The sequence below is a fragment of the Streptomyces sp. NPDC059957 genome (assembly GCF_042730015.1).
Lineage (GTDB): Bacteria > Actinomycetota > Actinomycetes > Streptomycetales > Streptomycetaceae > Streptomyces.
The window spans coordinates 1-42,175 of the sequence record NZ_JBHWMB010000070.1 but is presented as its reverse complement, the minus strand read 5'-3'; the positions used below and the strand labels follow the sequence as shown (position 1 = coordinate 42,175).

The 42,175-nt window shown below is 71.2% G+C and carries 40 protein-coding genes; 11 read left to right on the top strand and 29 right to left on the bottom strand.

The window, feature by feature from the left end; translation table 11 throughout:
• Positions 1-132: 132 nt before the first annotated feature.
• The 5 genes from ACFWBW_RS33370 to fahA form a co-directional block, all read right to left on the bottom strand.
• Positions 133-975: an ABC transporter permease gene (locus ACFWBW_RS33370; RefSeq protein WP_385380682.1), complete on the bottom strand. Its 843-nt coding sequence runs from the start codon at positions 973-975 to the stop codon at positions 133-135.
• Positions 972-2,348: an ABC transporter substrate-binding protein gene (locus tag ACFWBW_RS33365; protein ID WP_385380679.1), complete on the bottom strand. Its 1,377-nt coding sequence runs from the start codon at positions 2,346-2,348 to the stop codon at positions 972-974. Before ACFWBW_RS33365 ends, ACFWBW_RS33370 begins: the two co-directional genes overlap by 4 nt.
• Positions 2,349-2,362: 14 nt before the next feature.
• On the bottom strand, positions 2,363-2,590 hold the full coding sequence (locus ACFWBW_RS33360) for a ferredoxin family protein (RefSeq protein ID WP_030710222.1): 228 nt from the start codon (positions 2,588-2,590) through the stop codon (positions 2,363-2,365).
• A gap of 73 nt (positions 2,591-2,663) precedes the next feature.
• On the bottom strand, positions 2,664-3,434 hold the full coding sequence (locus ACFWBW_RS33355; RefSeq protein ID WP_385380676.1) for a GntR family transcriptional regulator: 771 nt from the start codon (positions 3,432-3,434) through the stop codon (positions 2,664-2,666).
• 150 nt (positions 3,435-3,584) lie between these two features.
• Positions 3,585-4,820 (bottom strand): fumarylacetoacetase, encoded by a 1,236-nt coding sequence (gene fahA, locus ACFWBW_RS33350; RefSeq protein ID WP_385380673.1) that lies wholly within the window; start codon positions 4,818-4,820, stop codon positions 3,585-3,587.
• A 140-nt stretch (positions 4,821-4,960) separates the two neighbouring features.
• Between fahA and ACFWBW_RS33345 the strand changes: the two genes are divergently transcribed.
• Both ACFWBW_RS33345 and ACFWBW_RS33340 read left to right on the top strand, forming a co-directional pair.
• Entirely contained in the window at positions 4,961-5,767 is an 807-nt protein-coding gene (locus ACFWBW_RS33345) for a Cof-type HAD-IIB family hydrolase (protein ID WP_385380670.1), read from the top strand.
• A gap of 497 nt (positions 5,768-6,264) precedes the next feature.
• A complete protein-coding gene (locus ACFWBW_RS33340; protein WP_385380667.1) occupies positions 6,265-6,726 on the top strand; it encodes a hypothetical protein in 462 nt (153 codons plus the stop codon).
• Between the two features lie 386 nt (positions 6,727-7,112).
• On the opposite strand, the gene ACFWBW_RS33335 is transcribed toward ACFWBW_RS33340, so the two are convergent.
• Both ACFWBW_RS33335 and ACFWBW_RS33330 read right to left on the bottom strand, forming a co-directional pair.
• On the bottom strand, positions 7,113-9,119 hold the full coding sequence (locus ACFWBW_RS33335; RefSeq protein WP_385380687.1) for a CocE/NonD family hydrolase: 2,007 nt from the start codon (positions 9,117-9,119) through the stop codon (positions 7,113-7,115).
• A gap of 49 nt (positions 9,120-9,168) precedes the next feature.
• Complete coding sequence (locus tag ACFWBW_RS33330; protein WP_385380664.1) at positions 9,169-10,686, bottom strand: peptide MFS transporter; 1,518 nt, start codon at positions 10,684-10,686, stop codon at positions 9,169-9,171.
• A gap of 212 nt (positions 10,687-10,898) precedes the next feature.
• On the opposite strand from ACFWBW_RS33330, the gene ACFWBW_RS33325 reads away from it, so the two are divergent.
• The 4 genes from ACFWBW_RS33325 to ACFWBW_RS33310 all read left to right on the top strand — a co-directional run bounded on the left by ACFWBW_RS33325 (position 10,899) and on the right by ACFWBW_RS33310 (position 14,181).
• Positions 10,899-11,909, top strand: coding sequence for a polyprenyl synthetase family protein (locus ACFWBW_RS33325; RefSeq protein ID WP_385380662.1), 1,011 nt, complete (start codon positions 10,899-10,901; stop codon positions 11,907-11,909).
• A gap of 277 nt (positions 11,910-12,186) precedes the next feature.
• Positions 12,187-13,428 carry an outer membrane lipoprotein carrier protein LolA gene (locus tag ACFWBW_RS33320; protein WP_385380659.1) on the top strand — a complete coding sequence of 414 codons (1,242 nt, stop codon included), beginning with the start codon at positions 12,187-12,189 and terminating at the stop codon, positions 13,426-13,428.
• A 136-nt stretch (positions 13,429-13,564) separates the two neighbouring features.
• Entirely contained in the window at positions 13,565-13,768 is a 204-nt protein-coding gene (locus tag ACFWBW_RS33315; RefSeq protein ID WP_239516343.1) for a ribbon-helix-helix domain-containing protein, read from the top strand.
• On the top strand, positions 13,765-14,181 hold the full coding sequence (locus tag ACFWBW_RS33310) for a hypothetical protein (RefSeq protein WP_385380657.1): 417 nt from the start codon (positions 13,765-13,767) through the stop codon (positions 14,179-14,181). Before ACFWBW_RS33315 ends, ACFWBW_RS33310 begins: the two co-directional genes overlap by 4 nt.
• Here the strand turns inward: ACFWBW_RS33310 and ACFWBW_RS33305 are convergent.
• The 3 genes from ACFWBW_RS33305 to ACFWBW_RS33295 all read right to left on the bottom strand — a co-directional run bounded on the left by ACFWBW_RS33305 (position 14,155) and on the right by ACFWBW_RS33295 (position 17,162).
• Positions 14,155-14,598, bottom strand: a complete 444-nt coding sequence (locus tag ACFWBW_RS33305; RefSeq protein ID WP_385380654.1) for a hypothetical protein — start codon at positions 14,596-14,598, stop codon at positions 14,155-14,157. The genes ACFWBW_RS33310 and ACFWBW_RS33305 overlap by 27 nt on opposite strands.
• A gap of 66 nt (positions 14,599-14,664) precedes the next feature.
• Positions 14,665-15,981, bottom strand: coding sequence for a M28 family metallopeptidase (locus ACFWBW_RS33300; RefSeq protein WP_385380651.1), 1,317 nt, complete (start codon positions 15,979-15,981; stop codon positions 14,665-14,667).
• 197 nt (positions 15,982-16,178) lie between these two features.
• Positions 16,179-17,162: a helix-turn-helix transcriptional regulator gene (locus ACFWBW_RS33295; protein WP_385380648.1), complete on the bottom strand. Its 984-nt coding sequence runs from the start codon at positions 17,160-17,162 to the stop codon at positions 16,179-16,181.
• A 138-nt stretch (positions 17,163-17,300) separates the two neighbouring features.
• Between ACFWBW_RS33295 and ACFWBW_RS33290 the strand changes: the two genes are divergently transcribed.
• Positions 17,301-17,696 (top strand): RidA family protein, encoded by a 396-nt coding sequence (locus ACFWBW_RS33290; RefSeq protein WP_385380645.1) that lies wholly within the window; start codon positions 17,301-17,303, stop codon positions 17,694-17,696.
• Between the two features lie 58 nt (positions 17,697-17,754).
• On the opposite strand, the gene ACFWBW_RS33285 is transcribed toward ACFWBW_RS33290, so the two are convergent.
• The 13 genes from ACFWBW_RS33285 to ACFWBW_RS33225 form a co-directional block, all read right to left on the bottom strand.
• Positions 17,755-19,110, bottom strand: a complete 1,356-nt coding sequence (locus ACFWBW_RS33285; protein WP_385380642.1) for a replication-associated recombination protein A — start codon at positions 19,108-19,110, stop codon at positions 17,755-17,757.
• Positions 19,111-19,225: 115 nt separating this feature from the next.
• Positions 19,226-20,077, bottom strand: a complete 852-nt coding sequence (locus ACFWBW_RS33280; RefSeq protein WP_385380639.1) for a PhzF family phenazine biosynthesis protein — start codon at positions 20,075-20,077, stop codon at positions 19,226-19,228.
• Between the two features lie 22 nt (positions 20,078-20,099).
• On the bottom strand, positions 20,100-21,785 hold the full coding sequence (locus ACFWBW_RS33275; RefSeq protein WP_385380637.1) for an asparaginase domain-containing protein: 1,686 nt from the start codon (positions 21,783-21,785) through the stop codon (positions 20,100-20,102).
• An 8-nt stretch (positions 21,786-21,793) separates the two neighbouring features.
• Entirely contained in the window at positions 21,794-22,270 is a 477-nt protein-coding gene (locus ACFWBW_RS33270) for a DUF488 family protein (protein WP_385380685.1), read from the bottom strand.
• Positions 22,271-22,294: 24 nt separating this feature from the next.
• The gene (locus ACFWBW_RS33265; RefSeq protein WP_385380635.1) at positions 22,295-23,314 is read right to left on the bottom strand and encodes a methyltransferase; all 1,020 of its coding nucleotides are present in this window, start codon (positions 23,312-23,314) and stop codon (positions 22,295-22,297) included.
• Between the two features lie 138 nt (positions 23,315-23,452).
• Positions 23,453-23,863, bottom strand: coding sequence for a VOC family protein (locus ACFWBW_RS33260; RefSeq protein ID WP_385380632.1), 411 nt, complete (start codon positions 23,861-23,863; stop codon positions 23,453-23,455).
• Between the two features lie 73 nt (positions 23,864-23,936).
• Complete coding sequence (locus tag ACFWBW_RS33255) at positions 23,937-24,446, bottom strand: PhzA/PhzB family protein (RefSeq protein WP_385380629.1); 510 nt, start codon at positions 24,444-24,446, stop codon at positions 23,937-23,939.
• A gap of 2 nt (positions 24,447-24,448) precedes the next feature.
• Entirely contained in the window at positions 24,449-26,287 is a 1,839-nt protein-coding gene (gene asnB / locus ACFWBW_RS33250) for an asparagine synthase (glutamine-hydrolyzing) (RefSeq protein ID WP_385380626.1), read from the bottom strand.
• Between the two features lie 45 nt (positions 26,288-26,332).
• Positions 26,333-26,953 carry a phenazine biosynthesis FMN-dependent oxidase PhzG gene (gene phzG, locus ACFWBW_RS33245; protein ID WP_385380623.1) on the bottom strand — a complete coding sequence of 207 codons (621 nt, stop codon included), beginning with the start codon at positions 26,951-26,953 and terminating at the stop codon, positions 26,333-26,335.
• On the bottom strand, positions 26,950-27,297 hold the full coding sequence (locus ACFWBW_RS33240; RefSeq protein WP_385380620.1) for a hypothetical protein: 348 nt from the start codon (positions 27,295-27,297) through the stop codon (positions 26,950-26,952). The genes phzG and ACFWBW_RS33240 overlap by 4 nt, the downstream gene beginning before the upstream one ends.
• Positions 27,294-29,198 carry an anthranilate synthase family protein gene (locus ACFWBW_RS33235; protein ID WP_385380617.1) on the bottom strand — a complete coding sequence of 635 codons (1,905 nt, stop codon included), beginning with the start codon at positions 29,196-29,198 and terminating at the stop codon, positions 27,294-27,296. Before ACFWBW_RS33235 ends, ACFWBW_RS33240 begins: the two co-directional genes overlap by 4 nt.
• Entirely contained in the window at positions 29,195-29,836 is a 642-nt protein-coding gene (locus ACFWBW_RS33230) for an isochorismatase family protein (protein ID WP_385380614.1), read from the bottom strand. Before ACFWBW_RS33230 ends, ACFWBW_RS33235 begins: the two co-directional genes overlap by 4 nt.
• 186 nt (positions 29,837-30,022) lie before the next feature.
• Positions 30,023-30,685, bottom strand: coding sequence for a YybH family protein (locus ACFWBW_RS33225; RefSeq protein WP_385380611.1), 663 nt, complete (start codon positions 30,683-30,685; stop codon positions 30,023-30,025).
• A 421-nt stretch (positions 30,686-31,106) separates the two neighbouring features.
• On the opposite strand from ACFWBW_RS33225, the gene ACFWBW_RS33220 reads away from it, so the two are divergent.
• The gene (locus ACFWBW_RS33220) at positions 31,107-31,505 is read left to right on the top strand and encodes a DUF6193 family natural product biosynthesis protein (protein ID WP_385380608.1); all 399 of its coding nucleotides are present in this window, start codon (positions 31,107-31,109) and stop codon (positions 31,503-31,505) included.
• Positions 31,506-31,606: 101 nt separating this feature from the next.
• Here the strand turns inward: ACFWBW_RS33220 and rarD are convergent, their stop codons facing one another.
• The 6 genes from rarD to ACFWBW_RS33190 form a co-directional block, all read right to left on the bottom strand.
• Complete coding sequence (gene rarD / locus ACFWBW_RS33215; protein WP_385380605.1) at positions 31,607-32,626, bottom strand: EamA family transporter RarD; 1,020 nt, start codon at positions 32,624-32,626, stop codon at positions 31,607-31,609.
• Positions 32,627-32,822: 196 nt separating this feature from the next.
• Positions 32,823-33,890, bottom strand: coding sequence for a 2-oxoacid:ferredoxin oxidoreductase subunit beta (locus ACFWBW_RS33210; RefSeq protein ID WP_385380602.1), 1,068 nt, complete (start codon positions 33,888-33,890; stop codon positions 32,823-32,825).
• The gene (locus ACFWBW_RS33205; RefSeq protein ID WP_385380599.1) at positions 33,883-35,859 is read right to left on the bottom strand and encodes a 2-oxoacid:acceptor oxidoreductase subunit alpha; all 1,977 of its coding nucleotides are present in this window, start codon (positions 35,857-35,859) and stop codon (positions 33,883-33,885) included. The genes ACFWBW_RS33210 and ACFWBW_RS33205 overlap by 8 nt, the downstream gene beginning before the upstream one ends.
• 144 nt (positions 35,860-36,003) lie before the next feature.
• A complete protein-coding gene (locus tag ACFWBW_RS33200) occupies positions 36,004-36,663 on the bottom strand; it encodes a response regulator transcription factor (RefSeq protein WP_308313410.1) in 660 nt (219 codons plus the stop codon).
• 327 nt (positions 36,664-36,990) lie between these two features.
• Positions 36,991-38,298 (bottom strand): sensor histidine kinase, encoded by a 1,308-nt coding sequence (locus ACFWBW_RS33195; protein WP_385380596.1) that lies wholly within the window; start codon positions 38,296-38,298, stop codon positions 36,991-36,993.
• 800 nt (positions 38,299-39,098) lie between these two features.
• Entirely contained in the window at positions 39,099-40,292 is a 1,194-nt protein-coding gene (locus tag ACFWBW_RS33190) for a sensor histidine kinase (RefSeq protein WP_385380593.1), read from the bottom strand.
• A 156-nt stretch (positions 40,293-40,448) separates the two neighbouring features.
• On the opposite strand from ACFWBW_RS33190, the gene ACFWBW_RS33185 reads away from it, so the two are divergent.
• The 3 genes from ACFWBW_RS33185 to ACFWBW_RS33175 all read left to right on the top strand — a co-directional run.
• Positions 40,449-40,856, top strand: a complete 408-nt coding sequence (locus ACFWBW_RS33185) for an NADH-quinone oxidoreductase subunit A (RefSeq protein ID WP_250740903.1) — start codon at positions 40,449-40,451, stop codon at positions 40,854-40,856.
• Positions 40,847-41,464 carry an NADH-quinone oxidoreductase subunit B gene (locus ACFWBW_RS33180; protein ID WP_385380590.1) on the top strand — a complete coding sequence of 206 codons (618 nt, stop codon included), beginning with the start codon at positions 40,847-40,849 and terminating at the stop codon, positions 41,462-41,464. Before ACFWBW_RS33185 ends, ACFWBW_RS33180 begins: the two co-directional genes overlap by 10 nt.
• Positions 41,461-42,175 (top strand): NADH-quinone oxidoreductase subunit C (locus ACFWBW_RS33175; RefSeq protein ID WP_385380587.1); only part of this gene is annotated, 715 nt, incomplete at its 3' end. The genes ACFWBW_RS33180 and ACFWBW_RS33175, both read left to right, overlap by 4 nt.

The following is a 42,175-nucleotide window of genomic DNA, read 5'->3' as shown; positions in this document are numbered from 1 at the left end:
GAGCGTGATTTGTGGCGCTGGAAGAGGCCGCGCCTTGTCGGAGTAGAGCAGAGGGCGCCTAAATCATGCAGTCCAGGCCGACACCCCACCCCGCCCCCGGCACCGACCCACCCGCAGCCCAGCCCCCCCGGTCTACCCGTCACGCACAGGCCGACGCCGGCCAAAATCCAGCCTCGCCGGCGTTTGAGGCGCGGGGGTCCGGGGGCTGGTCCCCCGGGAAGGGAGCCACCGCGTCAGGTGGCGGCCCGTGCGTTCGACCGCCGTCGAGGTGAGCCAGCCCAGCGCGCCGATCGTGGCCATGCCGACGAAGACCCCGGGGTAGTCCACGACCGTGTAGTCCTGCCAGGTGCGGTAGCCCACCCCGTACTCCCCGGAGATCATCTCGGCGGAGATCACGCAGATCCAGGACACCCCGATGCCGACCGACAGCCCGCCGAAGATGCCCGGGAGGGCTCCCGGCAGGACCACCGAGAAGAGGACCCGCGCACGGCCCCCGCCCATCGTCAGGACGGCCTCCTCCCAGACCGGGGACAGCGCGGACACCGCGTGCCGGGTGGAGACGAGGACCGGGAAGAACGCCGCCGCGCAGGTGATGAAGACGATCCCCTGCTCGTTGGACGGGAAGAGCAGGATGGCCACCGGGACCAGCGCGATCGCCGGGATGGGCCGCAGGACTTCGAGGACCGGGCCCAGCAGGTCCGCCGCGAGGCGGGAGCGGGCGATCGCCGTGCCCGCCGCCACCCCCAGGACGGCGGCCAGCGCGAAGCCCGTCACGATGCGCCGCAGGCTGAAGCCGAGGTCCTGCCAGTAGGGCCCGGTCGTCGCCCGCTCCGCGAACGTCGAGGCCACCTCGCCCACGGTCGGGAACTGCTCGAAACGGAGCCACAGGTTGATGTCGAGGGAGGTCAGGAGCTGCCAGGCGGCCAGGGCCGCGGCGAGCGAGGCCAGCCGCAGCAGCCGGCGACGGGCCGTCATGACGCGAGGGCTCCCGCTTCCGCGAAGGACACGATCCGCGCCCCGGCCCCCGCGTGCTGGTCCACGTACGCCTTCGCACCCGACGCGGTGACGAACGCCCGCAGCGCGGAGCCATCCGCGCCATCCGCGCCCCCCGAGCCCTCCGCCACCCAGACCGCCTTGTCGGCGAACCAGAGCGTGCCCGTCACCGCGTCCGGGACGTAGGCCGCCCGGACGCCGCCGGGGCCAGCCGCCGCGAGCGCCTTCAGCAGGGCCGCCGGGGTGTCGAAGGCCTGGGTACGGTTGCCCTCCTTCAGCCACAGCTCCGGCCGGGCCGGTGCGGGCGCCGGGTAGTCCGCGCCGACCGCCGCGCGCCGCAGCGGCTCCGGGTCGACGAAGGCGTCCACGTCCACGGAGTCCACCAGCTTGGCCGCCTTCAGGACGGGCACGTCCTCCTTCAGCGCCGCCAGCAGCTCGGGACGCAGGGCCGGGTCGAAGGTCGCGATGCCGTTGGCCCCGTTGTAGAGGTAGACGACCTCCGCCGGCAGCCCGGTCTCCTTGGCCACCGTCTCGGCCGCCTCGACCGGCCGGGTGCGCAGGTGCTCGGTCGCCTTGCGCTGGGCGCGCAGGAAGTCGTCCAGGACGGCGGGGCGTTCGGCCGCGAACTTCTCGCGGACCGTGACCCCGTGGAAGGTCGGCAGGTTCAGCTCGGCCCCGTCGTACAGGGCCTTGGCCCGTCCCTCGAAGGCGAGTTGGCCCGGCCAGGCGACGAACTGCGACAGGGCGTCGATGCTGCCCGCCTGGAGGGCCGAAGCGCCCACGCTGGGCTGCTGGTTGAGCTTCTCGATCCCCTTCTCGGGATCGATTCCGGCGCGCTGCAGGGCCCGTACGAGCGTGCCGTCGGCGGCCGAGCCGACCGAGGTGGACACCTTCTTGCCCCGCAGGCCGGCGAGCGACTCGATCTTCGAACCGGGCGCGGTGACCACGGTGTTGAGGCCGCCGCGCAGGTTGTAGCCGGTGACGGAGACGAGGCGGGTGGGCTGCTTCAGCTCCTTGCCGCGCGCCGCGTTGATGAGCAGGGGGAAATCGCCCATCGAGCCGATGTCGATCTTCCCGGCGGTCATCTGGGCGGTGATCGGGGCGCCGGTGGCGTAGTCCTGCCAGTCGACCTTGTAGGTGACCCCGTCCTTCTTGCCGCGCGCCGCGAGCTCCTGCTCGAAGTACCCGAGGGAGCGCAGGAGCGTACCGGCGGTGACGGTGTTGATGGTCTTGGACTGGTAGCCGACGGTCACCGTGACCGTCTTGGAGCCGCCGTCCGCGCCGGAGGCATCGGAGCACGCCGTGGCCAGGGGGACGAGGAGGAGGAGAGCGGGAGCGAGCGTTTTCGTACGCATCGGGAGAGGGCCTTTCACCGGAGCAGGTAGGGCATGTTGACGGTCACCGCGCCGGTGGGACAGCGGGCGGCGCACGGGCCGCAGTACCAGCACTCGTCCACGTGCATGTAGGCCTTGCCGTTGTCCTCACGGATCGCGAGCGAGTCCAGCGGACACATGTCGACGCAGAGGGTGCAGCCGTCGATGCACAGGGACTCGTCGATGGTCACGGGCACGTCGCCGCGCTGGGGGACCAGAGGCATGGCTGTCTCCAGGAAAGGGGGAGGGGGCTACGAGGACGAGAGGGCTACGAGGACGAGGGGGGGCTACGAGGGCCTACGCGCCGCGGTGCAGCAGGCCGCTCATGGTGATCCGGTCACCGCGGAAGCGGATGAACTCCAGGTCCACGGGCCGGCCGTCGCGGAGGTGGGTGAGGCGCTCCAGCATCAGGACGGCGGCCCCGCGCGGGGCCTGCAGGACGGCCGCGGAGTGCGCGTCGGCGTTGACGGCTTCGAGGGTGATCTCGGCGTGGCCGAGCGGCTGCCCGGTCAGGGACTCCAGCAGTCGGAAGACGTCGGTGTTCTCCAGGTCGCAGCCGATCAGGTCCGCGCCGATGTCCAGGGGGACGTACGTGAGGTCGAGCGAGAGCGGCAGGCCGTTCAGGCGGCGCAGCCGCTCGATGTAGAGCACGTCGGAGTGTTCGGGCAGGCGCAGCCGGCCGGCGACGGGGGCCGGGGCGCGGACGGGGCCGACGGTGCGGACCTCGTTGGTGACCCGGCCGTGTTCGTGGAGGGTTTCGGCGAGGCCCTGGAGCCGGTCGAGGCCGTGCGGGTACTTGGCGCAGACGATGACGGTGCCGACGCCGGGGCGGCGCTCGACGAGCTGTTCGCCGCGCAGCAGGTCCAGGGCCTGGCGCACGGTGTTGCGGCCGGCGCCGTAGTCGGCGGCGAGGGTGTCCTCCAGGGGGAGGACGCCGGTGGGGTAGCCGCCCGCCAGGATCTGGTGGCGCAGCAGGTCGGCGAGCTGTCGCGCCTGGTCCGCGCGCAGCCGCCGGCGGCGCGCGGCGGCGACCGGGACGGTGTGTTCGCGGGTGCGTTCGGCTGGCATGGCACGGAACATACCGAGGGGGCCGGGCCGGTGGTGTTGCCGCAGTGTTGCGCCACTCGCGGGTGCCGGCGTACGGCTATGACCTGCGAGAACGGCGGGGCGGCGGAAAGATCCGCCACCCCGCCGTCAGCCGCCGTCCCGAGATGTGGACTAGAGGGTGCCCACGATGCGGCCGCTGACCTCGCCGAGGCCCACGCGGGTGCCGTCGGTGCCCGGCGCCCATGCGGTGAGGGTGACGGTGTCCCCGTCCTCCAGGAAGGTGCGCTTGCCGTCGGTGAGCTCGATGGCGTCGCGGCCGTTCCAGGTGAGCTCCAGCAGCGAGCCGCGCTGGCCGGTCTCCGGACCGCTGACGGTGCCCGAGCCGTACACGTCGCCGGTGCGCAGGGAGGCGCCGTTGACGGTCATGTGGGCGAGCTGCTGGGCGGCGGTCCAGTACATGGAGGCGAACGGCGGCTGCGCCACCTCCTGCCCGTTGATGGAGACGGTGATGCGGAGGTCGAAGCCGCCGGGGCGGTCGGCGGCGGAGTCCTCGAGGTAGGGCAGGAGCGGGAAGTCCCGGGCCGGCGGGGCGACCCGGGCCGCGTCCAGGGCCTCCAGCGGGGTGACCCACGCGGAGACTGAGGTGGCGAAGGACTTGCCGAGGAAGGGGCCGAGCGGCACGTACTCCCAGGCCTGGATGTCGCGCGCCGACCAGTCGTTGAGCAGGAACAGTCCGAAGACGTGCTCCTCGAAGTCGGCGAGGGCCACGGGGCGGCCCTGCTCCGAGGGGGTGCCGACGACGAAGCCGACCTCGGCCTCGATGTCGAGCTTCACGGAGGGGCCGAAGACGGGCGCCGGGTCGGCGGGGGCCTTGCGCTGGCCGCTCGGGCGGACGACATCGGTGCCGGAGACGACGATCGTCCCCGCCCGGCCGTGGTAACCGATGGGCAGGTGCTTCCAGTTGGGGGTCAGTGCGTCCCCGTCCGGCCGGAAGATCTTGCCTACGTTCGTGGCGTGGTGCTCGCTCGCGTAGAAGTCGACGTAGTCCGCGACCTCGTACGGGAGGTGCAGCGTCACGTCTTCCAGCGGCAGCAGGTGCGGTTCCACGGAGGGCCGGTGGCCGGGGTCGGTGACCCAGGCGGTCAGCGCGCGGCGCACGTCCTTCCAGGCGGTGCGGCCCGCGGCGAGCAGCGGATTGAGCGAGGGCTGCCCGAGCAGTCCGGCGTACGGGGATCCGAGCGCGGCCGCGGCCGCCCCGGCGTCGAGCACGTACCCGCCGATGCGGACACCGATCCGGCGCCGCTCCTCACCGGCGGTGTCCCCGGCGGTGGAGAACACACCGTAGGGGAGGTTGTGCGGCCCGAACGGGTCGCCCTCGGGCACATCGAGGGGGCTCTGCTGGGGCATGGGGTGCTGCCTCGCTTTCGACGCGGCCCGGGGGTGTCCCGGGAGCTGCTTGACAGGTTAAGGGGCTGGTGGGGCGTGCGGGAGGCCGGATTCGGGCAGTATTTGTAGGACTTGTCCGAGGAGGTCCGTATCCTTGACACGTGACTTCCGCCCTCCCCTATGCACTCGTGGCCACCGACCTGGACGGGACTCTGCTGCGCGCCGGAGACACCGTCTCGGCCCGCTCCCACGCGGCCCTCGCCGCCGCCCGCGCGGCCGGCGCCCGACACATCATCGTGACAGGCCGCCCCGTCCCGCAGGTACGCCACGTCCTGGACGGCCTCGGCTACACGGGGCTCGCGGTGTGCGGGCAGGGAGCCCAGGTCTACGACGCGGCGGCCGGGCAGATGCTGCACTCCGTGCCCCTGGACCGGGAGCTGGCGGAAATCGCCCTCGGGAAGATCGAGGCGGAGGTCGGCGAGGTCTGGGCGGCGGTCAACCAGGAGGGCGTCGACGCGGAGATGCTGATGGGGCCGGGCTACCGGATGTGGCACCCGCACCTGCCGACGGTGTCGGTGGCCCGTCGCGCCGACCTCTGGACCTCCCCCATCAACAAGGTCCTGCTCCAGCACCCCCGGCTCTCCGACGACGAGCTGACGGAGATCGCCCGGGGCGTGGTCGGAGACCTGGTCAACGTCACCATGGCGGGGGAGCACACGGTCGAACTCCAGCCGCCGGGCATCGACAAGGCGAGCGGCCTCGCGGTGGCGGCGGAACTGTTGGACGTCGCCGGCTCGTCCACGATCGCCTTCGGCGACATGCCGAACGACATCCCGATGTTCGCGTGGGCGGCGCACGGGGTGGCGATGGCGGGGGCTCACAGGGAGCTCTTGGCCGTCGCGGACGAGGTCACCCTCTCGAACGAGGAGGACGGCATCGCGGTGGTGCTGGAGCGGTTGTTCGCGTAGTCCTGCGGCGCCGTTGCCGGGGACCAGTCCCCGGACCCCTGCGCCTCAAACGCCGGCGGGGCTGGGGTTGACCTGTGCTGGTGCTTGCTGCGGCTGGGGGCCGTTGCCGGGGGCGGGGTGGGGTGTCGGCCTGGACTGCATGATTTAGGCGCCCTATCCCCTGCTTTCGACAGTTGTGGCTTCCTTGTGCGCCACACATCACGCTTTACGTCCCGGCCAACACCCCACCCCGCCCCCGTCCCCGGCCCTGGCCGCCGCGGTTCCGACCCCGGGTCTTTTCAGCGCTCCGGCACCAATCCAGCCTCGCCGGCGTTTGAGGACCGGGGTCCGGGCAACGCCCGGGGAACGGTGGAGGGCGGGTAACTCTGTGCCGCTCAGCGGCACACCCGTGGCCGGTCCCGGCTCTGGACGCGGTCCGGATGGCGGGCCCACGATGGCTCCACAACCGGGTGATCCCTTCCGCCGATCGGCCGGCCGGCCGACGGATGAGGACCCTCATGGACGAGATGACGCGCACGCCCTTGAGCGACTCGAAGCGGGAGTTCCTCGTGGTCGGGGGTCTGCTGCTCCTGGTCATCGGTGCCTTGTTGGGGATCATCGTGCACGGGCTCGCCACCCAGGACGACGATGACCAGGTCCCCCTCCACGTGGCTGACGTGGAAGGGACGTGGACCTCCGAGGACGGCACCGGAGCTCGCCTTCTCATACGCGCGGACGGGTCGGTGGACGTCTCGAAGGAGGCGCAGATCGGAGGCTGCGGTGCGCCGATGTGGCCCGATGGTCGGACGGTGAGGGCGAAGTGGGCCTTCGGCGACGCCGACGATCCTCGGATGGTCAACCTGGAACTCCGGGGTCCTGAGGCCGCCGATGCGTGCACCTTTGACTTCACGGTCGCCGACGAGGGCAATCGGACCGACGATCAGTGGCGCACGTACGTACGCCACGAGGATCCGCACTGATCCCGTCCGCCCCGGGACATGTACGGGAATCGGCCTAACCCGCCCCGGGCGCACTGTCGTTCCGCGTAGGCCTTGGACAGACTCGATGTCTGCTCGGCGACGCGCGTCGAGCGGAGGAGGGCTGTCATGTTGGTGAGGAAACTGGCGGCAGCCGGGGTGGGTGTGGTGGTCGCCGTGGGCCTGAGCAGCGCACCGGCGAGCGCGACGCCGTCGAGCTCCGCCCAACCTCGTCGCCTCGCGCGGTGTCGTCCCCGTCCGGGACTCCAAGCGGGCCGACAGCCCCGTGCGGGATTTTCCCTCCGCCTTCTTGGCGGTTTTTGTTGGGGGCCTCGGGGCTTTGTGACGTCTTTCGGGCTGCGGGAGTCCGTTTGGTGCCCCGGGGCCGGCTACACCGCCGCTCGTGGCAGGCGGCGTTCCCACGTGCGGTGGAAGAGGACCTCGTCGCCCTCGCGGCAGACCACCTCGTTCGAGGTGAGGAAGCCGCCCTCGTCGCAGGTGATTTCCGAGCGGGTCACCACCGAGACGTCCCAGGCCAGTTCCGGGCGGTGGAGCCGTACCGTCCAGGTGGAGTGGGTCCGGGCGGACAAGGGGTCCGACTCCTGGATCTCGTATACCTCCAGCGCGTCCTCGCTGAACTCCAGGCCGTCGGGGTAGACGCGGGTGCCGCCGTAGCGGGGGTCGACCTCCAGGCGCCATACGCCGCGCGCGACGTCCCGTACGACCAGCCGTTCCGGGCGAGGGGCGTCCAGGGTCGCCGGGTAGGAGACGCCCAGCGGCTCCGACTGTTCCGGGGCCTCGAAGAGGATCGTGTCCCCCTCGGCAGAGGCATCGCGGACCGGGAGTTCCACCGCGCTGCCCGCCGGGTCCAGGGTCCAGCCCGCTTCCGAGCCGGCGCGCGGCCAGATCCACGGCCAGTAGGCCGAGGAGAGGGCCAGGCGGATGCGGTGGCCCGGCGGGAAGGAGTGGCCGATGCCGTTCAGCTCGAAGTGCACGTCCTCGTACGAGCCCACCGGCCACGGCGCCGCCTTGTCCCGGCCCTGTCGGGAGGACAGGTTCAGGACGCCACGGGTGACCAGGGTGGAGGAGCCGTCCGGGGCCACGTCGCAGAGGCGGGCCACGACCTGGCCGTACGGGACGTCCATGCGCAGGCGGAGGCGGACCACCGGGCGGCCCAGGATCTCCACCGGGCCGGAGCCGTCGCCGACCGGGAACTCGAAGCAGGCCGACTTCGCGTCCTCCTCGCGCTGGTCGGGCGGCAGGTCGGCGTCGTTGCCGAAGGGGAAGAAGCGGCCGGCGTCCAGGCCCGTGTGCTGCGGGGAGGCCACCACGACCGGCGCGCCCTGGAAGGCGTACGTCACCGGGTCGACGTTCGGCGAGGGCCAGGACGGGTCGCCCACCCAGCGGCCGGGGAGGGTCGGGTAGGTGGTCGCCGGCGGGTGGGACTCGGAGATCCAGGAGCGGAGGAGGGGTTCGGACATGACACCCGTGTCCTTGCCCTTCAGCCAGTGGTCCCACCAGCGCAGGGTCTCCTGGAGGAAGCCGATCGCGGGGCCGGGGGGCAGTCCGCGGTCGGGGTACTGGTGCGACCAGGGGCCGATCAGGCCGCGGACCCGGTCGGCGGGCAGGGCGGAGACCAGGCGGAGCACCGTGTCGCGGTACGGGTCGTGCCAGCCGCCGACCGCCAGGACAGCCGCGCCGATCGCGGCGTAGTCCTCGCAGACGGAGCCGTGGCGCCAGTACGCGTCGCGGGTCTGGTGGGAGAGCCAGGTGTGGAGGAGGGGTTCGACCGCGCCGAGGCGGGAGAGCCACTGGTCGCGCCAGCCCTCGCCCGCGTAGAGCGGGTCCGGCGGGCGGGAGGCGAAGGCGAGCATGGTCGCCGCCCACGCGTGCATGTCCACGGCGAGGAGGGAGCCGCCCATGTAGTGGACGTCGTTGTCGAAGCGGTCGTCCGTGGAGCAGACCGTCACGATCGCCTTGAGGGGTTCGGGGGCCAGGGCGGCGATCTGGAGGCTGTTGAAGCCGCCCCAGGAGATGCCGAACATGCCGACCGACCCGGTGCACCAGGGCTGGGCCGCCAGCCATTCGACGACCGCGACGCCGTCGGCGAGCTCCTGGGCGTCGTACTCGTCGCCCGGGTCGCCGCCGCTGTTGCCGTGGCCGCGCACGTCGACCCGTACGGAGGCGTAGCCGTGGCCCGCGTACCAGGGGTGGCGCTGCCAGTCGCGGGGGGCGGTCCAGTCGGTGAGGCGGTACGGGAGGTACTCCAGCAGCGCCGGGACGGGCTCGTCGGTGACCGGCCGCCAGATGCGGGCGTACAGCTCGGTGCCGTCCGGGAGGGGGATCCGGACGTCCTCGTGGGTGGTCCCGTAGGGGAAATCGGTACGGATGATCATCGGTGCTCTCTCGCCCATCTCCTCGGGAGGGTCGGTGGACAACGGCGGGTCAGTGGACCGGGTGCATCGTGCGCTTGAGCCACGGCGCGAGCGCGATCACGGCGAGTCCCGCCGCGACCGCGATGGCGCCGTTGACGCCGAAGTAGGCGGGGTTGGAGACCTGGCCGTAGAGCTTGACCACCTGCGCCTGGATGCCGTTGGCCAGGGCGAGGGAGAGGAACCACAGGGCCATGGTCTGGCTGGCGAAGGCCTTCGGGGCGAGCTTCGTGGTGGCCGACATGCCGGAGGTTTCGAGGAGGACGTCGCCGAGGCCCAGCAGCAGGTAGGAGCCGATGATCCACCAGGCGGCCATCTTGTACGTGTCGCCGCTGTGCCCCGAGGTCGGGATGACCATCAGCAGGAAGGACAGGCCGCCCAGGATCACGCCGAAGGCGATCTTGTTGGAGGCGTGCGGCTGCTTGTGGCCCATCCGGACCCACAGCGCGGCGACGACCGGGGCCAGGAGCACCTCGAACGCGCCGAGCGCGGAGGCGTACCAGCCGGCCGGGAAGGTGAAGCCGAGGATCTCGGTCCGGGCGTTCGTCGACGCGAGCAGCATCATCGTCGAGTAGGCCTGGAAGAGGATGAAGTTGAAGGCCACCGAGGCGAGGAAGAGGACGACGTACGGGCGCAGGCGGCCCCGTTCGGCTGCCGTCACCCGGTCGCTGCGGAACATGATCGCGAAGTACACGATCGGTGCGATCACCGAGATCAGGGTGAGCAGGTCGACGAAGCGGTCCATCGTCAGCCAGCCCAGCAGGGCCAGAAGAGTGGCGAGCGCGGCGAAGAGCAGGATCCCGGCGATGATCTTCATCACAGCCGAGCGCATCGCGTCGGGTGCGAGGACGAACTCGGCGGAGTGTTTGCGTCCCGCCAGGTGGCGGCGGCCGGCCACGTACTGGATCAGGCCCGCGGTCATGCCGATCGCGGCGGCCGAGAAGCCCCAGTGCCAGCCCTGGTGCTCGCCGAGCCAGGCGGTGATCAGGGGGCCGGCGAAGGCGCCGATGTTGATGCCCATGTAGTAGAGGGCGAAGCCGGCGTCGCGGCGGTCGTCGTCCGTCTTGTACAGCTTGCCGACCATGCTGGCCACGTTCGGCTTCAGCAGGCCGGTGCCGGCGCTGATCAGGCCGAGGCCCACCCAGGTCATGGCGGCGGTGGGCACGGCCATGGCGTAGTGGCCGCAGGCGATCAGGATGCCGCCCCAGAGCACGGCGCGGTACGAACCGAGGATCCGGTCGGCGAGCCACCCGCCGGCGACGGAGACGAGGTAGACCATGGTCCCGTAGGCCGCCGAGACGGAGGCCGCGGTGCCCGGATTCATCCCCAGGCCGCCGTTGGCCACCGTGTCCGCGAAGTAGAGGACGAGGATGGCCTGCATGCCCAGGAACGAGAAGCGCTCCCAGACCTCCAGCCCGGAGAGCGTGGCCAGGCCCCTGGGGTGCCCGAGGAAGGCGTGGTCGTCGCCGGGCGGCGGCTGGTCGGCCTCCGGGTCGGAAGGCTCGTCTATATCGGTAGAAGTTCTGGACAAAACGCATTCTCCGGTTGTTTCGGCTGCTCTAGAACATACCGGGGCGCATGGGGCGCCGCCCGGCCGGTGCGCGACCGGTGCGCGGCCCGTGGCCGGACAGGCGCCCTGGGTGATCGAAAACAGACCCGATACGCTGGCTTGAGTGATGGCAGCGACACATCGACAATCCGTGTGATCGTCAAGGTGATCGTCAGCAGACAGGAGTACCCCTCGTGACCGTCGTCGGGCCGTTCGGACTGAGCGTGCGGGACCAGGCTCTTGAGACCGATGTCCAGGCCGGACTGGCCGCCGTCGAGGCGGGTCTGCTGGAAGCCACCAAGAGCGAAGTCCCCTTCATCACCGAGGCCGCACAGCACCTGGTCCGCGCAGGCGGCAAGCGGTTCCGGCCGCTGCTGGTGATGCTCGCGTCCCGGTTCGGCGATCCCTACGCGCCCGGGATCGTCCCCTCCGCCGTGGTCGTGGAACTCACCCACCTGGCGACGCTCTACCACGACGACGTCATGGACGAGGCGGACGTGCGCCGCGGCGTGGAGAGCGCCAACGCCCGCTGGGGCAACTCCGTGGCCGTCCTGACGGGTGACTTCCTGTTCGCCCGCGCCTCGCACATCCTGGCGGACCTCGGCCCCGAGGCCGTACGGGTCCAGGCCGAGGCGTTCGAGCGGCTGGTGACGGGCCAGATCCTGGAAACGGCCGGCCCGCGCGACGGCCGCGACCCGGTCGAGCACTACCTCGACGTCATCGCCGGCAAGACCGGCTCGCTGATCGCGGTCTCCGGGCGCTTCGGCGCGATGATGTCCGGCGCCGACGAGTCGGTCGTCGACATCCTGACCCAGTACGGCGAGCGGCTCGGCACCGCCTTCCAGCTCGCCGACGACGTCCTCGACATCGCCTCCGACTCGCACGAGTCCGGCAAGACCCCCGGCACCGACCTGCGCGAGGGCATCCCGACGCTGCCGGTCCTGCGGCTGCGGGAGATGGCGGCCCAGGGCGGCGACCCCGACGACCTGGAGCTCGTACGGCTCCTGGACGGCGATCTGACGGACGATGCCCGGCACGCCGAGGTGCTCGCCCGGCTGCGGGTCCACCCGGCCCTGGAGCAGGCGCGCAAGGACACCGTGCGGTACGCGGAGGAGGCGCGGGCCACGCTGGCCCCGCTGCCGGACTGCTTCGCGAAGTCGGCGCTGGTGGAGCTCTGCGACGCGGTGGTCCACCGCGCGGGCTGACCCGCGGGGCGCGGCCGCCGGATACACCGAATGCAGGGGCGAGGGCCCGGCAACCCCTACGGGTGGGGGAGGCCGGGCCCTCGTCATGTCATCCCTGGGGCGTACGCACAGTTGGCTCCGGGGGCTGACGCCCCGACCCCCTCTTCTTTGGTCAGATAGAGGCACATCCCCACCAGATCGGGTGAGAGTGGCGGCGAGGGGTGGACGTGGTCGCGTTGTCGACCACATACGAAACGGGTAGGTCGCCGCCGTACACACAGAGGTAGGGCAGACAGACATGGCAACGAACGAAAAGACCCGCAAGGCCGCTCGGTACGCCGTACCGGTCGCGGTGGTCGGTGTGGTCGCCGGCACGATCGCGATGGTTCCGGCCTTCGCGAACGCCGGTGGGCCGGACCTTCCGAAGGTGACGGCCCAGCAGCTCATCGAGAAGATCGCGGCCTCGGACGTGCAGCAGCTGTCCGGCAGCGCCAAGATCAGCACGGACCTGGGGCTGCCGACGCTGCCGGCCGGACTGCTGGGCGGCGGTGGCGGCGTGACCGGCGGCTCCGCGGACCCGCAGGAGAAGCTCTCCCAGCTGGTGAGCGGCACCCACACCTTCCGCGTGGCCGCCGACGGCCCGGACCGCCAGAAGCTCACCTTCGTCGACGGCAAGGACGAGTACAGCCTCGTCCACAACGGCGACGACGTCTGGGGATACGACTCCAAGTCGAAGGAGGTCTTCCACGAGAAGGCGCCCGCCGACAAGGGTGACGCGGACAAGGGCGGCAAGAGCTCCGAGCGCAAGACCGGCGAGGGCCTCCCGGGCACCCCGCAGGAGATCGCCCAGGAGGTCCTGAAGGCCGCCGGGCCGACCACCGACATCAGCGTCGGCGACACGGCGCAGGTGGCCGGGCGCGACGCCTACCAGCTGGTCCTGAAGCCGAAGGGGACCGGTTCGACGGTCGCCTCGGTGAAGATCGCGGTGGACGCCAAGAACGGCATGCCGCTGCGCGTGCAGCTCCTCTCCACCGACGGCGGCAAGCCGATCGTGGACGCCGGCTTCACCAAGGTGGACTTCGCCAAGCCCGCCGCCGACACCTTCGCCTTCACCCCGCCCAAGGACGCAAAGGTGACCGAGGGCGCGGCCGGCGAGCACGGCAAGGACGGCAAGGACGGCAAGGACAAGGGCCTGGACGCGCTGGGGGTCATCCCCGGTCTGGACGGGCTGACCGGCGGCGCCGCGGGCGCCAAGGGCGAGCCGAAGGTCCTCGGCGAGGGCTGGACCTCGATCGCCCGGATCGAGACCGGCGCGACCAACACCCTCAAGGGCCTGGACGACGCGGCGAAGGACAAGAACGCGCCCAAGGGCGCCTCGCAGTTCCTCGACTCCCTCGGGGAGAAGGTCTCCGGGAAGTTCGGCGAGGGCCGCGTCCTGAAGACCCGCGTGGTCAACGCGCTGATCACGGACGACGGCAAGGTCTACGTCGGCGCGGTCACCAAGGCCGAGCTGGTGAAGGCGGCCGACGCGAACAAGTAGCCGACGCCGACGAGCAAGTAGCCGACGCCGACAAGTAGGCGATACCGGCACCCAAGGGTGGGCAGGGACTGTGTCCCTGCCCACCCTTGGGCCGTTCCGGCCCTGTGTACAGCGGGCCCGCTGTACCGTGAAAAGCATGTCGAGACACGTCACCATCCGCCTGGAAGAAGAGTTCCACGAACGCCTCAAGGCGCGTGCGGCGGCCCTGGGCACGACGGTCACCGCTCTGATCACCGAAGTCACGGAACGCGAGCTCGACGAGGACCGGAAGAACTTCCTGTCCGGGATCGAGGAGTTCGCCGACCACTGGGGCTACTTCCAGGAGCGGTTCGGGCATTGAAGATCACCATGGAGTGGGCCTGGACTGCTCTGGCCCACCATCTCCCGTCCGATCCCGCCGTGTGGGATCCCTCCGGAGTGGCCGCCGCCGTGGCCCGTCACCAGAACGACCTCGTCCTGGTCCCCGAACAGCCCGCCCCGGACACCGCGTGGCGGGCCGCCGCGTTTTTGCACACCCTCGCCGTGTGCCCGGCGCTGGAATCCCCGATGAACGAGTTCTACGCCGCCGCCGCCACCCGCTCGTACCTGCGGGTCGCCGGGGCCAAGCAGCTGCCCTCGCCGGAGGAACTCGGCGATCTGGTGGAGGCCGCGAAGCTGGGCCACGCCGATGTCGCGGCGGTCGCGGAGGAGCTGCGGGCCCGGATCCAGGAGCCGCTGTCGGCCTCGCTACGGGGCCTCGCGCAGGACACGTAGGACACGTAGGACCATCGGGGCCTCGTCCGGGTGCAGCCGCAGCTCGGTGGCCCCGTCGGCGGAGCGGAACGCGACGCCGATCTCGTCGGCGGAGACGGCCTCCAGGGGCGGGAAGTCCACCGGCACCGGCGTGGTGGAGCCCTTGGTGTTCCTGGTGCCCCTTGTGTCCTTGGCGAGCCAGCGGACCGGCTCGCCCGTGGTGGACGTGGTGCCCGGCGGCAGTTCCAGGTGGCCCTCGGACCAGGCGCTCCCGGTCAGTTCGCGGTCGCGCAGATCGCAGGGGACCAGGACGGGGCGGCCCTGTGCGTGGTCCGCCAGCCGCGCCTGCCGGCGCCGCCTGCGCACGAGCAGTGCGGGGTTGACGGCCGCGAGGGACTGGGCGACGAGGGTGAACAGTGCAGCGAGGAGCTCCGGCATGATCCGATCAGATCACACCGGAGCCCCAAAGGACTAGACCACTTGGCCGCTTGTCGGGCCGGTGTCCTAGAAGGTGATCTTCCAGCTGTTGATGTAGCCGACGTCCTGCGCCGCCACGTCCTTGACCTGGAGCTTCCACACACCGTTGGCGACCTCGGAGGAGGCGTTGACGGTGACGGACTTGACGATGTTGTCCGCGCTGCCGCCGGTGCGGTTGTGCAGGTTGTACAGGGTGCCGTCGGGAGCGACCAGGTCGACCACCAGGTCACCGATGTAGGTGTGGACGATGTTCACGTCGACCTTGGTGGTGGCCGGCGCGTTGCCCGTGACGCCCGAGACCGTGATCGGCGAGTTCACCGCGGCGGCCGGGGAGTCCGGGATGTTGACGTCCGCGGTGTTCTCGAAGGACGGGCCCGGCGGGACCGGGACGGCGTACCCGAGGTTCCAGATCGCGTAGGCGATGGCGTCGGAGTTGCGGTCCAGGGCGGTGTCGTTGATGTTCGAGGTGTTGTCGCAGGAGGAGTGGTAGCAGCGGTCGAAGGCCTGACCGGAGGTGCCGCCCCACTTCGTCGCCTGCGCCGCCGTCTTGCTGTTGCTGGCGCCGGTGAACAGGCCGCCCACGGGGATGCCGACGTTCTTGAAGGACGCGTGGTCGGAGCGGCCGTCGCCCTCGGTCTCGATCTCGGTCGGGACGCCGAGGCCCGCGTAGTAGTTCTTGAAGGTCTGCTCGATCGTCGGGTCGTCGTCGTAGACGAAGTAGCCCGGGTTCGGCGAGCCGATCATGTCGAAGTTCAGGTACCCGGCGAACTTCGCCCGCTCGGCGGTCGGCAGGTTGGTGACGTAGTACTTCGAGCCGACCAGGCCCAGCTCCTCCGCGCCCCACCAGCCGAAGCGCAGGTGCTTCGTGGGCGTGAGGCCGGCCCGGGAGACGGCGAGCGCGGTCTCCAGGACGGCCGCGCTGCCGGAGCCGTTGTCGTTGATGCCCGCGCCGGAGCTCACCGAGTCGAGGTGGGCGCCGGACATCAGGACCGAGTTGGGGTCGCCGCCCGGCCAGTCGGCGATCAGGTTGTAGCCGGTGGCACCGCTGGAGGTGAAGGTCTGCAGGGTGGTCGTGAAGCCGGCCGCGTCCAGCTTGGCCTTGACGTAGTCGATCGAGGCCTTGTAACCGGCCCTGCCGTGGGCGCGGTTGCCGCCGTTGGCGGTGGCTATCGACTGCAGCTGCGTCAGGTGTGCCTTGACGTTGGCGAGCGGGATGTCGGGCGGCGTGGGCGCGGCGGCGACCGAGGTCGGCGAGGCGAGCGCGGCGGGGGCGGTGGCGGCGAACAGGCCGGCGACCGCGAGGGCGGTCACGGTGGCGATGCGCCGGGAGACGGACAGGCTCATGTGGGGGCTCCGAGATTCCGTACTGGGGACATGTGCGGAACGTGCGGGTGGCGCGGGTGAGCGTGCCTGCGCGCAGGCGCTACTGCGTGGGTACGGCAGTGCGTCGTGCGTCAGTGCGAGCCCTGATGTTGGGCGAGAGGGTGACTGTCCGTCAAGAACGTAATTCGGTCAACCCTGTTCGGAAACCGGACGGGACCCTACTGGGAGGTGCTCCCGCCCCCGTAGCGGACGGCGATCGTGGCGGCGCGGTTGTGCAGGGAGGTGCGCAGCCCCTGCGGGGTCAGGACCTCCGCGTATGCGGCGTGCTGCCACAGGGCCCATTCGGCGTGCCGCGCGTCCTGGAACACCACGCTCATCCTCAGCCAGCCGTCCGCGTGGGTCTCTTCGTCGCGGACGGCCAGTGCGGTGTCCACCAGCTGGTCCCGCCGCGCCGGGTCCACCCGGACCAGCACGGCGACCTGGTCGCCCCCGGTCCGCAACTGCGCGTTGTGCTCCTGCCAGGTCCGGTCCAGGTCGACGGTGTCCGGCCGCTGCGCCGGTTCGTCGAGCGCCTCGGCGGCCAGCACCAGGGACAGCCGGTACGTGCGGTCCGCGCCGTACCTGGTGGCCAGCAGATAGCCCTGTCCGCGCACGGTGACCAGGCCGATCGGGTCCACCGTGCGCCACTTCGGGATCTGACCCGCCGCCGCGTAACTGAGCCTCAGCTTGCGTCCGGCGAACACCGCGTGGCGGATCTCCGCCACGATGGCGTCGGACACCTCGTCCGCGGCCACCCGGCGCGAGAGCAGGTCGCTCTCCGGGTCGATGAGCAACCGCTGCGCCGCGCCGGCCGCGGAGTCCCGGAGGTTCTCGGGCAGCGCGTCGACCAGTTTGAGCATGGCCGAGGCGAGCGCCGAACCGAGGCCGAACAGCTGCGATCCGCGCCGCGATCCGGCGACCACCAGGGCGAGCGCCTCGTCGTGGTTCAGTCCCGTGAGCGCTGTCTGGAAATCGGGCAACAGCGTGAAACCGCCGTGCCGTCCGCGCTCGGCGTAGACCGGCAGGCCGGCCGCGGACAGCGCCTCCACGTCGCGCAGCACCGTACGGGTGGACACGCGCAGCTCGCGGGCCAGGGCGTCCGCGGTCATCCGGCCGCGCTGGCGCAGAAGTAGCACTAACGAGACTAATCGGTCGGCGCGCATATAGAAATGTTAACCAAAATACATGACCGAAGGTGTCGTATTTAGTTGCAAGGCTCCTTCACACGACGTCAGAGCTGGGCGGCTGCCTGGCCGATGGGCGTCCGTACCTTCACGTGAATCGAATGGAGCTAGTGCGACATGGAACGAACTGCGGTCAACCCGGTGTCGTGGTCGGTAGAGATGGGGTTCAACCAGGGCGAAGTCGTCTCCGGGCACTCGCGCACCCTGTACATCTCGGGACAGACCGCGATGAGCAGCGAGGGCAAGCCCGAGCACGACGGTGACATGGCGGGTCAGCTGGCGCTGAGCATCGCCAACATCGAGGCGGTGCTCGCCGAGGCCGGCATGACCCTCGCGAACCTCGTCCGGCTCAACGTCTACACGACCGACGTCGACCTGCTCTTCCAGCACTACGGCGTGCTGGCGGGAAAGCTGGGCGCCGCCCAGGTCGCGCCGACCACCACGATGCTCGGGGTCTCGCGTCTGGCGATCCCCGGCCAGCTGGTCGAGCTCGAGGGCACCGCCGTCGCGTAACGGCATCGTGTCCGTGCCGCTGCTCGTGCCCCTCGAACCGGCACGGGCAGTGGGTGGGCTACCCCCGGTCCCCCCGGTCCCCCCGGACCACGCGGCGGAGCCTGGCGAGGCGCTCGTGCAGGACGTGCTCCCCGCCATGCCGGGTGGGGCGGTAGTAGTCCTTCCCCACGAGCTCGTCCGGCGGGTACTGCTGCTCCTGGACCCCGTCCGTGGCCTTGTGGGGGTACCGGTAGCCGATCGCGTTGCCCAGCTCCCGGGCGCCCGCGTAGCGGCCGTACCGCAGGTGGGCGGGGATCTCGCCGACGGCTCCCGCCCGGACGTCGGCCATGGCCTCGTCGATCCCGGTGATCAGCGCGTTCGACTTCGGCGCCGTGGCCAGGTGCACGGTGGCCTGCGCCAGGGCGAGGCGGGCTTCGGGCATCCCGATCAGCTGGACCGTCTGCGCCGCCGCGACGGCCGCCTGCAGCGCCGTGGGGTCGGCCAGCCCGACGTCCTCACTGGCGTGCACCAGCAGCCGTCGTGCGATGAACCGCGGATCCTCCCCGGCCACGAGCATGCGGGCCAGGTAGTGCAGCGCGGCGTCGGGGTCCGAGCCGCGGATCGACTTGATGAACGCGCTGATGACGTCGTAGTGCTGGTCGCCCTGCCGGTCGTAGCGCACGGTGGTCCCGGCGACGGCCCGTTCCACGGCATCCACGTCGATCAAGGTGCCGCCGGTGTCCATCACCCCGTCGGCGCTCGCCTCCAGTGCGGTCAGCGCGCTGCGGGCGTCGCCCGCGGCGAGGCGCACCAGGACGGCCTCGGCCTCGGGGGACAGCGAGACCGAACCATCGAGGCCGCGCTCGTCCTTCACCGCCCGCCGCACCAGTGCGCGCAGGTCCTCCTCGTCCAGGGACTGGAGCTGGAGCACCAGCATCCGCGAGAGCAGCGGCGTCACCACCGAGAACGACGGGTTCTCCGTGGTGGCGGCGACCAGCAGGACGAGCCTGTCCTCGACGGCTCCGAGCAGGGCGTCCTGCTGGTTCTTGGAGAAGCGGTGCACCTCGTCGATGAACAGCACGGTCCGCCGGCTTTGCCGGTCCCGGCGAAGACGGGCCTCGTTCATCACCTCGCGCAGTTCCCTGACCCCGCTGGAGAGCGCGGACAGGGCCACGAAATGGCGGGTGTCGACGGCGGCGAGCAGGCGCGCGATCGTGGTCTTCCCGGTGCCGGGGGGCCCGTAGAGCAGCACGGACGAGGCCTCCCCGCCCTCCGCCAGCCGCCGCAGCGGCGCGCCGGGACCCAGCAGGTGGGCCTGGCCGACGACCTCGGCGAGCGTCCGCGGCCGCATCCGCACCGCGAGTGGCGCGGTGGCCCCCACGGTCTCGGTCTCCTTGGGCGGCGGGGCGGCTTCGGACAGCGGTAACTCGAACAACCCGTCACCCTCGGACACGTGCGGCGGCCCTTCCTCTGTGGATCGGTCACTCGTCTGTGGATCGGTCACTCGTCGTTCTCGGCGGCCATCAGCAGCGAGCGGCGGCCGTCGGCGGCTACGCGTACAGCGTTCCCCGTGCGATGACCACGGCGGATCCCGCCACGTACACCGAATCGATCCGCTCCGGCGTCCCCATGGCCCGGGCGTGCATCGTCGAAGGGCGGCCCATCTCGACCCCCTGGCGGATGCTGATCCACTCCCCGAAGGGGACCAGGCCGTGCCGCGCCAAGTGTACGGCGAGCGACCCGGCGGCCGAGCCCGTGGCCGCGTCCTCCACCACGCCGTAGGCGGGCGAGAACATCCGCAGTCTCCAGTGGGTGCCCGAGCCGGCGAAGCAGTTGGCGGCCATGTCGGGCAGCCTCGAGAGGCTCCGGTGGTCCGGCTCCAGGGCGGAGAGCGCGGCCACGCCGTCCAGGCCGACGAACACGTGCCGCGGCCCGTTGTGGTAGACCTCGACCGGCAGCGTACTGCCGGTGTCCGCGAGGCCGAGGGCGGCGAGCAGTTCGTCCGCGCGGTCGTAGTCCTCCCACGTCGGGACGGGCTGCCACATGCCGGCCGCGCCCGCCCGGCCGTCGTCGTCGCGCTCGAGTTCGAACGCGACGGTGCCCATGGCGGTCTCCATCAGGAGCTCCTTCGAGTCGTGCGACTCGCCGAGCACGATGGCTGTGCCCAGGGTCGGATGCCCGGCGAACGGCAGCTCGTTGACGGGGGTGAAGATGCGGACCCGCACATCGCCGTCGTCCTGCGCGGGGAGGACGAAGACCGTCTCCGACAGGTGCATCTCCTGCGCGATCTGCTGCATGCGCTCGCCGGACAGACCGGAGGAGTTCAGGAAGACCGCGGTCGGATTTCCTTCGAGTGGCACCTTGGTGAAGACGTCGGCCACCACGTACTCGTACGTATCCATGCGTTCCGTCCCAGAAGTGGTGTCAGTGTGTGTCGAACAGGACCTGGTACCGGGCGACCGCCCGGGCCGTGGCCGCGTACTCGGCGGGAGTCGGGTTGAACGGATCCGCGGCCGGCGGCAGGGCGCCGAGCCCCAGCAGCGCGGCCATGAGGAGCAGGCGCGCCTTGGTGGCCGTGAGGTTGTTGCCCGAGATGAACACCGGATCCGTCCGGTACGCCATGCCCCCGGTGTTGCCACGGCCCGTACGGACCACCGGCATGCCGGCGAAGACGGCGACGCCCAGGGCCGCGTTCTTCGCCGGGTCGGCCATCCCGAAAGGCGACATGCCCTCACAGACGAATCCGGTCAGGGGCGCCCCCGCGAGGCCGGCGTCGATCCGGGCGAGGATCTCGACCTCGTCGTCGGAGAGGGACGGGTGGCCGGCGCCCGCGCCCGTGGCCGCGTACCGGCTGTACTTGGTGATCGAGACGTGCGGCATGGCGGCGGGCACGAGCCCGGCGGCGTCCTTCGTCTCCACGTCGACCAGGGACACACCGGTGTCCAGGGCCCCGGTGACGCCGGCCACCCGGTCGGGGAGCACGCTCAGGCGCAGCTCCGAGCGGTGGGTGTGCCTGCGCGCCGGGAGGTAGGTGAGCTGCGGGGGACCGTAGCCGCCCATGTCGGCGACCACTCCTCCGTGCCCGCCGGTGACCTCGTACCCCCCGGGCCGGGCGTCGACCTTGGTCACGTCGCGGGCCGAGTACACGAGTTCGTCGACGATCACGCAGGCTCCGATGCGGTCCGCGCCCGTCTCGTCCAGGGCGACGCCCGACGCGATGAACTTCACGCCGTCCACCACGTTGCGGTCGCCGTCGGCGCTCAGGGACTGGTGGCGGCGCTGGGCCGCGTGCCCGACGAGCGGCACCGTGGTGTCGACCAGCAGTCCGAGCCAGTACAGGGTCTCGTCGACCGTCGGACTCCCCTCGAGCCACTGGACGCCGGTGAACCCGCCCGTGTCGAGGACGGCCTGGACCTGGTTGGTGGCCTCGGCCAGGTTCGCCAGGCCCGGTTCGCTCTGGAGGTGGTACGGGTAGTAGACGAAGAAGTCCTGCCCGAGGCGTTCGGCATCGGGGCCCGTCGTGTATCCGCCCGACGGAGCGGCGCGGAAGAAGTCGAAGTCGGCGATCGCACCGAGCGCGACGGTGGTTCCGAGGTCGGCGAGCCCGTACCGCTCGATCTCCTCGTACAGGCGCCGGGCGTCGGGGTAGAACGTCTGGCGGGCGCCCGCCGCCGGCGCGAAGGGGGCTGCCGCGGTCTCCTCCCAGGCGGAGCCGTCCGCCTGCCTGCCTATATAGGGCAGGGGGTAGAGGCCGTCGGCCGGGTCGAGTTCGACGACGTACACCGGGGTGGCGTCGTCGGCGCCGTCGAAGGGGTGCTCCTGGTGGAACGTTCCCTCCTTGTCGAGCCAGCCGTCCGGCGGGGCGTACAGATCGGCCGACTCCCGTTCGAGCGGGTGTGCGCTGAACGCCTCGACGTACAAGGTCACGGGCGCCGCGAGCCGTTGGGAACGCAGGACGTCGAACCGGGAGGGGAGCAGCGGCAGACCGTGGCGCACCCGCGCCTTGTTCGACGTGACCAGGTCCGGTGTGTTCAGGACCGTCGCCGTCGGTCCGGCGAACACCGCGATCCGCGGTCGCCGCGCGCCGCGCGGAAGCATCTCGTCCGTCACGGCGTCCCTCACAGTGGCCTCAGGTGTTCGATCGCCACGTGGTGCTGCTCGGCCAGGCGCCGTGCCACCAGTGACCGGTGGCAGGCCTCCGCGTCGCGCTCGACGCAGAACAGTGCCGCGGTCCCGTCGGCCGGCAGCCGCGACACGATCGGGTCGAGGTCGGCGGGGTCGAGGATCTCGCCGGTGTAGCGACGCGTGTACTCGGCGGCGAGCTCGTGGCGGGAGCGCTTGCCGACGCCCTGGCGGTCGTCCTCGGCGTACTGGAGGTGGCGCAGCTCGGTGGTCGGGGCGAGTTCACGGTGATGCTCGTAGGCGATCCCGGCCTCGGCGAGGGCCGCCTGCAGCCGCAGTGAATTCGCCCAGGCATAGTCCGGGCCGCGGACGCCGCGGCGCTGGCGTACGTCGAGCACCAGGCGCACACCGGCCTGTTGAAGTCGTTGCAGGTAGGAGTCGGCGTCGAAGCCGTAGACGCCGATCGTTGCCATCTTGAGCACCGGAGTCTCCTGTCCCTAGGGGTGCGAGGGGGTGCGCGGCGCGGCGATCAGGGCGGTCGTCTCACTGGGCAGCTCCGCGGTCCCGGCGATCTCCAGGCCGGCCCGGTTCAGCAGCCGCGTGATCCTGTCGAGGGTGCGGTGTTCGCCGCCCGTCGTCACCAGGAGGTGCAGGTCCCACAGGGCGGGCAGCACGGTGGGGTCCTCGTCCTCGACGAAACGGTCGAGGATCAGCAGCCGCGACGAGGAGCCGGCCATGGCCCGGCGGCAGCTCTCGAAGAGGCCGACGACCGCTTCGTCGTCGTGGCCGGCCAGCACACGGCACAGGACGTAGACGTCCCCGCCCGCCGGCACGTCCTCGAACATGTCGCCGCCGACCAGCTCGGCGCGGTCCAGCCCGACGGTGGCGGCCAGGTGCTCGCGCGCCTTCGGCATCATGTGCTCGCGGTCGAAGAGCACGCCCCGGGCGTCCGGTACGGCGCCGAGGATCGTGGCGAGCAGGTGCCCGCCGCCTCCGCCCACGTCCACGACCGTCTTGCCCCCGAAGTCGAAGGCCTCGGGCACCTGGTGGAAGAACATGCTCGCGGCGTTCATGGTGTGCTGGAACCGTCTGGCGGTGGCCGCGTCCTCACCGAGGTACTCGTAGAGCGGCCGGCCGTAGGCGACCTCGAATCCCGAGCTCTCCGTGCTGATGGCGTGGTGCGCGTGGCCCCACGCGGAGTAGAACTCCTCGCCGTACAGCAGGCACATGTCGCGCAGGGACTGCGGGCCGTCGAGCAGGGCCGCGCTCACCGGGGTGCCGCGGTAGCCGGTGGCCTCGCTGCCCTCGAACACGCCCATGGCCACCAGGAGGCGCATCAGGCGGTGGATGCCCTGCTCGTTCGCCCCGGTCGCCTTCGCGAGCTCGGCGCCGGAGACACGGCCGGCCGCTATGTGGTCGGGCAGTTCGAGTTTGACCGCGGTGTAGAGCGCCTGCGCCCTCCATCCGCCGGTGATCATGTCGACCACGTTCCGGGTGGCCTGCACGTCGACTGTCATGGATCCCTCACCATCCCCACTCCCGGCCGCTGCCGGCCGGACCGCTTCGCCGCGGTCTTCCGCGGCAGGACATGAATCTGTGCTCCCCGTGGGGGGCGGAGCCGTCGGACGGCCCCGCCCCGCACTGCGGAGGTCCGGTCAGGACCGGCCCTGGGTGATGTTGAACATCCAGGTGATCCCGAACTTGTCGACGAGGGTGCCCGCTTCGTCGCCCCAGACCTGCTGCTTGAGGGGCATCGCCACGGTGCCGCCGGCGGAGAGCTTCTCGAAGTAGTCGCGCAGGTGGGCGTCGTCGCCGCCGAGGTAGAGCGCGACGTTGGTGCCCGGGTTGAAGGGAACCCGCTCCGGGACGTCCCACGCCATCACCGTGAAACCGTCCGCGGTGCTGAGCGTGGCGTGCATGATCTTGTCGGCGTCGGGGGACTCCGGATTGCCGAAGTCACCGAACGTGCCCAGCTCCAGCTTTCCGCCGAGGACGTCGTGGTAGAACTCCAGCGCCTGCCGGGCGTTCCCGTCGAAGGCGAGGTAGGGGTTGAGCTGAGATCCCATCGGATTCTCCTTGTCGTGTGTGTGGACGGCCCGAACGGCCCGGATCCGGCAGGGCGGCCGGAGGCGGTGCTTCCTAGGTGGGGATCCCGCCGCGGTTGACCTTCGGCACCTCGATGCCCAGCGCTCGCAGCTGCTGGAGCGGGTTCATGAACTCGCGGTTCTGCTTGATCTTTCCGTCTTCGAGCAGGAACGAGTGGATGAAGTGGTTGGTGTAGTGGCCGGGCGGATATTCGGGGTAGAGGATCTGGCCCTCCCCGTCGCACTCGACCCAGAAGCGGTTCGGGTCCTGCGTCTCGAAGATCTCGACGTTGGTCCATTCCCAGTCGGGGAACATGCGCAGCGACCACTCGCCGTGCGCCTTGAGCTTCTCGTGCCCCTGGGAGGTGATCGGCCGGCCGGTGTCGCTGGTCCACAGGCCGGCGCTGCCGTCCTCGGCGAAGAGCAGGTAGCGCGTCGTGCGGGTCTCGCCCTTGCGGCTCATGTAGTCGGCTACGACGGCACGGTGGCGGGCGCGCAGGTCGGCGTCGGTTTCGAGCCCTTCGTGCTGGGCCTGGTCGGTTTCCATGGCGTGGTCGGTTCCCATCGTCAGAGCCGGATCTCGGGGCGGTAGATGTCGAGCCAGGTGCTCAGGTCGAGCACGCGCTCCATGCCGTTGCGGACGTCGAGCGGCATGGAGGCCGGGTCCTGCCGGATGATGTCCTCGAGCCAGCTGCGGTCGACCATGTCGAAGACCGGGTCGTCGGTCCCGAGCAGTTCCTTGGACTGCTGCAGCAGCGCGTTCGTGTACTGCGGGTCCAGCGTCGCCGGGTAGGGGGCCTTCGTCCGCTCCAGCACCGACTGGGGCAGCAGGTCGGCGGTCGCGGCGCGCAGCAGGCTCTTCTCCCGGCCGTCGAAGGTCTTCATCGACCACGGGGCGTTGTAGACGTACTCCACGAGCCGGTGGTCGCAGAACGGGACCCGGACCTCCAGCCCCACCGCCATGCTGATCCGGTCCTTGCGCTCCAGCAGCATCCGGACGAAGCGGGTCAGGTGCAGGTGGCTCATCACCCGCATCGTCATCTCGTGGTCGCTCTCGCCCTCCGCCCGCTCGACCTCCGCGACCGCGTCGGAGTACCGGTCGGCGATGTACGTCGGCAGGTCGAGGGCGGCGGTGATGCCCGGGTTGAACCGGTCCGACACCTGGGCCTTGGCACCGCTGACGAAGACCGCCATCCAGGGGAAGGTCTTCGCGGCCTGGACCTCCGGCTGGTGGAACCACCGGTACCCGCCGAAGACCTCGTCCGCGGACTCCCCGGACAGGGCGACCGTGGAGTGCTTGCGGATGGCCTGGAACAGCAGGTAGAGCGAGGTGTCCATGTCGCCGAGGCTGAGCGGACTGTCCCGCGCGGTGATGACGGCCCGTCGCACGTCCGGGTCGGCGATCGAGGCGTGGTCGAGCACGATCGACTGGTGCTGCGTTCCGACGCGGGCGGCCACCTCCCGGGCGTAGGGGGCGTCCGTGGTGCCGCGCAGCTCGTCGGCGACGAAGTCGTCCGCCCGTCCGACGAAGTCCACGTCGAAGCTGCGCACCTTCTCGCCGGACGCGCCGAGCTTGGCGGCGGCCAGCGCGGTGATCGCGCTGGAGTCCAGACCGCCGGAGAGCAGGGTGCACCGGGGTACGTCGGAGACGACCTGGCGGCCCACGATGTCCTCGAGCAGGTCCCGCACGTTGCCGATGGTGGTCTTCAGGTCATCGGTGTGCTGCCGGGTGGGCAGCGTCCAGTAGCGGCGCTCGCGCAGGCCGGCGCGGTCCACGATGACGATGCCGCCCGGGACCACCTCGCGCATCCCGCACCACACCGAGCTCCCCGGCGTCTGGGTGAAGCTGACCAGCTCCCGCAGCCCGGCGAGGTCGACCGCGCGCTCCGCCAGCGGGTTGGCGAGGATCGCCTTCGGCTCGGAGCCGAACATCACCCCGTCCTCGGTCTCGTAGAAGTAGAGGGGCTTGACGCCCATCCGGTCGCGGATCAGTACGAGCTTCTCGACGCGGGAGTCCCAGATGGCGAAGGCGTAGATGCCGTTGAGCCGGTCGGCGAGCGCCTCGCCCCACTCGACGTAGCCGTTGAGCACCACCTCGGTGTCGCTGTTGGTGCGGAAACGGTGGCCGCGGCGCAGCAACTCGGCCCGCAGTTCGGTGAAGTTGTAGACCTCACCGCTGTAGGTGATCGACACCGGTCCGTTGTCGGTCGGCACCACCATGGGCTGGGCGCCGCCCTCCAGGTCGATGACCGACAGCCGCCGGTGCCCGAAGGCCGCGTGCCGCTCGATCCAGGCGCCACCGGCGTCCGGCCCCCGGCAGGCCATGGTCTGCGTCATCGCGTCCAGCTGGGTGCGCTGCTGCTCCAGATCACGGTCGAACGCGATCCAGCCCGTAATTCCACACATCGGCTTGCCTTTCTCTCACTTCGGTCTAGGGGGTTCGGAGCGCGGTCAGGGTTGGAGCCGGCCCGTGCGCCAGCCGGAGCCGTCGCGCTCGTACCGCAGCCTGCGGTGCAGCCGGTCCTGCGGGTCGGACTGCCAGAACTCGACCGATGCCGGCTCCAGCAGGTAGCCCAGCCAGCGGTCCGGGCGGGCCAGCGCGGCGGCGCCCCGGGCCAGTTCCCGGGCCCGCTCGCGCAGCGCGTCCTCGTCCAGCAGCGGTGCGCTCTGGTACGAGGCCACCGACATCGGGTGCGCGGCGGCGGGCCGGGCGGCCCACAGGGCGTCGGACTCCTCGTCGGGCAGCGGGCGGGCCGGGCCGCTCACGCTCACCTGCCGGCCGGCCTCGCGCCAGTAGAAGACGCCCGACGCCCAGCCCGTCTCGTCCAGGTCCCGGGCCTTGCGGCTGTCGGAGTGGCTGGTGAACACCAGTCCCGTACCGCGCACCGCGAGCACCTGCACGATCCGGTTGGAGGCGCGGCCGCGGGCATCGGCCGAGGCCAGTGCCAGCGCGCCCGGCTCGCGTACGGCGTCCGCGACGGCGCTGTCGAACCAGGCCCGGAGCAGGTCCATCGGCTCGGCGGGCGGAGCGGCGAACTCATCGGCGGCCAGGGACCCGGGCGCCGCGCTCACGAAGACGTCCCGACGGCTTCGAAGGCCAGTCCGCGCTCGGCGAGTTCACCGGAGTGGACGCCTTCGACGATGGCCTCGACCTCGGTCGTCATCCGCTCGGTCGGCGGGTACCCGATGAGCTCGGTGGCCCGGTTCGGCGGCATCGCTGCCGTCAGGTCGGCGTCGGAGTCCCACAGCATCACCGCGCCCCAGCGGTTGTTGATCCGGTCGGAGATCCAGAACTTCAGTCGCAGTCCGCGGATCGCGGTCCACGGATCCACTCCCTCGTCCCGCAGGTAGACGCGCAAGGAGTCGATGGTCTGGCCGGACCCGGAGAGGTCCCACCAGGAGATGGCGGCTTTCATACCTTCACTACCTCCGCGGCTTCCATCAGGGGCACGAGCAGCTCGGTCAGGACGCGCTCGCTGTCCTGGGTGAGCACGGATTCGAGGTGGAACTGCACGGACCCGAAGTGCGGCCCGCGCAGGGCGTGCACCTCTCCCGTGCGCGGGTCGAGGCTCACCTTCACCTCGCCGACGCCGGGGCACTCCAGCTGGTCGACCCGCGACCGGGCCTCGTAGGAGTTGTAGAAGCCGACGCGCTCCCGCGAGCCGAACAGGTCGATCTCCCGCTGGGTGCCCTGGTTCGGGACGTCCCGGCGCCTCAGTTCGAGCCCGAGGTGGCGGGACAGCAGCTGATGGCTCAGGCACACGGCCAGGAAGGGGATGCGCCGGGAGAGCAACTCCTCGATCGACGAGGCGAGGTGGGCCATCCTGCGGTGGCCGGCCTCCCGCGGGTCGCCGGGTCCCGGGCCCATGACGACGAGATCGTGGTCGTCGAAGCGGTGGGCCGCGTCGAAGCCGGCGATCTCGACGGTCAGCCCGATGGCGCTCAGCTGGTGGGCCAGCATCGAGCTGAAGGTGTCCTCGGCATCGATGATCAGTGCCCGGCGGCCGTCGAGCATCGGATGGGGCCGGGCCCGCGATGCGGTGTCGCTGAGCCAGAAGCGCGCGATCGTCTCGTTGCGGCTCCCCAGGGCCTTCTGGACCAGCGGGTCCTCGACGAGCCGGTTCGCGGCGCCCAGCGCCGCGAGCACGCCCGCGGCCTTGGTACGGGTCTCGGCGACCTCGGCGTCGGCGTCGGAGTGCCGGACCAGGGTCGCGCCCACCCCGACCTCCACGTGGCCGGTGCCGTCGGCGTCCGAGGCACGGATGTCGGCGGTGCGGATGAGGATGGCCGAGTCCAGGGTGCGCTCGCCGCCGGCGTCGCGGCCGATGAGGGCCGCGATGCCGCCGTAGTACCCGCGACCGCGCGGCTCGTAGCGGGCTATCACCCGGCAGGCGTTCTCGAGCGGGCTGCCGGTCACCGTGGGCGCGAACATCGTTTCCCGCAGGATGTCCCGGGGGTCGAGGTCGCTGTGCCCCTCGATGACGTACTCGGTGTGCGCGAGCCGGGACATCTCCCGCAGGAACGGTCCTCTCACCCGGCCGCCGCCCCGGCAGACCCGGGCCATCATCTTGAGTTCCTCGTCGAGGACCATGTACAGCTCGTCGGTCTCCTTGCCGTCGGTCAGGAACTCCATGACCTCCGACCGGTCAGGTCCGGTGGGCGGGTAGCGGTAGGTGCCGCTGATCGGGGTCATCGCGGCGACGCCGTCCCGCAGGCTGACGTGGCGCTCCGGAGTGGCGCCCACGAAGGTCCGCGTGCCGGTGTGCACGATGAAGGTCCAGTAGGCGCCGCTCTCCCGGGTGAGCAGCCGGCGGAACAGGCTGAGCGCGCTGCGCGTCGAGTACCCGGTGATGGTGGTGACGAACGAGCGCTTGATGACGAAGTTGGAGCCCTCGCCGGTGCCTATCTCGTCGTCGAGGACCGCGCGGACCGTGTCGGCGTAGGCCTCGTCCTCGGTGTCGAAGTGCCCGCCGTCCAGGCTGATCGGCTCGTCCGGCAGGGCCCTCAGCGCGTCCGGCACGGAGATCTGACCCTGGTCGGTCACCGACATCGCGATCAGCGGTGAGCCGTCCGCGGCGGCGACGAAGCCGCGCTCGGTGATCTGCTGGTGGGGCACCAGGACCAGCGACTCGTGCCGGGCCCCGCCGGGCCCCCCGCTCCGGCCGCCGAGCGGGATGTCGGCCAGCCGGGCCGGGGTGCTGACCTGGCCCAGCAGGATCTCCACGCGGTCCGCGCCCAGCGACTCGGGGCGGTGCAGCAGGGCGAAGGGACCCGGATCGGCGCCCAGCACGTGCTCGAGCAGCTGCGTCGGGTTCATCGGAAGACCTCCTCGGTGGTGAAGACCTCCTCGGTGGTGGTGACCACCGAGCAGCGGGCGGCCGCGTAGTCGAGGGCCAGCTGGTGGTACTCGGCGGAGAAGTCACCGACGGCATCGGCGACCAGGAACGGCTGGATGTCGTTGCTGAACGCCTCGAGGGCCGTCGCCAGCACACCGACGTGTGCGTACACCCCGCAGACGATCAGCTGATCGCGGCCCTGGGCGCGCATCCGGGCCAGCAGGTCCGAGCGGAAGAAGGCGCTGTAGCGCCACTTGGTGAGCACCTGGTCCGCGGGCCGGGGCGCGAGTTCCGCGACGATCTGGCGGTCGACGGGGTCCACCCTCATGCCCGGACCCCAGAAGTCCTTGAGCAGGCCGCGGTCCCCGTCGGTCATGCCACCGGGCTGCGCGGTGTAGAACACCGGGACCCCGAGGGCGGCGCAGCGCTCCCGCAGGATCGCGCAGTGACGTACCAGCGGATCGCGGATCTCCTCGGGAAACGGTGCGAGGAAGTAGCGCTGCATATCGTGAACGAGCAGGGCCGCTCGGTCGGGGTCGGGTTTCCACGGGGCCTGGCTGGCGGGCAGTTCGGCCGCCGTCGGCAGTGGGTATGACGAGATCGGGGCTATGCCCGGCACGGTTCCCCCTCGGGTTGATTGAGTGGTGGCCGGCCACCCATGGGGATGATCGGGTCCCGCATGGGTGGGCGGAGTTTTCTCGCCCTGCTCGCTTTTCGGCGCGGTTGATAAAGCGTGCGATGCGCGTAAAGAATTCGCCGGCCGAAGGGCTGAGCGGAAAAGGCCGAGACCGCTGAGATGCCCGGATCAGTGGTGGGCGGCCGCCGCCGGCGTGCCCCCGCCGTGGGGCGGGTACGGGTTGTCCAGGACGTAGAGCCAGGTACCGTCCAGCTGCTCCTCGACGGTGTCGCAGAAGTTGCCGGTGAAGCTCACGCGGGTGCCGTCCGGCCCGGCCTGCTCCAGGCTGTAGTCGCCCATGATGGAGGCCGTGCGCTGGCGCACCACGCCGTCCCACCCGCGCCATCCGCCCGTCGCGACGGTCTGGCGGGCGTTGACGGTGAGCACCGGGTTCAGGTCGAACCATCCGACGTAGAAGGCCCGGATGGCGGCGTGGCCCCGGATGACCGAGAGGTCCCAGTCGACGATCGCCGCTTCGGTCTCGTGCAGGGCGATGATGCCCTCGATGTCCTTGGCCTTGATCCGCTCGCCCAGGAGCTTGAGCAGCTGCTCGGGGGTTCTCGCGACCGGCCGCGGGTTGAAGATTCCCGCCTGGCCCTCGGGGGCCGCCGGAGCCTCGCCGGCCGCCGGGGCCTCGGCGGCCGGAGCCTCGGCTGGTGACGGAGTCTCGGTGACGGCCGAGGTGCTCGCGGCCGCCGACTGGGCCTGGATGAAGCCGGGCCCTGCGATGCTCCCGGCCGTCAGCACGATGGCGGCGGCGGCGAGCGGAAGCGTGTGCTTGATTATGCTCATATCATCTCCTCAATTGGAGATGGCAATGGATTAATGCAATTCGGCTGCGGAATCGGGACTTTCGGCTGGTCCTCATTCGCCATCCCCCCCTTCGATGACTTCATATAAGCGCCAGGAACTCAGGGTTGTCAACGAGCCAAAAATGCCTATGTCGCTGGTGTGCAATTCTCGTCGGCCTGAGCGGGAAGCCGATCCGGCCGGAGCGGAAAGCGGAATATCCGCCGGGCCGTGGCGACCTGCGGCGATCACTGATCGCGGAACTCGGCCGGCGGGATGCGGCCGAGGAGGCGGGGTCGCCGGTGGAATAAGAGGAAACCTGGATTCCGCCCGACCGCGGCTGGCCGAGTGGCGGAGCGTGCGGCTCGCGGGCGGGCGGGGGACGGAGCCGCCCGCAGGGCCGGTGCAAGTGGACACTGGGCGGATGAATGTGAACGAAGAGATCCGTTCGGCGGTCGTCGAGGCGCAGTGGATCGATCGGCGGCGGACATGGGAGGACAACCTGGAGCGCCTCGGGCCCGAGGTCTGGCGACTCGGCACGATCGCGGTGCTGGAGGCGGCCCACGCGCACCCGCTCCTGCGGCAGCTGTATCCGTACACGAGCCATTGCCACGTGCACTTCAGCAGCACGACCCGCTTCCCCTACGAGGTGGCGGTCCCCTTCGTGATCCCGCTGCCCGACGGGCGGTTCCGCGTGGTGCGGCGCGATCCGGCCGGGGAGGTGGGCGAGGTCGCCACGGCCGGGGAGGCCGTGGCCCTGGTGGCCGCGCACGCGCCGCCCGGCCTCCGCCTCGCCACGACGGGGCTGCCGATGGACGGGTAGGCCCGGGGGCGGGGGTGCGTCGGGGTGCGGCGGGGATGGAGCGGGGGCGGACATGCGGACGGGCGCGTCCGAAGACGCGCCCGCCGATGCTCCGAGCGGCGTTACGCGGTCTCGCGCGCCGGGGCCGGAAGGGAGCTCGGCAGGGAGCTCGGGAGAGGGCTCGGCGGGGTGCTCGGGAGGCCGGTCGGCAGGCCGCTCGGCAGGTGCGCCGCCAAGGCGTCCAGGCGCAGGGCCCGGGAGCGGCGGGCGGTGCGCAGGGCGTCCCAGGTGAGGATCGAGAGGGCGACCCAGACCAGCGAGAAGCCGGCCCAGCGTGCGGGCGGCATGGCCTCGTGGAAGTACAGGACGCCGAGGCCGAACTGGAAGACCGGGGCCATGTACTGCAGCAGCCCCAGGGTGGACAGCGGGACCCGGATCGCGGCCGCGCCGAAGCAGATCAGCGGGATCGCGGTGACCAGCCCGGCCGAGGCCAGCAGGGCTGCGTGCCCCGGGCCCTGGGCGCTGAAGGTGGACTCGCCCCGCGCGCCGAGCCACAGCAGGTAGCCGAGGGCGGGCAGGAACATGATCACGGTCTCGGCGGTCAGCGACTCCAGGCCGCCCATGCCGAGCTGCTTCTTGATCAGCCCATACAGGGCGAAGGAGAAGGCCAGGATCAGCGAGATCCACGGCGGCCGCCCGTACCCGACGGCGAGGACCAGCACGGCGGTGACGGCGATCCCGACCGCCGCCCACTGCGTGCGGCGCAGGCGCTCGCCGAGGACCAGGACGCCGAGCGCGATGGTGACCAGGGGGTTGATGAAGTAGCCGAGGCTCGCCTCGACGACCGCGCCGTTGTTGACCGCCCAGATGTACACGCCCCAGTTCACGGTGACCAGGGCGGCGGCGACCGCCGTGAGGGCGAGCTTGCGCGGCTGGCGCAGCAGCTCGGCCATCCATCCCCAGCGCCGCAGGGCCAGCAGGGCCAAGCCGACCACGGCCAGGGACCACACCATGCGGTGGGCGAGGATCTCGATCGCTCCGGCGGGCTGGAGGAGCGGCCAGAAGAGGGGCACGATCCCCCACATCCCGTACGAGGCGAAGCCGTAGAGCAACCCCGTGCGCTGGTCGTTCTGTGCCTTCACGGGACCTCCAGAGCTACTTCAAGCCAACCTGACGACGGTAGCGCCGCACGCACCGAAAGTCATTAGTGTCTGGCGAGATGCTCATGACACTTGCGTTGCCGCGCGGTGGCCGGGACGCGACGAAGCCCGGACCCTCCCTGCGGGTCCGGGCTTCGTCGGGGTCCGGTGGGCTGCGGCGGACGGCCGAGCAGTCGGTTCAGCCGACGACGGTCCAGGTGTCGTTCCCGCTCAGCAGCGCGCCCAGGTCGCCCTTGCCGCTGCGGTCCACGGCCGTCTCCAGCTGGTCGGCCATGAGCGTGTCGTAGACGGGCCGCCGCACGTTGCGGAACACCCCGATGGGCGTCTGGTGCAGCGTGTCGGGGTCGGCCAGCCGGGACAGCGCGAACGCGTTGGTCGGGGAGGCCGAGGAGGCGTCGTGGACCAGGATCCGGGACTCGTTTTCCGGGGTCACCGTCACGACCTCCAGGTCGCCGGTGGCCACGTTGCGCACGACGCCCTTGGCATTGTCCGCGCCGAAGCGGATCGGCTGCCCCTGCTCCAGGCGGATCACGGCCTCCTGGGCCTGCTCGTGGTCCTTGAGGACCTCGAAGGCGCCGTCGTTGAAGATGTTGCAGTTCTGGTAGATCTCCACCAGCGCCGTGCCCTCGTGGGCGGCCGCCGCGCGCAGCACCTCGGTGAGGTGCTTGCGGTCGGAGTCGACCGTACGGGCCACGAAGGAGGCCTCGGCGCCGATCGCGAGCGAGACCGGGTTGAAGGGCGCGTCCAGCGAGCCCATCGGGGTCGACTTGGTGATCTTGCCGACCTCGGAGGTGGGGGAGTACTGCCCCTTCGTCAGCCCGTAGATCCGGTTGTTGAACAGCAGGATCTTGAGGTTGACGTTGCGCCGCAGGGCGTGGATCAGGTGGTTTCCGCCGATGGAGAGCGCGTCCCCGTCACCGGTGACCACCCAGACCGACAGGTCGCGGCGCGAGGTGGCGAGCCCGGTCGCGATCGCCGGGGCGCGGCCGTGGATCGAGTGCATCCCGTAGGTGTCCATGTAGTACGGGAAGCGCGAGGAGCAGCCGATGCCCGAGACGAAGACGATGTTCTCCTTCGCCAGCCCCAGCTCCGGCATGAAGCCCTGGACGGCAGCGAGCACCGCGTAGTCGCCGCAGCCGGGGCACCAGCGGACCTCCTGGTCCGACTTGAAGTCCTTCATCGACTGCTTGGCGGCCGCCTTGGGCACCAGCGAGAGAAGGGAGGGGCTGTCGGTCACCTCAGTCATTGATGGCCTCCTTGAGATGGTTGGCGAGCTGCTCGGCCTTGAACGGCATGCCGTTCACCTGGTTGTACGACGCCGCGTCGACCAGGTACTTCGCCCTCAGGAGGGTCGCGAGCTGCCCGAGGTTCATCTCCGGTACCACTACCTTGTCGTAACGCTTCAGGACCTCGCCCAGATTCCTCGGGAAGGGGTTGAGGTGGCGCAGGTGGGCCTGCGCGATGGGGAGCCCGGCGATCCGCAGCCGGCGTACGGCGGCCGTGATCGGGCCGTACGTCGAACCCCAGCCGATCACCAGGGTCCGCGCGCCGTCCGGGTCGTCGACCTCCAGGTCGGGGACCCGGATGCCGTCGATCTTGGCCTGGCGGGTGCGGACCATGAACTCGTGGTTGGCCGGGTCGTACGAGATGTTGCCCGTGCCGTCCTGCTTCTCGATGCCGCCGATCCGGTGCTCCAGCCCCGGCGTGCCCGGGACCGCCCACGGGCGGGCCAGGGTCTGCGGATCGCGCTTGTACGGCCAGAAGACCTCGGTGCCGTCCGCGAGCTCGTGGTTGGGCCCGGCGGCGAACTGCACCTTCAGGTCCGGCAGGTCCGCCACGTCCGGGACCCGCCAGGGCTCGGAGCCGTTGGCGAGGTACCCGTCGGAGAGCAGGAACACCGGGGTCCGGTAGGTCAGCGCGATCCGGGCCGCGTCCAGCGCCGCGTCGAAGCAGTCCGCCGGGGTGCGCGGGGCCACGATCGGCACCGGGGCCTCGCCGTTGCGCCCGTACATGGCCTGGAGCAGGTCGGCCTGCTCCGTCTTGGTCGGCAGACCGGTCGACGGGCCGCCGCGCTGGATGTCCACGATCAGCAGCGGCAGCTCCAGGGAGACCGCGAGGCCGATCGTCTCGGACTTCAGGGCCACGCCCGGGCCGGAGGTGGTGGTCACGGCGAGCGCGCCGCCGAAGGCCGCGCCCAGCGCCGCGCCGATGCCGGCGATCTCGTCCTCGGCCTGGAAGGTGCGTACGCCGAAGTTCTTGTGCTTCGACAGCTCGTGCAGGATGTCCGAGGCCGGGGTGATCGGGTAGGAGCCCAGGTAGAGCGGCAGATCAGACTGCTGACCTGCGGCGATGAGCCCGTAGGACAGGGCGAGGTTCCCGGAGATGTTGCGGTAGGTGCCGGCCGGGAAGGCGCGGGTGGCCGGGGCCACCTCGTAGGAGACGGCGAAGTCCTCGGTGGTCTCGCCGAAGTTCCAGCCCGCCCGGAAGGCGGTGACGTTCGCCTCCGCGATCTGGGGCTTCTTCGCGAACTTCTGCCGCAGGAAGGTCTCGGTGCCCTCGGTGGGCCGGTGGTACATCCAGGACAGCAGCCCGAGCGCGAACATGTTCTTGCTGCGCTCGGCCTCCTTGCGGGAGAGCCCGAAGTCCTTCAGCGCCTCGACGGTGAGGGTGGTCAGCGGCACCGGGTGGACGTTGTAGGCGTCCAGCGAGCCGTCTTCCAGCGGGGAGGTCTCGTAGCCGACCTTCGCCATCGGGCGCTTGGTGAACTCGTCGGTGTTGACGATGATCTCCGCGCCGCGCGGCACGTCCGCGATGTTCGCCTTCAGCGCCGCCGGGTTCATCGCCACCAGGACGTTCGGGGCGTCGCCCGGCGTCAGGATGTCGTGGTCGGCGAAGTGCAGCTGGAAGGACGACACGCCGGGGAGGGTGCCGGCGGGCGCCCTGATCTCGGCCGGGAAGTTCGGCAGCGTCGAGAGGTCGTTGCCGAAGGAGGCGGTCTCCGAGGTGAAGCGGTCACCGGTGAGCTGCATGCCGTCACCGGAGTCACCCGCGAAGCGGATGATCACCCGATCGAGTCGGCGTACTTCCTTGGTCCCCGCGTCCCCGGTGTGGCCTGCGGGTTCGCTGTTCGGGCCCGGGGGCGTCCGCTGTTCGCCGACGACTGCGCCTTCGGCCCCGTCGGACTGTTCGGCTGGGCTACTGACCTGGCTGGTCACTGAACTGGACCTCCTTCGAGGCGTGAGCACTGCCCAAGGTCAACCCTACGTCCGTAGGGATCGCTTCCCCGGGCTGCTCATTTTCTGGACCGCCCCTTCGGCGGTCGGTCCGAATCCGGCCTTACCTGACAGAGTGTCAGTTGATCAAGATCTTAGGTAGGTGAGAACGGCCAGCACGCGCCGGTGATCCCCGTCACTGGGCGACAGGCCCAGCTTCATGAAGATGTTGCTGACGTGCTTCTCCACCGCGCCGTCGCTCACCACCAGCTGCTTGGCCACCGCGGAATTGGTCCGCCCCTCGGCCATCAGCCCGAGCACCTCGCGCTCGCGCGGGGTCAGCCCCGCCAGCACGTCCTGCTTGCGGCTGCGGCCGAGCAGCTGCGCCACGACCTCCGGGTCCAGGGCGGTACCGCCCCGGGCCACCCGGACGACGGCGTCGAGGAACTCGCGCACATCGGCCACCCGGTCCTTCAGCAGGTACCCCACCCCGGTACTGGACCCGGCCAGCAGTTCGGTGGCGTACTGCTCCTCCACGTACTGGGACAGCACGAGCACACCTATGCCGGGGTGATCGCGCCGCAGCCGTACGGCCGCCCGCACTCCCTCGTCGGTGTGCGTCGGCGGCATCCGCACATCGGCCACCACCACGTCCGGCAGCGCGTTCTCGGCCGCCAGCTCCGCCACCGTCTTGATCAGGGCTTCCGCGTCCCCGACGCCTGCGACGACGTCATGCCCCCGGTCGGTCAGCAACCGGGTCAGGCCCTCACGCAGCAGCACTGAATCCTCGGCGATGACCACCCGCACCCTGTCTTCCACGACTTCGCTGCTCCCGCGTCCGCTCATGCCCCGTGTTCCCTGACTCGGCCAAGCATCCCAGTCTTGGGCCTGGATTTGGCCGGAGCGCGATCAACGCGTACCCCCGGACCGGCTGTTTTCGGCCCTGGGAGCCCCGCCGGGCCACCCACCCCCGAAAGTCAGGGCTTTGGCCCCCGCTCCCGGCGGGCCGAACGGCACCCCGTGGGGCGTCCTGCCGGGGGAGGGGGGACGACGTGCGACCGCACGGACACCCCCTACGGGGCATCCGTGCGGTCGTAAGCCGTCGCCTGCGGTCGTAAGCCGTGGCCCGGGGGCTCAGGCGTCGCGGCGCCAGGGGAGCTCGGCGGTGACGGTCGTACCGCCACCGGCGGGGGACTCCACGACGAGCAGCCCGTCCACGGCGTCGAGCCGCTCGGCCAGCCCCGCCAGGCCCGAACCGGCCACGGCGTCGGCCCCGCCGACCCCGTCGTCGGCGACCTGGATCAGCAGCCGCTCGCCCGACTTCCACACGTCGACCCCGGCCGTACGGGCCCTCGCGTGCTTGCTCACGTTCTGCAGCAGCTCCGACACCGTGAAGTACGCGATCCCCTCGATCGCCGCCGCCGGCCGCGACGGCAGGTCCACGGCCACCCGTACGGGCACCGCGCACCGGGAGGCCACCGAGGACAGGGCCGCGTCCAGCCCCCGGTCGGTCAGTACCGCCGGGTGGATCCCGCGGGCCAGGTCCCGCAGCTCCTGGAGGGCGATCTTCACTTCCCCGTGCGCCTCGTCCACCATGCGGGCGGCGGCCCGCGGGTCCTCCGTCAGCTTCTCCTTCGCCAGCCCCAGGTCCATGGCCAGCGCCACCAGCCGGGCCTGCGCCCCGTCGTGCAGATCGCGCTCGATGCGCCGCAGATCCGCCGCGGCGGTGTCGACCACGACACCCCGGTCGGACTCCAGCTCGCTGACCCGGTGGTCGAGCCGCGAGGGTCCGAGCAGCCCGCAGACGAGAACCCGGTCCACGGTGGTCAGGGCGCGGACCACCCAGGGGGTGGCGAGGGTGAGGGCGAGCCCGGTCGCGCAGGTCGCCGCGATCGCGAGCGGGGAGTCCAGATAGAAGGAGTAGTCGTCGTTCTGGAAGAGCTGCAGCCCCGGCTGGTCGGTGAAGGCCGGGAACACCCAGAACCAGAGCGGGTAGAGCAGCATGGCCCACCCGTAGGCCCAGAACGTCAGGGCCACACAGAAGGCGAACACCGCCCACGGAAAGTGGACGACCGAGTACAGCACGTGCCGCCAGGCGCTCCCGCTCTTGAGCAGCGCCCCCATCCGGGCGATCGCCCCGCCCTTCTTCGCCCGGATCGGCGCGGGCTCGGCGATGTCGTGGTGCAGCATCCCGCGCACCCGGGCCCGCTCCACGCGCCCGAACCCGCGGCACATGGCCAGCACCCCGGCCAGCACCGGGACTCCGAGGAAGGTGACGAGCAGTCCGGCGCCGAGGCTGACGCCGGTGATGGCGAGCGAGAAGTACAGGGTGCTCAGCGGCAGCCCGACCAACAGGTACCCGAACTCCCGCCAGGTCCGCCCCTCGAAGGGAGCCCGCACCACCCTGCCGATACCGCTGCCGCTGCCTGCGCCGCTACCCATATCGCCTACCCGCCCTTCATCCACTGTGTCCCCCAACCCTCCCGCGGAGCCCCCACCCGCAACCATCCGGCAGGTCGGCCTCTCCCCCCGGGGGTTAACCCCACCCCGGACCCGACCCCGACCCTGGGCTCCGGTGCACACCCCGGGTCCAGCCCCACCAGCCCCAGGCCCCGGCTACACCGCCGCTGGGCGAGGCAGAGTCCCCTACCCGCCCTTCGCCCGTTCCCCGGGCTCCGCCCAGACCCGCGCCTCAAACGCCGGCGGGGCTGGATCACCCGGCGGGTGATCCAGCCCCCCCAAAACCTACTCCCCAACCTCGGGTGGGTTGGACCCCTCCGGGGGGGGCCCCACCCCCAAGGGCCGGCACGTACGGGCCGGCGTAGCCAAACTCCAGCCCCATGGGCCGGCACGTACGGGCCGGCGTAGCCAAACTCCAGCCCCATGGGCCGGCGGGTACGGGCCGGCGTAGCCAAACTCCGGCCCCAACGGCCGGCACGTGCAGGCTGCCCCAGCCAAAAATCAGCCCCGCCGGCGTTTGAGGCGCGGGGGTCCGGGGGCTGGTCCCCGGGTACGGCGCTGCGCTCACCCACGGCGGGTGCAAGGTCCGGCCGCGCGGGGCAGGCCGCCCCAGCCAAAATCAGCCCCGCCGGCGTTTGAGGCGCGGGGGCCCGGGGGCTGGTCCCCGGGAGCGGTGCCGCACCCACCCACGGCGGGCACCACATCCAGCGCCGCCGGCGTGTGAGGCGGAAGGGCCTCCGGCCGGCGCCAGGCCCTACCGGGCCACCCGTCGGCGCCAGGCCCTACCGGGCCACCCGCTCCCGCCAAGGCAGCTCCGCCGTGACCACGGTCCCCGCCCCCTCGGGCGACTCCACCACCAGCACGCCATCCACCGCGTCGAGCCGCTCACCCAGCCCCGCCAGCCCCGACCCGGCCGCCGCGTCCGCGCCGCCCCGGCCGTCGTCCGACACCCGGATCAGCAGCCGCCCGTCGGCGGAGCCACCCGTGCGCCACACCTCGACCTCCGCGCACCGCGCCCCCGGCCCGGCGTGCTTGCTCACGTTCTGCAGCAGCTCCGAGACCACGAAGTACGCGATCCCCTCGATCGCCTCCGCCGGCCGCGCCGGCAGGTCCACCGCCACCTTCACGGGGACCAGGCACCGGGAGGCCACCGAGGACAGCGCCGCGTCCAGCCCCCGGTCGGTCAGCACCGCCGGGTGGATCCCGCGCGCGAGGTCCCGCAGCTCCTGGAGGGCGATCTTCACCTCCCCGTGCGCCTCGTCCACCATCGCCGCCGCCCCCTCGGGGTCCTCCAGCAGCTTCTCCTTCGCCAAACCCAGCCCCATCGCCAGCGCCACCAGCCGGGCCTGCGCCCCGTCGTGCAGGTCCCGCTCGATGCGCCGCAGGTCCGCCGCCGCCGTGTCGACCACGACACCGCGGTCGGATTCCAGCTCGGCGATGCGCCGCTCCAGCTCGTCGGAGGGGGACAGCAGGCCCCGTACCATCGCCCGGTCCACGTTCGCGAGCCCGCGGACCACCCACGGCAGCACCGGCCACAGCACGAACAGCCCGGTCAGCGCCACCGTGAAGGTGGCCAGCGCCCACGGCAGCCGGATCAGCTCGAACAGCACGGTCCGCCACGCCACCGGGTCCTTGAGGCTCGCCCACAGCCAGGGGAAGAACCCCCCGGAGCGGCCCGGCCCGGGCATCGGCGTCGGCTCGTCGACGCGTACGCCCAAGAGGTCGCGCGCCCGGGCCCGTTCCAGCCGTCCCAATTGGCGAGACACGAACAGGCCACATGCGAGCAGCGGAAGACCGATCGCGGTCACCGACAGACCGCCCGCGGTCGCCACCATCACCACCGTGTAGACGAACCCGATGAGGGCGGCGGGCAAATTGCTCAACAGGTAGGCGATTTCCTTCCACGTCACGGCATCGAAGGGTGCGCGGACGGGAGGAGGAGCGCCGTCGTCGGGGGTGTGCTTGCTCGCGGTCATGCGCCTACCCTGCCAAGCCCACGGCCCCTCGTGCCATGGGGTAGCCGGGCCGAGGTAAACGGGGGATAACCCCACCCCGTGGACCCCAGGCCCTAGACTCCCGTCCGTACCAGATCAACCTGATCGTCGACAGTGGCCGAGGAACGAGGAACGGACGTGCCCGAACCAACGGTATCGACCGTATCCGTGCTCGCCGCGGACTACTTCCGGACGTATTCGGTCGTCGGCCTCCTGGCCGCGCTCGGCGTGCTCTTCGTGGCGGTGGCCTTCGGCGCCAACCGCCTGCTGAGCCCGTCCGTCCCGACCCGCGAGAAGCTGCTGACCTACGAGTGCGGCGTGGACCCCGTGGGCGAGGGCTGGGCGCACACCCAGGTCCGCTACTACGTCTACGCCTTCCTCTACGTCATCTTCGCCGTCGACTCGATCTTCCTCTTCCCCTGGGCGACGGTGTTCGCCGCCGCCGGTTACGGCGCCACGACGCTGGTGGAGATGTTCATCTTCCTCGGCTTCCTGGCCGTCGGCCTGCTCTACGCGTACAAGAAGGGCGTCCTCGAATGGCTGTGACCCCGGCCGGTACCCCGGCCGTGCCGTCGGAGCCGCAGCTGCTCCCGGAGCCGAAGCGGCTGGGCGTCCTGTCCCGCCTCGCGCCCGAGCCCATGAAGGTGGTCCTCAACTGGGGCCGCCGCTACAGCCTGTGGGTCTTCAACTTCGGCCTCGCCTGCTGCGCGATCGAGTTCATCGCGGCCTCGATGGCCCGCCACGACTTCATCCGGCTCGGCGTCATCCCCTTCGCGCCCGGCCCGCGCCAGGCGGACCTCATGATCGTCTCCGGCACGGTGACGGACAAGATGGCCCCGGCCGTCAAGCGGCTGTACGAGCAGATGCCCGAGCCCAAGTACGTGATCTCCTTCGGCGCCTGCTCCAACTGCGGCGGCCCGTACTGGGACTCGTACTCGGTGACCAAGGGCGTCGACCAGATCATCCCGGTCGACGTCTACGTCCCCGGCTGCCCGCCCCGCCCCGAGGCACTGCTCCAGGGCATCCTCAAGCTCCAGGAGAAGATCGCCCGCGAATCGCTGGCGGAGCGCTACGCGAACACGCCCGCGCCGTCTCCCGCGCAACTCACGAGCGGCCTGGTATCCCCTCCCCCTGCTCCCGGGACGGACGCGTGAACCTCTACGACTCCCTCCCCGACGCGGCGGGAACGGTCTTCGGCGAGGAAGCCGTCGGCTCCTTCGCCTACGCCGTCCTCACGGTCGACGTCCCCACCGCGAGCTGGATCCCCGCCCTGGAGATCGCCCGCGACAAGCTGGGCTGCACCTACTTCGACTGGCTGAGCGCGGTGGACGAGCCGGGCACGGGCTTCCGCATCTGCGCGCACGTCGTCTCCCTGGAGAACCACCGCGTACGCCGCCTCCTGCTGCGCACCACCGTCCCGCACTCGGCGCCCTCCCTGCCCTCGGCCGTCGCCGTCTACGCCGGCGCCGAATGGCACGAGCGCGAGACCTTCGAGATGTTCGGGGTCGCCTTCACGGACCACCCGAACCTGGTCCCGCTGCTCCTCCCCGAGAACTTCGAGGGCCACCCGCTGCGCAAGGACTTCGTCCTCGCGGCGCGCGTCGCCAAGGCCTGGCCGGGCGCGAAGGAGCCGGGCGAGGCACACGACCCGGACGCCCCGAAGCGCCGCCAGATGCTCCCGCCGGGCGTACCGGACCCCAACGACTGGGGCCCGATGAAGGGCCAGCTCCCCCCGGCCCCCGCCCGCCCCGCCCGCACCCCCCGCGCCGCGGCCGGCGCCCCCGGCGACCGCCCGGCCCGCACTCCGCGTGTGGCCGGCGCTCCCGGCGACGGCCCGGCCCGCTCCGGCAGCACCCCTGCCGCAC

Coding starts and splice junctions, on each gene's coding strand:
- ACFWBW_RS33335 (WP_385380687.1), bottom strand. CDS start 9,119: ATGATCATCCGTACCGATTTCCCCTACGGGACCACCCACGAGGACGTC.
- ACFWBW_RS33360 (WP_030710222.1), bottom strand. CDS start 2,590: ATGCCTCTGGTCCCCCAGCGCGGCGACGTGCCCGTGACCATCGACGAG.
- ACFWBW_RS33240 (WP_385380620.1), bottom strand. CDS start 27,297: ATGAAAGCCGCCATCTCCTGGTGGGACCTCTCCGGGTCCGGCCAGACC.
- ACFWBW_RS33315 (WP_239516343.1), top strand. CDS start 13,565: ATGTCGAGACACGTCACCATCCGCCTGGAAGAAGAGTTCCACGAACGC.
- ACFWBW_RS33255 (WP_385380629.1), bottom strand. CDS start 24,446: ATGGGAACCGACCACGCCATGGAAACCGACCAGGCCCAGCACGAAGGG.
- ACFWBW_RS33340 (WP_385380667.1), top strand. CDS start 6,265: ATGGACGAGATGACGCGCACGCCCTTGAGCGACTCGAAGCGGGAGTTC.
- ACFWBW_RS33280 (WP_385380639.1), bottom strand. CDS start 20,077: ATGGATACGTACGAGTACGTGGTGGCCGACGTCTTCACCAAGGTGCCA.
- ACFWBW_RS33265 (WP_385380635.1), bottom strand. CDS start 23,314: ATGACAGTCGACGTGCAGGCCACCCGGAACGTGGTCGACATGATCACC.
- ACFWBW_RS33355 (WP_385380676.1), bottom strand. CDS start 3,434: ATGCCAGCCGAACGCACCCGCGAACACACCGTCCCGGTCGCCGCCGCG.
- ACFWBW_RS33180 (WP_385380590.1), top strand. CDS start 40,847: ATGGCTGTGACCCCGGCCGGTACCCCGGCCGTGCCGTCGGAGCCGCAG.
- ACFWBW_RS33320 (WP_385380659.1), top strand. CDS start 12,187: ATGGCAACGAACGAAAAGACCCGCAAGGCCGCTCGGTACGCCGTACCG.
- ACFWBW_RS33260 (WP_385380632.1), bottom strand. CDS start 23,863: ATGGGATCTCAGCTCAACCCCTACCTCGCCTTCGACGGGAACGCCCGG.
- ACFWBW_RS33190 (WP_385380593.1), bottom strand. CDS start 40,292: ATGACCGCGAGCAAGCACACCCCCGACGACGGCGCTCCTCCTCCCGTC.
- ACFWBW_RS33195 (WP_385380596.1), bottom strand. CDS start 38,298: ATGGGTAGCGGCGCAGGCAGCGGCAGCGGTATCGGCAGGGTGGTGCGG.
- ACFWBW_RS33295 (WP_385380648.1), bottom strand. CDS start 17,162: ATGCGCGCCGACCGATTAGTCTCGTTAGTGCTACTTCTGCGCCAGCGC.
- ACFWBW_RS33225 (WP_385380611.1), bottom strand. CDS start 30,685: ATGAGCATAATCAAGCACACGCTTCCGCTCGCCGCCGCCGCCATCGTG.
- ACFWBW_RS33270 (WP_385380685.1), bottom strand. CDS start 22,270: ATGGCAACGATCGGCGTCTACGGCTTCGACGCCGACTCCTACCTGCAA.
- ACFWBW_RS33290 (WP_385380645.1), top strand. CDS start 17,301: ATGGAACGAACTGCGGTCAACCCGGTGTCGTGGTCGGTAGAGATGGGG.
- ACFWBW_RS33300 (WP_385380651.1), bottom strand. CDS start 15,981: ATGAGCCTGTCCGTCTCCCGGCGCATCGCCACCGTGACCGCCCTCGCG.
- asnB (WP_385380626.1), bottom strand. CDS start 26,287: ATGTGTGGAATTACGGGCTGGATCGCGTTCGACCGTGATCTGGAGCAG.
- ACFWBW_RS33305 (WP_385380654.1), bottom strand. CDS start 14,598: ATGCCGGAGCTCCTCGCTGCACTGTTCACCCTCGTCGCCCAGTCCCTC.
- ACFWBW_RS33210 (WP_385380602.1), bottom strand. CDS start 33,890: ATGACTGAGGTGACCGACAGCCCCTCCCTTCTCTCGCTGGTGCCCAAG.
- ACFWBW_RS33370 (WP_385380682.1), bottom strand. CDS start 975: ATGACGGCCCGTCGCCGGCTGCTGCGGCTGGCCTCGCTCGCCGCGGCC.
- fahA (WP_385380673.1), bottom strand. CDS start 4,820: ATGCCCCAGCAGAGCCCCCTCGATGTGCCCGAGGGCGACCCGTTCGGG.
- ACFWBW_RS33220 (WP_385380608.1), top strand. CDS start 31,107: ATGAATGTGAACGAAGAGATCCGTTCGGCGGTCGTCGAGGCGCAGTGG.
- ACFWBW_RS33235 (WP_385380617.1), bottom strand. CDS start 29,198: ATGAACCCGACGCAGCTGCTCGAGCACGTGCTGGGCGCCGATCCGGGT.
- ACFWBW_RS33365 (WP_385380679.1), bottom strand. CDS start 2,348: ATGCGTACGAAAACGCTCGCTCCCGCTCTCCTCCTCCTCGTCCCCCTG.